Source organism: Falsihalocynthiibacter sp. BN13B15 (assembly GCF_041205415.1).
Lineage (GTDB): Bacteria > Pseudomonadota > Alphaproteobacteria > Rhodobacterales > Rhodobacteraceae > Falsihalocynthiibacter > Falsihalocynthiibacter arcticus.
This window is the reverse complement of record NZ_JBGFCE010000010.1, coordinates 57,486-114,114: the sequence shown is the minus strand read 5'-3', so window position 1 is coordinate 114,114 and position 56,629 is coordinate 57,486. Positions and strand designations below refer to the sequence as shown.

54 protein-coding genes (2 of these 54 only partly in view) are annotated in these 56,629 nt (G+C 54.9%); 35 read left to right on the top strand and 19 right to left on the bottom strand.

From position 1 onward, the window contains the following. From fabF to cysE, 21 genes are all read left to right on the top strand, one after another. Positions 1 to 1,221 carry the 3' portion of a beta-ketoacyl-ACP synthase II gene (gene fabF, locus AB9F26_RS16045; protein WP_369768465.1) on the top strand. Its footprint begins 42 nt before the window's first position, so 1,221 of the gene's 1,263 nt are visible here — the last part of the coding sequence; its start codon lies off the left edge, out of view; its stop codon occupies positions 1,219 to 1,221. Beyond that, on the top strand, positions 1,221 to 2,375 hold the full coding sequence (gene mltG, locus AB9F26_RS16040; protein ID WP_335584266.1) for an endolytic transglycosylase MltG: 1,155 nt from the start codon (positions 1,221 to 1,223) through the stop codon (positions 2,373 to 2,375). The genes fabF and mltG overlap by 1 nt, the downstream gene beginning before the upstream one ends. Before the next feature lie 282 nt (positions 2,376 to 2,657). After that, on the top strand, positions 2,658 to 2,999 hold the full coding sequence (locus AB9F26_RS16035) for a hypothetical protein (protein WP_039002062.1): 342 nt from the start codon (positions 2,658 to 2,660) through the stop codon (positions 2,997 to 2,999). Continuing rightward, entirely contained in the window at positions 2,902 to 4,278 is a 1,377-nt protein-coding gene (locus tag AB9F26_RS16030) for a DNA-packaging protein (protein ID WP_369768464.1), read from the top strand. Before AB9F26_RS16035 ends, AB9F26_RS16030 begins: the two co-directional genes overlap by 98 nt. Before the next feature lie 155 nt (positions 4,279 to 4,433). Next, complete coding sequence (locus AB9F26_RS16025) at positions 4,434 to 5,618, top strand: phage portal protein (protein WP_369768463.1); 1,185 nt, start codon at positions 4,434 to 4,436, stop codon at positions 5,616 to 5,618. Then, on the top strand, positions 5,615 to 5,863 hold the full coding sequence (locus AB9F26_RS16020) for a hypothetical protein (RefSeq protein ID WP_335584262.1): 249 nt from the start codon (positions 5,615 to 5,617) through the stop codon (positions 5,861 to 5,863). Before AB9F26_RS16025 ends, AB9F26_RS16020 begins: the two co-directional genes overlap by 4 nt. An 11-nt stretch (positions 5,864 to 5,874) precedes the next feature. After that, complete coding sequence (locus tag AB9F26_RS16015; RefSeq protein WP_369768461.1) at positions 5,875 to 6,444, top strand: HK97 family phage prohead protease; 570 nt, start codon at positions 5,875 to 5,877, stop codon at positions 6,442 to 6,444. Positions 6,445 to 6,478: 34 nt separating this feature from the next. Next, positions 6,479 to 7,681 (top strand): phage major capsid protein, encoded by a 1,203-nt coding sequence (locus tag AB9F26_RS16010; protein WP_335584260.1) that lies wholly within the window; start codon positions 6,479 to 6,481, stop codon positions 7,679 to 7,681. A 189-nt stretch (positions 7,682 to 7,870) separates the two neighbouring features. After that, positions 7,871 to 8,470, top strand: coding sequence for a head-tail connector protein (locus AB9F26_RS16005; protein ID WP_335584259.1), 600 nt, complete (start codon positions 7,871 to 7,873; stop codon positions 8,468 to 8,470). After that, positions 8,467 to 8,805, top strand: a complete 339-nt coding sequence (locus AB9F26_RS16000) for a phage head closure protein (protein ID WP_335584258.1) — start codon at positions 8,467 to 8,469, stop codon at positions 8,803 to 8,805. Before AB9F26_RS16005 ends, AB9F26_RS16000 begins: the two co-directional genes overlap by 4 nt. Then, positions 8,802 to 9,209: a DUF3168 domain-containing protein gene (locus tag AB9F26_RS15995; protein ID WP_335584257.1), complete on the top strand. Its 408-nt coding sequence runs from the start codon at positions 8,802 to 8,804 to the stop codon at positions 9,207 to 9,209. The genes AB9F26_RS16000 and AB9F26_RS15995 overlap by 4 nt, the downstream gene beginning before the upstream one ends. 26 nt (positions 9,210 to 9,235) lie before the next feature. Then, positions 9,236 to 9,649 carry a phage major tail protein, TP901-1 family gene (locus AB9F26_RS15990; protein WP_369768460.1) on the top strand — a complete coding sequence of 138 codons (414 nt, stop codon included), beginning with the start codon at positions 9,236 to 9,238 and terminating at the stop codon, positions 9,647 to 9,649. After that, the gene (locus AB9F26_RS15985; RefSeq protein ID WP_369768459.1) at positions 9,649 to 9,984 is read left to right on the top strand and encodes a gene transfer agent family protein; all 336 of its coding nucleotides are present in this window, start codon (positions 9,649 to 9,651) and stop codon (positions 9,982 to 9,984) included. Before AB9F26_RS15990 ends, AB9F26_RS15985 begins: the two co-directional genes overlap by 1 nt. Next, on the top strand, positions 9,984 to 10,190 hold the full coding sequence (locus AB9F26_RS15980; RefSeq protein WP_369757902.1) for a rcc01693 family protein: 207 nt from the start codon (positions 9,984 to 9,986) through the stop codon (positions 10,188 to 10,190). Before AB9F26_RS15985 ends, AB9F26_RS15980 begins: the two co-directional genes overlap by 1 nt. A gap of 21 nt (positions 10,191 to 10,211) precedes the next feature. After that, on the top strand, positions 10,212 to 10,874 hold the full coding sequence (locus AB9F26_RS15975) for a phage tail tape measure protein (protein WP_369756107.1): 663 nt from the start codon (positions 10,212 to 10,214) through the stop codon (positions 10,872 to 10,874). A gap of 12 nt (positions 10,875 to 10,886) precedes the next feature. Continuing rightward, positions 10,887 to 11,519, top strand: a complete 633-nt coding sequence (locus tag AB9F26_RS15970; RefSeq protein ID WP_335584253.1) for a DUF2460 domain-containing protein — start codon at positions 10,887 to 10,889, stop codon at positions 11,517 to 11,519. Then, positions 11,519 to 12,430, top strand: coding sequence for a DUF2163 domain-containing protein (locus AB9F26_RS15965; RefSeq protein WP_369768458.1), 912 nt, complete (start codon positions 11,519 to 11,521; stop codon positions 12,428 to 12,430). The genes AB9F26_RS15970 and AB9F26_RS15965 overlap by 1 nt, the downstream gene beginning before the upstream one ends. Beyond that, a complete protein-coding gene (locus tag AB9F26_RS15960) occupies positions 12,430 to 12,870 on the top strand; it encodes an NlpC/P60 family protein (protein ID WP_335584251.1) in 441 nt (146 codons plus the stop codon). Before AB9F26_RS15965 ends, AB9F26_RS15960 begins: the two co-directional genes overlap by 1 nt. Next, positions 12,870 to 16,790: a glycoside hydrolase/phage tail family protein gene (locus AB9F26_RS15955; RefSeq protein WP_369768457.1), complete on the top strand. Its 3,921-nt coding sequence runs from the start codon at positions 12,870 to 12,872 to the stop codon at positions 16,788 to 16,790. Before AB9F26_RS15960 ends, AB9F26_RS15955 begins: the two co-directional genes overlap by 1 nt. Further along, positions 16,783 to 17,493, top strand: coding sequence for a DUF2793 domain-containing protein (locus AB9F26_RS15950; protein WP_335584249.1), 711 nt, complete (start codon positions 16,783 to 16,785; stop codon positions 17,491 to 17,493). Before AB9F26_RS15955 ends, AB9F26_RS15950 begins: the two co-directional genes overlap by 8 nt. Positions 17,494 to 17,888: 395 nt before the next feature. Further along, the gene (cysE, locus tag AB9F26_RS15945) at positions 17,889 to 18,692 is read left to right on the top strand and encodes a serine O-acetyltransferase (RefSeq protein WP_039002068.1); all 804 of its coding nucleotides are present in this window, start codon (positions 17,889 to 17,891) and stop codon (positions 18,690 to 18,692) included. A 75-nt stretch (positions 18,693 to 18,767) separates the two neighbouring features. Here cysE and AB9F26_RS15940 read toward each other — a convergent pair whose 3' ends face one another. The 6 genes from AB9F26_RS15940 to pgk form a co-directional block, all read right to left on the bottom strand. Beyond that, the gene (locus AB9F26_RS15940) at positions 18,768 to 20,054 is read right to left on the bottom strand and encodes a pyruvate dehydrogenase complex dihydrolipoamide acetyltransferase (protein ID WP_335584248.1); all 1,287 of its coding nucleotides are present in this window, start codon (positions 20,052 to 20,054) and stop codon (positions 18,768 to 18,770) included. An 11-nt stretch (positions 20,055 to 20,065) separates the two neighbouring features. Further along, on the bottom strand, positions 20,066 to 21,448 hold the full coding sequence (locus tag AB9F26_RS15935; protein ID WP_335584247.1) for a pyruvate dehydrogenase complex E1 component subunit beta: 1,383 nt from the start codon (positions 21,446 to 21,448) through the stop codon (positions 20,066 to 20,068). Positions 21,449 to 21,470: 22 nt separating this feature from the next. After that, entirely contained in the window at positions 21,471 to 22,460 is a 990-nt protein-coding gene (gene pdhA / locus AB9F26_RS15930) for a pyruvate dehydrogenase (acetyl-transferring) E1 component subunit alpha (RefSeq protein WP_335584246.1), read from the bottom strand. Between the two features lie 139 nt (positions 22,461 to 22,599). After that, entirely contained in the window at positions 22,600 to 22,902 is a 303-nt protein-coding gene (locus AB9F26_RS15925) for a septum formation initiator family protein (RefSeq protein WP_335584245.1), read from the bottom strand. A gap of 180 nt (positions 22,903 to 23,082) precedes the next feature. Further along, on the bottom strand, positions 23,083 to 24,012 hold the full coding sequence (locus AB9F26_RS15920) for a class I fructose-bisphosphate aldolase (protein WP_335584244.1): 930 nt from the start codon (positions 24,010 to 24,012) through the stop codon (positions 23,083 to 23,085). Between the two features lie 192 nt (positions 24,013 to 24,204). Continuing rightward, positions 24,205 to 25,383, bottom strand: a complete 1,179-nt coding sequence (gene pgk / locus AB9F26_RS15915) for a phosphoglycerate kinase (protein WP_369768455.1) — start codon at positions 25,381 to 25,383, stop codon at positions 24,205 to 24,207. Positions 25,384 to 25,514: 131 nt separating this feature from the next. Between pgk and AB9F26_RS15910 the strand changes: the two genes are divergently transcribed. The 3 genes from AB9F26_RS15910 (at position 25,515) to AB9F26_RS15900 (ending at position 27,726) form a co-directional block, all read left to right on the top strand. After that, positions 25,515 to 26,021, top strand: a complete 507-nt coding sequence (locus AB9F26_RS15910; protein WP_039002075.1) for a peptidylprolyl isomerase — start codon at positions 25,515 to 25,517, stop codon at positions 26,019 to 26,021. Next, entirely contained in the window at positions 26,014 to 26,628 is a 615-nt protein-coding gene (locus tag AB9F26_RS15905; protein ID WP_369768454.1) for a peptidylprolyl isomerase, read from the top strand. The genes AB9F26_RS15910 and AB9F26_RS15905 overlap by 8 nt, the downstream gene beginning before the upstream one ends. 126 nt (positions 26,629 to 26,754) lie before the next feature. Beyond that, complete coding sequence (locus AB9F26_RS15900; RefSeq protein WP_335584241.1) at positions 26,755 to 27,726, top strand: DUF3179 domain-containing protein; 972 nt, start codon at positions 26,755 to 26,757, stop codon at positions 27,724 to 27,726. A gap of 42 nt (positions 27,727 to 27,768) precedes the next feature. Here AB9F26_RS15900 and tyrS read toward each other — a convergent pair whose 3' ends face one another. Further along, positions 27,769 to 29,022, bottom strand: a complete 1,254-nt coding sequence (tyrS, locus tag AB9F26_RS15895) for a tyrosine--tRNA ligase (protein ID WP_335584311.1) — start codon at positions 29,020 to 29,022, stop codon at positions 27,769 to 27,771. Positions 29,023 to 29,090: 68 nt separating this feature from the next. Between tyrS and AB9F26_RS15890 the strand changes: the two genes are divergently transcribed. After that, on the top strand, positions 29,091 to 30,209 hold the full coding sequence (locus AB9F26_RS15890) for an anhydro-N-acetylmuramic acid kinase (RefSeq protein WP_369756049.1): 1,119 nt from the start codon (positions 29,091 to 29,093) through the stop codon (positions 30,207 to 30,209). A 59-nt stretch (positions 30,210 to 30,268) separates the two neighbouring features. Here the strand turns inward: AB9F26_RS15890 and AB9F26_RS15885 are convergent, their stop codons facing one another. Then, positions 30,269 to 30,694 (bottom strand): cupin domain-containing protein, encoded by a 426-nt coding sequence (locus tag AB9F26_RS15885; protein ID WP_369768452.1) that lies wholly within the window; start codon positions 30,692 to 30,694, stop codon positions 30,269 to 30,271. Between the two features lie 232 nt (positions 30,695 to 30,926). Here AB9F26_RS15885 and AB9F26_RS15880 point away from each other — a divergent pair, with 232 nt between their 5' ends. Beyond that, positions 30,927 to 31,724, top strand: coding sequence for an ion transporter (locus AB9F26_RS15880; RefSeq protein ID WP_369768451.1), 798 nt, complete (start codon positions 30,927 to 30,929; stop codon positions 31,722 to 31,724). Between the two features lie 61 nt (positions 31,725 to 31,785). On the opposite strand, the gene eno is transcribed toward AB9F26_RS15880, so the two are convergent. The 5 genes from eno to AB9F26_RS15855 all read right to left on the bottom strand — a co-directional run bounded on the left by eno (position 31,786) and on the right by AB9F26_RS15855 (position 37,005). After that, positions 31,786 to 33,060 carry a phosphopyruvate hydratase gene (gene eno, locus AB9F26_RS15875; RefSeq protein WP_369756047.1) on the bottom strand — a complete coding sequence of 425 codons (1,275 nt, stop codon included), beginning with the start codon at positions 33,058 to 33,060 and terminating at the stop codon, positions 31,786 to 31,788. Between the two features lie 114 nt (positions 33,061 to 33,174). Continuing rightward, positions 33,175 to 33,588, bottom strand: coding sequence for a Fur family transcriptional regulator (locus tag AB9F26_RS15870; protein WP_039002082.1), 414 nt, complete (start codon positions 33,586 to 33,588; stop codon positions 33,175 to 33,177). Between the two features lie 65 nt (positions 33,589 to 33,653). Next, positions 33,654 to 34,190, bottom strand: a complete 537-nt coding sequence (locus AB9F26_RS15865) for a DUF1697 domain-containing protein (RefSeq protein ID WP_369768450.1) — start codon at positions 34,188 to 34,190, stop codon at positions 33,654 to 33,656. After that, positions 34,190 to 35,437: a cation:proton antiporter gene (locus AB9F26_RS15860; RefSeq protein ID WP_369768449.1), complete on the bottom strand. Its 1,248-nt coding sequence runs from the start codon at positions 35,435 to 35,437 to the stop codon at positions 34,190 to 34,192. Before AB9F26_RS15860 ends, AB9F26_RS15865 begins: the two co-directional genes overlap by 1 nt. Before the next feature lie 185 nt (positions 35,438 to 35,622). Then, positions 35,623 to 37,005, bottom strand: a complete 1,383-nt coding sequence (locus AB9F26_RS15855; RefSeq protein WP_335584235.1) for a M20/M25/M40 family metallo-hydrolase — start codon at positions 37,003 to 37,005, stop codon at positions 35,623 to 35,625. Between the two features lie 278 nt (positions 37,006 to 37,283). Between AB9F26_RS15855 and hemA the strand changes: the two genes are divergently transcribed. The 3 genes from hemA to ispG all read left to right on the top strand — a co-directional run bounded on the left by hemA (position 37,284) and on the right by ispG (position 41,082). Further along, on the top strand, positions 37,284 to 38,507 hold the full coding sequence (gene hemA / locus AB9F26_RS15850; protein ID WP_335584234.1) for a 5-aminolevulinate synthase: 1,224 nt from the start codon (positions 37,284 to 37,286) through the stop codon (positions 38,505 to 38,507). Between the two features lie 135 nt (positions 38,508 to 38,642). Continuing rightward, entirely contained in the window at positions 38,643 to 39,824 is a 1,182-nt protein-coding gene (locus AB9F26_RS15845) for a helix-turn-helix domain-containing protein (protein WP_369768448.1), read from the top strand. 127 nt (positions 39,825 to 39,951) lie between these two features. Beyond that, a complete protein-coding gene (gene ispG / locus AB9F26_RS15840) occupies positions 39,952 to 41,082 on the top strand; it encodes a flavodoxin-dependent (E)-4-hydroxy-3-methylbut-2-enyl-diphosphate synthase (RefSeq protein WP_335584232.1) in 1,131 nt (376 codons plus the stop codon). Here ispG and AB9F26_RS15835 read toward each other — a convergent pair. After that, on the bottom strand, positions 41,079 to 42,437 hold the full coding sequence (locus tag AB9F26_RS15835) for a M48 family metalloprotease (RefSeq protein WP_369768446.1): 1,359 nt from the start codon (positions 42,435 to 42,437) through the stop codon (positions 41,079 to 41,081). The two genes, ispG and AB9F26_RS15835, sit on opposite strands and share 4 nt — an antisense overlap. A 55-nt stretch (positions 42,438 to 42,492) precedes the next feature. On the opposite strand from AB9F26_RS15835, the gene AB9F26_RS15830 reads away from it, so the two are divergent. After that, a complete protein-coding gene (locus tag AB9F26_RS15830; protein ID WP_335584230.1) occupies positions 42,493 to 43,644 on the top strand; it encodes an aminotransferase class I/II-fold pyridoxal phosphate-dependent enzyme in 1,152 nt (383 codons plus the stop codon). Then, on the top strand, positions 43,641 to 44,855 hold the full coding sequence (locus tag AB9F26_RS15825; protein ID WP_369768444.1) for an N-acetylmuramoyl-L-alanine amidase: 1,215 nt from the start codon (positions 43,641 to 43,643) through the stop codon (positions 44,853 to 44,855). Before AB9F26_RS15830 ends, AB9F26_RS15825 begins: the two co-directional genes overlap by 4 nt. A 2-nt stretch (positions 44,856 to 44,857) precedes the next feature. On the opposite strand, the gene AB9F26_RS15820 is transcribed toward AB9F26_RS15825, so the two are convergent. Further along, positions 44,858 to 45,460 (bottom strand): class I SAM-dependent methyltransferase, encoded by a 603-nt coding sequence (locus AB9F26_RS15820; protein WP_335584228.1) that lies wholly within the window; start codon positions 45,458 to 45,460, stop codon positions 44,858 to 44,860. A gap of 140 nt (positions 45,461 to 45,600) precedes the next feature. On the opposite strand from AB9F26_RS15820, the gene AB9F26_RS15815 reads away from it, so the two are divergent. Both AB9F26_RS15815 and prfB read left to right on the top strand, forming a co-directional pair. Next, positions 45,601 to 48,150 carry a penicillin-binding protein 1A gene (locus AB9F26_RS15815; RefSeq protein ID WP_369768442.1) on the top strand — a complete coding sequence of 850 codons (2,550 nt, stop codon included), beginning with the start codon at positions 45,601 to 45,603 and terminating at the stop codon, positions 48,148 to 48,150. A gap of 93 nt (positions 48,151 to 48,243) precedes the next feature. Next, entirely contained in the window at positions 48,244 to 49,368 is a 1,125-nt protein-coding gene (gene prfB, locus AB9F26_RS15810) for a peptide chain release factor 2 (protein ID WP_369768441.1), read from the top strand. Between the two features lie 70 nt (positions 49,369 to 49,438). On the opposite strand, the gene AB9F26_RS15805 is transcribed toward prfB, so the two are convergent. The 4 genes from AB9F26_RS15805 to AB9F26_RS15790 all read right to left on the bottom strand — a co-directional run bounded on the left by AB9F26_RS15805 (position 49,439) and on the right by AB9F26_RS15790 (position 52,737). Then, the gene (locus tag AB9F26_RS15805; RefSeq protein WP_039002093.1) at positions 49,439 to 49,951 is read right to left on the bottom strand and encodes a polymer-forming cytoskeletal protein; all 513 of its coding nucleotides are present in this window, start codon (positions 49,949 to 49,951) and stop codon (positions 49,439 to 49,441) included. After that, positions 49,941 to 51,260: a DUF5930 domain-containing protein gene (locus AB9F26_RS15800; RefSeq protein WP_369768439.1), complete on the bottom strand. Its 1,320-nt coding sequence runs from the start codon at positions 51,258 to 51,260 to the stop codon at positions 49,941 to 49,943. The genes AB9F26_RS15805 and AB9F26_RS15800 overlap by 11 nt, the downstream gene beginning before the upstream one ends. Before the next feature lie 173 nt (positions 51,261 to 51,433). After that, positions 51,434 to 52,252, bottom strand: a complete 819-nt coding sequence (locus tag AB9F26_RS15795; protein ID WP_335584225.1) for a ferritin-like domain-containing protein — start codon at positions 52,250 to 52,252, stop codon at positions 51,434 to 51,436. Beyond that, a complete protein-coding gene (locus AB9F26_RS15790) occupies positions 52,249 to 52,737 on the bottom strand; it encodes a peroxiredoxin (RefSeq protein WP_369768437.1) in 489 nt (162 codons plus the stop codon). Before AB9F26_RS15790 ends, AB9F26_RS15795 begins: the two co-directional genes overlap by 4 nt. Before the next feature lie 179 nt (positions 52,738 to 52,916). On the opposite strand from AB9F26_RS15790, the gene AB9F26_RS15785 reads away from it, so the two are divergent. Continuing rightward, positions 52,917 to 56,132: a hypothetical protein gene (locus tag AB9F26_RS15785; RefSeq protein WP_369768435.1), complete on the top strand. Its 3,216-nt coding sequence runs from the start codon at positions 52,917 to 52,919 to the stop codon at positions 56,130 to 56,132. 73 nt (positions 56,133 to 56,205) lie between these two features. Beyond that, a protein-coding gene (gene queA, locus AB9F26_RS15780; RefSeq protein WP_369757909.1) for a tRNA preQ1(34) S-adenosylmethionine ribosyltransferase-isomerase QueA crosses the window boundary here: on the top strand, positions 56,206 to 56,629 show its 5' end (the start). 623 nt of this gene lie beyond the right edge of the window; the window shows 424 of its 1,047 coding nt (coding positions 1-424); its start codon is at positions 56,206 to 56,208; the stop codon falls past the right edge of the window.

The window sequence follows — 56,629 nt, the reverse complement described above, 5'->3', positions numbered from 1 at the left end:
TTGGCCGACGGTGTTGAAGAAACATGGAGCCGTCTGATCGCCGGAGAATCTGGGGCAGGGACGATCACGCGGTTTAATCCCGAACGTGTTGCCACCAAATATGCCTGCGAAATCCCCTTAGGGGACGGTAGCAATGGCACGTTTAACCCCGATAAATACATGGAGCCCAAAGACCGCCGTAAAGTCGATGATTTCATCCTTTATGCGATGGCGGCTGCGACCCAAGCGGTTGAAGATTCAGGCTGGATTCCGGAAGACGAAGAAAGCAAATGCCGCACGGGTGTGATGATTGGCTCGGGCATTGGCGGGTTGTCGTCGATTGCGGAAACCGCGCTTGTTTTGGCGGAAAAAGGCCCGCGCCGTGTGTCGCCGTTCTTTATTCCGGGTGCATTGATCAATCTTGCGTCGGGCCAAGTGAGTATAAGATACGGCTTTAAAGGCCCCAACCACGCGGTTGTGACGGCGTGCTCGACGGGCGCGCATGCCATTGGCGACGCGGCGCGTTTGATCATGTTGGACGATGCGGATGTGATGGTCGCGGGGGGGGCAGAGAGCCCAATTTCCGAGATTGGCATCGCGGGCTTTAATGCCTGTAAGGCGTTGTCGACTTCGCGTGGGGACGATCCCAAAACGGCGAGCCGTCCTTATGATCGTGATCGCGATGGATTCGTGATGGGCGAGGGGGCTGGTGTTGTTGTTCTGGAAGAATACGAGCATGCAAAAGCCCGTGGTGCGAAGATTTACGGCGAAGTTTTGGGCTATGGCCTGTCGGGGGATGCGTATCACATTACGGCCCCTGCGAGTGACGGGGATGGCGGTTATCGTTCCATGGCGGCGGCGATCAAGCGGGCGGGGATTACCCCCGCGGATATTGATTATATCAACGCACATGGCACCTCTACGATGGCCGACACGATTGAACTCGGCGCGGTGGAACGCTTGATGGGGGATGCTGCAGATACGGCAACGATGTCCTCTACAAAATCGGCAACGGGGCACCTTTTGGGGGCTGCGGGGGCGATTGAGGCGATCTTCTGTATTCTGGCGATCCGTGACCAAGTTGCACCGCCAACGCTCAACCTTGAGAACCCTGATGTGACGCCACGCCTTGATCTGGCGCCGCTCAAAGCGGTGAAACGTAAAATTGACGTCGCGCTGTCCAACTCCTTTGGGTTTGGTGGCACAAATGCGAGCGTTATCTTTGGTAAGGTAAAAGACTAATGTGGAAAAATCTGGCCTCAAGCGCCCTGACTTTCCTGGTGCTTATTTTGTTTTGCTTCGGCGGCGTCGCGATGTGGGCGACCAAGCAATATGAAGCCCAAGGCCCGCTTGAAACCGCGATCTGCTTGAAGGTGGATTCGGGATTTAAAATGGGGACCGTGGCCGATATTTTGGAAAAAGAGGCGGCAATCACCAACGGGTATATTTTCCGTGTTGGCGTTAATTATTCCGACAAGGCTGCCGCTCTTAAGGCGGGGAGCTTTTTGGTGCCCGCTGGAACCTCGATGGAAGGCATTGTTGATATCGTAACGGGCAATGGTCGCTCTACTTGTGGGTCGGAAATTGTCTATAGAATCGGTGTGTTACGCAGCGAAGTTCAACTAAGGGAGCTTGACCCTGCGACCAATCGATTTGAAGAAAAATTCGCTTTTGATCCGGTCGCGGACGCGGTGCCAGAAGGGTTTGAGGAGGCGCGGCAGAATGCAGATTTGCGGTACCGAGTTGCCCTTGCTGAAGGGGCCACAAGTTGGCAGGTTGTTGAGGCGCTGAAGGCGGCGGATTTCTTGACGGGTGATGTTGATGAAATTCCAGCAGAAGGATGGCTGGCACCGGGGAGTTACGAAGTGGCGTCCGGCGAGACGCGCGCAGAATTACTGGCGGAGATGAAAGATCGGCAGGCCGCGGATTTGCAGGAAGCGTGGTCCAACCGCGCCGCAGATCTTCCGATTGAGACAATGGAGGAAGCGCTTGTTCTCGCGTCGATAATTGAGAAAGAAACGGGGATTGCGGAAGAACGTGGGCAGGTTGCCAGCGTTTTTGTGAACCGCTTGAACCAAGGGATGCTTTTGCAAACGGACCCGACAGTCGTTTATGGCGTGACGGAAGGTAAAGGCGCGTTGGGACGCGGGTTGCGGCAGAGTGAGTTGCGCGGAGATACGCCGTGGAACACCTATGTTCACGCGGGCCTACCACCGACACCCATTGCCAATCCAGGGAAGGCGGCACTCCAAGCTGCGGTCAACCCAGACAGCACGAAGTACGTATTCTTTGTGGCGGACGGGACGGGCGGACATGCCTTTGCCACGACGCTTAAGGAGCACAATGACAACGTAGCCATTTGGCGCAAAATCGAAGCTGAGACACCCGAAAATTAGGGGTTTCAGCGGCAGGAAATGAAGGAAAAGGCGTCCGCTTCGGGCGCCTTTTTTGTGCGCGTTTGCGACAGGTTTCCCTTTGTTTTTTGGGAGTTGCGTGGGGGTGCGTTCGGTGGGTGTTGCCGCGCAACACTTCGAAATCATTGATTTTTTGGCCCTGATGTGTCAATTTACAGGTCGAGCTAGAAGGGATGTGACCCCGTTAAAAGCGCCATTTTAGAGCGCTAGATTGAGCCACATTTCTCTCGTGCGGGCAAAGCATGAGAGGCGGACAATAGGAATATGACACTTATTACACCCATTGAGGATATTGGCAGTGCCGAAAGCTTGCTTTTGGTGGCCGAAAAACAGGTTCAACGTTTGATCGGTGCCGTCGAAGGCGTCTTGCAAACAAATGAAACAAGCCAAGATTTGGACACGAAGGAGGCCGTTGCGCTTTCGAAGGATTTGTCCAAAGCCTTGCAAACTCTATTTGAGGAAAGGTCGCGTGTTGAAAAACTTCGCAAACAAAAGTCCGGAATTGTCCATGACTTCGCGCTCGACTTTGACCGAGCACGCCTTGACATCGGGAGCCGCTTGGCTCGCTTGCGCAGAGCAAACAATACAGGAGACGTTTCTGAATGAATTAGGGGACGAGTCGCTTTTGGCTCTGCCTTGGTTGTTTGAATTTTGGGCCCTACCGCACCAACTCCCGCCGACAGGCGATTGGCGCACCTGGGTGATTATGGGAGGGCGTGGTGCGGGTAAAACCCGTGCTGGTGCCGAGTGGATACGGTCGGAGGTAGAGGGGGCGCGCCCCCTCGATCCGGGTCGCTCGCGTCGTGTGGCGCTCGTTGGGGAAACGATTGATCAAGTGCGCGAAGTTATGGTTTTTGGCGAGAGCGGCATTTTGGCGTGTTCTCCGCCAGATCGTCGGCCCGAGTGGCAAGCCAGCCGGAAGCGTTTGGTTTGGCCGAATGGGGCGATTGCCCAGATTTTTTCGGCCCATGATCCAGAGAGCCTGCGCGGGCCGCAGTTTGATGCGGCTTGGGTGGACGAGCTGGCGAAATGGAAGCGCGCCGAAGAGGCGTGGGATATGCTGCAATTCGGGCTGCGCCTTGGGGATATGCCACGCCAATGCGTGACAACAACCCCGCGTAATATATCGATTTTAAAAGGCATTTTAGGGAATAAGTCGACGGTTGTGACACAAGCGCCAACCGAAGCAAATCGCGCCTATTTGGCGGCGAGTTTCCTTGAAGAAGTGCGTGCGCGGTATGCGGGCACCCGTTTGGGGCGGCAGGAATTGGACGGTGTTTTACTGGAAGACACTCAGGGTGCGATGTGGACGCTTGGGACGTTGGATCAGGCGCGGGTCAATGAGGCCGACAATTTAACACGCATCGTTGTGGCGGTTGATCCGCCTGTGACGGGCCATAAAGGGTCCGACGAATGTGGGATTTTAGTGGTGGGCGCGCGCACTGTGGGCGAACCCAAAGACTGGTATGCCGTTGTGTTGGAAGACGCGACGATCAGCGGGGCCGCGCCCAGCGTTTGGGCGCAAGCCGCACTAGATGCGATGGAGCGCCACGGTGCCGATTGTTTGGTCGCCGAGGTTAATCAAGGCGGTGATTTGGTGGAATCGGTGATCCGACAGTTGGACCCGATGGTGAGTTACAAAGCGGTGCGGGCGAGCAAGGGGAAAGCGGCGCGGGCCGAGCCTGTGGCGGCATTATATGCCCAAGGTCGCGTGCACCATTTGGGGGCGTTCACAGCGCTTGAGGATCAGATGTGTCGCATGACGCAGCAAGGGTATGAGGGCAAGGGCAGCCCCGACCGTGTGGACGCGCTTGTTTGGGCGATCACCAATCTTTTGATCACCCCAAACAAGATGGCGCAACGCCCCCGCGTACGCACCCTTTAAGCGTTCTTTAGGGACTTGTGAGAGAGTGGTTTCAACGAGAATGGAACCAAAAACATCCCTTCTTATTCATATGTGTCAATAGGTTACCCGATTGGGAATTCTGATGGCCCGCCCGGTGGGTGTTCTTTTAGGCGAAGAAACAGGAGCTTCTTCACATGGTATTTGATTTCCTAAAACGCGGCGGGACGGTTGCGGCAACTGGCCCAACTGCCACCAAGGCTTCCGCCACGGGGCCAGTGGTTGCGTATCATGGTTCCGGGCGTGTGGCATGGAGCCCGCGCGACGTTGTTTCCCTCACCAAAACGGGGTTTTCGAATAATCCTGTGGGGTTTCGGTCGGTCAAGATGATCGCGGAGGCGGCGGCGGCATTGCCACTGGTGCTTCAGGATCGGGAACGTCGGTATGAGGATCACCCGATTCTTTCGTTGATTGCATCTCCAAACGGGGCGCAGGGACGGGCGGAATTGTTTGAAAACCTGTATGGGCAGTTGTTGCTGACGGGGAATGGGTATCTTGAGGCTGTTGCGGCGGAGGAGGGGCTTCCTTTGGAGCTTCATGTTTTGCGCAGCGACCGGATGAGCCTTGTTCCGGGGGCGGATGGCTGGCCGATTGCGTATGAATATGCCGTGGGGGGGCGCAAGCATCGGTTTGATGTTTCTGGTCATGTTAGCCCGATTTGCCACGTAAAAAGCTTTCATCCGCATGACGATCACTATGGTTTGAGCCCGATGCAAGCGGCCGCAAGCGCGATTGATGTGCACAATGCGGCAAGTCGTTGGAGCAAGGGTTTGCTGGACAATGCGGCGCGTCCGTCGGGGGCGATTATCTACAAGGGTCCCGATGGCGCGAGCATGTCGAACGACCAATACGAGCGCTTGCAGGACGAAATGTCGAGCTATCATCAGGGGGCCGCGAACGCGGGTCGACCGATGTTGCTTGAGGGTGGTTTGGACTGGAAACCGATGGGCTTCTCACCGTCGGACATGGAGTTCCAAAAGACCAAAGAGGCCGCTGCGCGCGAGATTTCCGTGGCCTTTGGGGTGCCGCCGATGTTGTTGGGTATTCCGGGCGACGCGACCTATGCGAATTACCAAGAAGCCAATCGCGCGTTTTACCGGCTGACGGTTGTGCCGCTGGCGACACGGGTTGCGGCAAGTATTGCGGAGTGGTTGAGCCGCTATAGCGGCGAGAAAGTCGAGCTGAAACCGGATCTGGATCAAGTCTCGGCGCTGTCGTCGGAACGCGACAACCAGTGGCGGCGGGTCAGTGATGCAAGCTTCCTGACGGATACCGAAAAGCGCGCCATTCTTGGGCTGCCCAAACTCTCGGAGGACGAATGAGCGAACAGCCACATCATGTTGGTGGGTCGCGGTACCTTTATGAAGGGTTTGATGCCGCGGCGGCACGAATAGACGCGAATGAGCGGGTAACAAAGTTGCAGTTTCAAGCTTTAGATCAACGGCTTAGTCGCATTGAACAGGCGCTTGAACGGTTGGAACGACGCCTTTGGTTGGCGGTTTACGGTGTGGTCGGGGTGATCCTTGCCCAAGGGATTATTTCCCTGATGGAAATGGCACCGAAATGAGGAAAAATGACATGACTTCACAGGAATTAGAAACGGGCCTTGAGCGAAAATTCTGTCGTTTCGAGGACGGGGTGACGATTACGGATGGCATTAAGATCGAAGGCTATGCGAGTCTTTTTGGCAAAAGCGATCAGAGCGGCGACGTGGTTGCAAAAGGAGCTTATGAACGCTCGCTTGCGCATCTCGCGGCAAAAGGGCGGAGTGTGAAAATGCTCTGGCAACACGATCCCGCCCAGCCAATTGGCCTTTGGGACGAGGTGCGTGAAGACGCAAAAGGCCTCTATGTGAAGGGCCGGTTGCTTGAAGAAGTGGAAAAGGGACGCGAAGCGGCCGCGCTGATTAAAGCGGGCGCGATCGACGGGCTTTCCATTGGGTACCGTACCAAGAAAGCGGCAAAAGATGACAAGGGCCAGCGGCTCTTAACGGAATTGGAATTATGGGAGGTGTCCCTTGTGACATTCCCCATGCTTCCAGACGCGCGGGTCGGCGCAAAAGGGGCAACCCCCTTTGAAAGCGACCTCATGCGGGATTTGGCGGGAGTGCTAAATGACGCTCGCTACATGCTGGCCAACGATAGCTGAGCCAGCGATCTAACCTCTCAAACAGGATTGTTTAATGAGCAAAAACGAGACAAGGGCTCGGGCCGGGACAGCTGTGTCTGACGGTCTGTCGCCGACCGCGGAGGTAAAGACCGCGCTGACCGGCTTCGTGAGCGATATCAAAGAGTTAAATAACGAAACCAAATCACAAGTTAAATTACAGGAAGAGCGACTTACCATGCTGGAACGTAAATATATGACTGCCCAACGCCCTGCTTTGTCGGCTCATGCCGATACATCTGCGCCCCATCAAAAAGCCTTCGACGCCTATTTGCGCGTTGGGGATGATGATGCGCTTCGCGGGTTGGTCCTTGAAGGGAAATCCATGAATACGGCAGTGTCTGCCGAAGGTGGCTACCTTGTGGATCCCAAAACCTCCGAGACCATCAAAGGCGTGCTGTATACCACGGCGTCGATCCGTTCGATTGCATCGGTTGTTGAGGTCGAAGCGACGTCCTATGACGTGATTGTGGACCACACAGAAGTCGGCACGGGTTGGGCGAATGAAGTTGGTCCGATGTCTGAAACGTCTTCTCCGACGTTTGACCGGATTGCTATTCCGCTTCATGAGTTGTCAGCCCTGCCAAAAGCCTCGCAACGCCTTTTGGATGACGCGGCCTTTGATATCGAGAGCTGGCTTGCGGGCCGGATTGCGGACAAGTTTGCCCGTGCTGAGGCGGCGGCGTTTATCAATGGCGATGGTGTTGACAAGCCTACGGGTTTCTTGACCAAAACCGACGTTGCAAATGCGTCATGGACGTGGGGCAAGCTTGGCTATGTTGCCACGGGCCAGGATGGTGATTTTGCTTCCGTAAATGCTTCGGATTCCATCGTTGATTTGGTCTATGCGCTTGGGGCCGAATATCGCGCCAATGCGACCTTCGTGATGAATTCCAAGACGGCAGGTGCGGTGCGCAAAATGAAGGACGCCGATGGCCGTTTCCTTTGGAGCGATGGCCTTCAAGCCGGCGAACCTGCGCGTCTTATGGGGTATCCTGTGATGATTGCCGAAGACATGCCTGACATTGCTTTGGGAGCGAATGCGATTGCATTTGGCGACTTCTCCAATGGCTATACCATCGCCGAACGCCCCGATTTGCGCGTGTTGCGCGATCCGTTCTCTGCCAAACCAAACGTTCTGTTCTATGCGACGAAACGTGTGGGCGGCGACGTGAGCGACTTTGCGGCGATCAAGGTTCTGAAATTCTCCGTGAGCTAAGGCTTGTGGTGAATGATCCCTCCCTTTTTTAGGGAGGGATGCTGGGGCGCGCATCTTATGGGCCGTGTTGTCTAGCTGCTCCCCTCCGTCCGAGCGACACGGTAGGTGCGCGCCCTTTGAAACGGGCTGAGGGGAGCGCCATTTTGCACCTCAAACGGTACATGAAAATCGATATTTCGGAGAGTTTCCATGATGTTAATCGAGCAGACCACAGTTCCCACTTCGGCATTGCCGATTCAGGGATTTAAAGACCACCTGCGGTTGGGCACCGGGTTTGCCGATGACGGTTTTCAGGACGATGTTTTGAATACTTGTCTACGGGCCGCGATGGCCGCGATTGAAGCCCGAACCGGTAAAATGATGATTGAACGCGCGTTTCAGTGGGAGCTTACGGGTTGGCGCGGCCTTTCGGAGCAGGCGCTACCAGTGGCACCCGTGTCCGCCATCAACAGTCTCACGGTGAAGGATCGTTTGGGGGATGCGACGCTTGTTGATCCTACTCGCTATGTGTTGCAGCGCGATAATCAGCGGCCAAAAATTCAGGCCACTGGCGCGTGTCTACCCACCGTTCCGCTTGGCGGTCTTGTCGAGGTTATTTTTACGGCTGGATTTAGTGGTGCTTGGGAAGGGATGCCGGCGGATTTGGGGCAAGCGATGTTCTTGCTTGCGGCGCATTTCTACGAGCATCGGACCGAAGGGGAAGGCAATCGCGGGTCTATGCCATTTGGTGTGTCATCGCTGATTGAGCCTTTCCGGACAGTTCGAATTCTAGGTGGGGGTGTGGCATGAGCGTTCCGAAATTAAATCGGCAGCTTGTGCTTGAGGCACCTGAACGGGTGGCGGATAACTCTGGCGGGTTCGTTGAGAAATGGGCCGCCCTTGGTACCCATTGGGCCGCCATTGATCCCGGCGCTGCCCGCGAGAAAGCGGGCGACTTTTTGACGATCTCGTCGACGAGCCTCAAGATCACAGTCCGTGCGGCACCGTATGGTGCGCCTAGTCGACCCAAAGCCGATCAACGCTTTATTGAAGGGGCACGGATTTATCGCATTCAAGCGGTGACCGATGCCTATGAGAGTGGTCAGTATTTGGTCTGCATCTGTCAAGAAGAGGTGGTGTCATGAGCTATGGTGTTTCAGCCGCACTTCAGGCGGCGATTTACCAACGCCTGACATCGAGTTCAGCGTTGGTGTCGCTCGTAGGGGATGCGGTTTATGACAATCCGCCCTCCGGAACTCTGCCCGAAACCTATGTGAGTTTGGGGCCAGAAGACGTGCGTGACCGCTCGGATGGTCAGGGCCACGGGGCGTTGCATACCTTTACGATCAGTGTGGTGACGGATGCTGCTGGCTTTCAAACAGCCAAGACAATTGCGGCCGTGATATCGGACCGATTGGTTGATGCAGACCTACGGTTGAGCCGCGGAAAACTGATTTATTTGAATTTTGAACGCGCCATAGCTCGGCGTGTCGGAAACAGCGAAATGCGCCGGATCGATCTGAGATTTCGCGCTCGCGTGGAAGACTAATAATCCCAAATTTTGGAGTAATGACCATGGTAGCCCAAAACGGCAAAGACCTACTTATCAAGCTCGACATGACCGGTGGCGGGTTGTTTGAGACTATCGCTGGGCTTCGGGCCACGCGGATCAGTTTTAATGCAGAGAGCGTGGATGTCACGAGCCTTGAGAGCCAAGGCGGTTGGCGCGAATTGCTCGGCGGTGCGGGGGTAAAAACAGCCTCGATTAGTGGTTCGGGGATTTTCAAAGATGAGGGAACCAATGAGCGTGCGCGCCAAATTTTCTTCGACGGAGAAATTCCGAATTTTCAGGTGATTATACCCGATTTCGGCGTTGTCGAAGGGCCGTTTCAAGTGAACTCGATTGAATACTCGGGAAGCCACAATGGCGAGGCAACCTACGACTTGTCGATGGCGTCTGCGGGCGCGCTTCAGTTCACAGCGCTGTAATGGCGAATCCGTGGGCAGGAGAGGTTGAGCTTACTCTGGATGGGGAACGTCGCGCTCTCAAGCTAACGCTTGGGTCACTCGCTGAGCTCGAAAGTACGCTGGCAACGGGAACGCTCATTGACTTGGTTGAGCGTTTTGAATCGGGCAAATACTCCACGCGCGATGTTCTGGCACTCATTGTAGCTGGGCTTCGCGGCGGTGGGTGGCAAGGGCGCAGTGAGGACTTATTGCAGGCCGATATTGCGGGCGGACCGATTGAAGCAGCCCGTATTGCGGCACAATTGTTGGTCCTTGCGTTCACCATCCCCGGAACCTCTGAAGCCGGAGCGCTTTAGTGGCGATTGGAGAAGGATACGGCATGGACTGGCCTGCGCTTATGCGTGCGGGGCTTCGCGGATTGGGCCTTCAACCAGAAGAGTTTTGGCGGCTCACCCCGGCGGAATTGATGATGATGTTGGGCAGCGAGGAACAACAAATGCCCTTGAGCCGCAGCCGGCTTGAGGATTTGTCGCGCCTGTATCCCGACGTTTTGAACACATAAAAAATCAGGAGCGCGATCATGATCCAAGATGTAGATGGTATTGGCCAATTTGATGAGAGGGTCGACTCCCTTGAAAACAGCATGAGTGGTGCGGTGGCAATGGCGGCCGCATTTGATGCAGAATTGATCAAGATGCGCGAAACTTTGAGTGCAACGGGCAACGAAGTTGATACGCTCTCGAAAGGAATTGGACGCGGGCTGCGGCGAGCATTTGACGGGCTTGCGTTTGACGGCATGAAGCTTTCGGATGCTCTCAATACGGTAGCGAAGTCCATGATCGATACCGCTTATGCTGCAGCAATCAAGCCAGTGACCAACCAACTCGGTGGAATCATTGCGACCTCGGTTAGCAATGCGGTCTCCGGTGCGATCCCCTTTCAAAAGGGTGGAGCGTTTACTCAAGGCAAAGTCATGCCGTTTGCGAAGGGGGGCGTGATTTCCGGCCCGATGAACTTTCCGATGCGTGGCGGCATGGGCTTGATGGGGGAGGCAGGTCCGGAAGCGATCATGCCTTTGGCGCGGGGGGCAGATGGCAGTCTCGGGGTGAAAACCCAAGGGGGAGGCCGTCCCGTGAATATTACCATGAACATTAGTACCCCAGATGCGCAGGGTTTCCAGCGCAGTCAGGGACAAATCGCGGCGCAGTTAAGTCGTGCCATGGGACGTGGTCAGCGCAACGCGTAGGGAGGAATTACGATGGGTTTTCATGAGGTAAGGTTTCCAGCATCCTTGAGTTTCGGGTCTGTTGGCGGACCAGAACGCAAGACAGATGTTGTCACGCTCGCCAATGGTTTTGAAGAGCGCAACACGCCGTGGGCGCATTCTCGGCGCCGCTATGACGCGGGTGTTGGAATGCGCTCCCTTGATGACATTGAGTTGTTGATTTCGTTTTTTGAGGCGCGGCGCGGGCAACTTCATGGCTTCCGGTGGAAAGACTGGTCGGATTTTAAATCTGGACGCCCCTCAATGGAGCCAACGTTTGAGGATCAAGTCATCGCGCATGGGGACGGATTGCAGGCCGTGTGGCAACTCAATAAGACTTACGAGTCTGGGAGCTACACCTATACACGGCCTATTAAAAAACCCGTTGAAGGGACTGTTCGTCTTGGGATCCAGGGGGATATTCTACAGGAAAGTATCGATTTTGACATCGACTTTTCGACGGGCCTCGTCGCATTCTCGCACCCACCAGATGTAGGCGTCGCGATCACGGCTGGTTTTGAGTTTGACGTCCCTGTCCGTTTCGATGCCGATAGAATCCACACGTCCGTTGCAAGCTTTCAAGCGGGTGATGTGCCAAATGTGCCGATTGTTGAGGTGCGTGTATAATGACACTTTCTCCAGAACTGAAAACGCATCTTAAGTCGGGTATCACGAGTGTTAGCCGCTGTTGGGCCGTTACGCGAACCGATGGTATTTCCCTCGGTTTTACGGATCACGACGAAAACATTGCCTTCGATGGCGTTGATTTTCTCGCCAATACGGGGCTTACGGCGCGTGCGCTACAGCAAACGACGGGCCTTGCAGTAGATAATACTGAAGCCCTAGGTGCGCTCAACAGCGACACAATTCGCGAAGAAGATATCGCAGCCGGGCGCTATGACGGGGCACAGGTTTTGGCGTGGCTAGTCAATTGGCAGAATCCAATCGAAAGAACGCTCCAGTTTCGCGGTACAATCGGTGAATTGACGCGTGGAGATGGGGCGTTTCAAGCTGAGTTGCGCGGTCTAACAGAAGCGCTAAATCAACCCCAAGGACGGACCTACCAAAAACCTTGCTCTGCTGTACTGGGAGATCATTCTTGCCGCTTTAATCTTGATACTGCTGGCTATGTTACGACGCGTCCTGTCGAGACAATAAAAAACGCGCGCGAGATGTTTTTTGATGACTTTCTAGGGTTTGATGATCGGTGGTTTGAGCGCGGTCGTTTTAAAGTTCTAAGTGGGAATGCAAAAGGGCTTATTGGCTTTATCAAGAATGACCGCCTCACGGACAAAGGTCGCACGATTGAACTTTGGGAAGCCCTTCGATTGTCGTTGGACTCCGGTGATCTTGTTCGGTTTGAAGCTGGATGTGACAAACGTGTAAAAACGTGCCAGTTGAAATTCCAGAATTTTCTAAACTACCAAGGGTTTCCAGACATTCCTGGGGAAGATTGGCTTATGAGCTATCCGTCATCGGGAGACGTTAACGAAGGGGGCCAACTTGTTTCTTCTCAACAAACGGTTGAGGTGGGCTGATGCAAAGCGAGTTGATCGTACAAGCCGCGCGTTCGTGGCTTCGGACACCATACCGCCACCAAGCGTCGCAAAAAGGCGCGGGCACTGACTGCCTAGGTCTTTTACGTGGGGTTTGGCGGGAAGTATTGGGGTTTGAGCCAACGCGGGTGCCAGCCTATACGAATGACTGGAGCGAACCTCAGGGGGTTGAAGAACTCTGGGAAGCCGCGCTTGTGCATCTAATTGCGAAGCCCCTTGATCATGCGGCAATGGGGGACGTTCTGTTGTTTCGGATGCGCGTTGGCGCTGTTGCTAAGCATCTTGGCATTCAAGGGAATGTCGGATCTGAGCCAAGTTTTATTCATGCATATTCAGGGCACGGGGTGCTGGAAAGCCCCCTGAGTGCGCCGTGGCAGCGCCGAATTGTGGCGCGATTTGAGTTTCCCGAGGAGGGGTCCTAATGGCGACGATAGTTCTTTCTGCGATTGGTTATAGTTTAGGCGCCTCTTTTGGGGGAGCAGCACTTGGCATTTCGTCTGCGATCATTGGGCGCGCTGTTGGTGCGACCCTTGGCCGAGTTATCGATCAACGCCTTATGGGGTCTGGATCGCAGGCCGTCGAAACCGGCCGCGTGGATCGGTTCCGGATTATGGGGGCGAGCGAAGGTACCGCAATCCCACAACTCTATGGGCGCATGCGCGTACCCGGGCAGGTAATATGGTCCACGCGCTTCAAAGAAGAAAAAAGCACCACGCGCAGTGGTGGCAAAGGCGCGCCCAAAGGCCCATCGGTCACGAGTTATGCGTACTCGGTAAGTGCTGCGGTTGCACTATGTGAGGGCGAGATTACACGGGTTGGTCGTGTGTGGGCCGATGGCGTTGAAATATCGTCCGAAAACTTGAATATGCGCTTTTATCGGGGGGACAGTACCCAGATGCCCGATCCGAAAATGGAGGCAATTCAAGGAGCGGGAAATGTACCCGCCTATCGTGGAATTGCATATATCGTGTTTGAAGACTTGCCTTTGGGGCAGTTTGGAAATCGTTTTCCTCAGTTTAGTTTTGAAGTTGTGCGGCCTGCACAGCCCGAGATTACAAATGCTGTCGATGATCCCGTCAATATGATTGAAGGCGTGGCTTTAATACCAGGGACGGGGGAATATACTTTGGCCACGACGCCAGTCCATTTCCAGAGTGGCTTAGGTGTGAACACTTCTGTCAACGTCAACTCTCCGTCGGGGAAAACAGATTTTTTGACGTCTATGGATGCGCTCCGAGAAGAGTTGCCCGCGTGTAAATCTATATCGATGGTTGTGAGTTGGTTTGGCGATGATTTGAGGGCCGGTAGTTGTTCACTGAAGCCGAAAGTTGAACAAACCATTTCTGATGGATTCGGAATGCCGTGGCAGGTTTCCAGTTTGGATCGTTTGGGTGCGGAAGAAATCGTCAAAATTGATGATCGAACGATTTATGGTGGCACCCCCACGGACCAATCGGTGATTGAAGCCATTACTGATATCAATTCTTCGGGGCAAGACGTTGTTTTTTATCCGTTTATTTTGATGGATCAAATTGACGGAAATGGATTGTCCGACCCTTATACAGGGGCTGCCGATCAGCCGGCCCTTCCGTGGCGCGGTCGAATAACACTTTCTGTGGCCCCTGGGCAGTCTGGTTCACCTGATAAAACTGTGGTCGCCGAGGACGAGATCGAGAGTTTCTTTGGCACAGCGTCTGCGAATGATTTCAACCAAACAGCAACTGGTGTGAATTACACGGGGCCAGATGAGTGGAGTTATCGCAGGTTCATACTTCATTACGCGCATTTGTGTGAAGTTTCTGGTGGAGTTTCGGCATTTTGTATCGGTTCTGAAATGCGCGGAGTGACGCAAATTCGCGGCGCAAATGGAAGCTTTCCAGCCGTTGCACAATTGGTTTCGCTTGCTGCAGATGTTCGCAGCATTCTTGGGAGTGAAACAAAAATTGGATATGCGGCCGATTGGAGCGAATATTTTGGGTATCATCCACAGGATGGTTCTGGTGATGCGCTGTTTCACCTCGACCCCCTCTGGGCGTGTGCAGATATCGATTTTATCGGAATTGACAACTATATGCCGATGTCTGACTGGCGTGAGGGGCAAGATCACCTCGATGCGTCTTGGGGCTCGATTTACAATTTGGACTACTTGAAATCCAACATTGAGGGCGGGGAAGGCTACGACTGGTACTACCATTCCTCAGAAGCGAGAGCTGCCCAAATCCGCACGCCAATAGAAGATGGGGCGTATGACGAAGCATGGGTTTGGCGCTATAAAGACATAAAGAACTGGTGGCAGAACCCTCATCATGAACGCATAAGTGGGATCCGTCAGGCCACATCAACAAATTGGACGCCTAGTAGTAAACCAATCTGGTTTACGGAAATCGGTTGTGCGGCTGTGAATAAAGGTACAAATCAACCCAACAAATTTATTGATGCAAAATCGAGTGAAAGCAGCCTTCCGAACCACTCAGATGGCACGCGGGACGATTTTGTTCAAATGCAATACTTACGCGCTCTGTATTCCTATTGGAATACCCCCGCCAATAACCCTGTATCCGATGATACTGGAATTCAAATGCTCGACATGAAAAAAGCGCATGTTTGGGCATGGGATGCGCGACCCTACCCATATTTTCCAAACGCCCTCAGTGTTTGGAGCGACGGTAAGAACTATGAGCGCGGTCACTGGCTGAACGGTCGTACTGGTGCAAGATCCCTTTCCTCAGTTGTCGCTGAGATATGTGAGAGATCGGGCGTCAAGGATTACGATACATCGAAGTTATACGGGTTCGTGCGAGGGTACCAAGTTTCGGATATTTCTGGCGCGCGGTCAGCCTTGCAACCGCTGATGCTTGCTTATGGATTCGAAGCCATTGAGCGCGATGGCACTTTGGTTTTCAAAACGCGAAGCGGCTTGCCAGATTTGGATATTGAAACTGAAAAGCTTGCGATCCTCCCAGATCAGGATGCTCTCGTTCAGACTTCAAGAGCACCCGTCGCGGAAGTGGCTGGCCGAATTCGCCTGACCTTTGTTGAAAACGATGGCGATTTTGAAGTTCGCGCTACAGAGGCCATTCATCCAGACGAGGTGACCTATATGGTCTCCCAGTCTGAGTTGCCTCTTGCTTTGACGCAAACCGAAGCGCGCGCAATTGTGGAACGCTGGTTGGCAGAAAGCCGGGTTGCTCGTGACACTGTGCGCTTTGCTATGCCGATGTCAGAAATGGAGATTGGTGCCGGAGATATTCTACGCTTTGAAGAAGCCGGTGGGGAGGCGCTCTATAGGGTTGATAATGTAGAACAGGGGGGTGCTCAAATTCTGGACGCGGTTCGCGTTGAGCACGAGATTTACACGCCAAGTGACGCCACATCGGAGCCAATTGGCGTTCGGGGGTTTACCGCTCCGGTTCCCGTGTATCCGGTCTTTTTGGATTTACCACTACTGTCAGGGGACGAAAACCCCAACGCTCCTCACCTTGCTATTACCGCCACGCCCTGGCCTGGGTCAGTTGCTGTTTATGGATCTTCGGAAGATGCGGGATACACGCTAAATACACTCGTTGGTACATCCTCAACGATTGGTGAAACACGAACTGCATTGGTAAAAGCTCACACTGGATTGCCAGATCGGGGCGCACCACTTCGGGTAAAAGTTTACGGAGGAGCCTTGTCCTCCATGACTTGGGAAGGACTGTTGAACGGAAGGAATTTAGCCGCCATCGGGGATGGAACTAGCGAGAATTGGGAGGTGTTCCAATTTGCCGAAGCCACTCTCGTTGACAAAGATACCTATGAATTAAGTTTGCGGCTTCGCGGTCAATTGGGCAGTGACGCAATCGTCCCAGACAGCTGGCCTGTGGGAAGTCACTTTGTTTTGCTGAATGGTACGCCCCAACAAATCGACATTTCGGCCGCCTCACAAGGGCTGGAACGTCATTATCGAATAGGTCCATCGACACGGTCTTTCGACGATCCGAGTTATGTTTACATCAGCGAAGCATTTCAAGGCATAGGCTTGCGCCCATACGCGCCCGTGCATGTTCAAGGAAAGCATGACGGAGCAAACTTGGAAGTTTCGTGGATCCGGCGCACACGATTTGGCGGCGATACATGGTCGGGAATTGATGTCCCTTTAAATGAAGAATCCGAAAGCTATATTTTGCGTGTTTTGGACGGAAATAATATCGTCCGAGAGGTCACGACGACCTCCTCAAACTACACCTATACCACAGCTCAGATCGCCCAAGATGGTGTGAGTGCTCCCTTTGGGTTGGAAGTTGCCCAAGTCTCCCAGCGTTTTGGTGCTGGCCCCTTTAGAAGGATTGAAATCAATGACTAATACTGGAAATTTGGGCTTGCCATTGGTACAGCCGAGCCAAGCGCAAAAGCATATTACGGTCAACGAAAGCCTCGCGAAACTGGATGGGTTAACCCAATTGATTTTGATCTCAATTTCAACGGGGACGCCGCCGTTGTCCGCGTCGGACGGGGCATCCTATGGTGTGCCAATCGGAGGGGTGAATGCATGGGCTGGCCATGATGGCGAGGTCGCAATTTTTTCCAATGGAGGATGGGTCTTTTCCAATCCTCAAACGGGCTGGAGAGCCTGGATTGCAGATCAGGCTTATTTAGCTCTGTTTGATGGATCGACTTGGGCTCAGGGCGCCGTTGCACAATCACCCAACGGGGCGAAATCAGGGTTTTCTGTCTTGGAGTTTGATCATGTTATCTCCGCGGGAAGTTCCAACTCAACCGCTGTTATGATTCCCTCCCATGCGATGCTTTTTGGCGTATCGGGAGTGGTCGTGAGCGACGTGACTGGGACGCTGACAAGTTGGAGTTTGGGGAAGTCTGGGTCCCTGAGTCAGTTTGGAAGCGGCCTGGGCCTCGCATCAAATTCCTATGTACGTGGTACGTTGTCGTCCCCGTATACCGAGTACAGTCCTACCTCCCTACTTTTAACGGCCGACGGAGGTGATTTTGCAAGTGGGACTGTTCGTCTAGCCATCCACTATTACTCACTCACGATTCCGAGCATTTAAATGCGGCCTGTGTTGCACGGGGATATGACCGCAGCGGCGCGCGCTCTTCTTTGTTTTCCAGAGAGGAGGCGTGTTAGTGCTTTTCAACTCATGCTGACGGAGGCAGAGGCTGCGGATAAATACCGAAAATCCACCGGCCGGTGTCATCCGCTATGGGGAAACGGTAGCCTTATGGCGGCGGCGAATATGCGTCCTCAAGCAAAGGAGCCGTACTTGGATGATTTGGAATACTGTGGGATTTTAGCGCTAACATTTGAATGTTTATTGGCGTGGCGCATGAAGCAACGAAACCGAGCATAGTTCCATAACTTCTTCGAATATGTTGTATCACACCTTTGCGATTGTTGATTTCTCCCTATCTGTTGTAGACTGGGGTGAAATTGAAAGGGTACATCATGGCGAAAGCGCAGAAAAACATTAGTGAGATTGATCCTGTCTGGTCGCGAATTTGCCATGAAGCAGAGGAGGCGGTGCGTGACGAGCCTTTGATGGGCGGCATGTTACACGGCTCTCTCCTGCATCATGCGTCTCTAGAAGGTGCCTTGGCGTACCGTTTGTCGTTAAAGCTGGCGTCGCCGGAAATGTCGGAACAGATACTGCGGGAAATTGCAGATCAAGCTTATGCCGACGATCCGAGTTTGATTGAAGCCGCGCGTGCAGACCTTGTTGCCGTGAACGAACGGGATCCAGCCTGTAATCGTTATATTCAGCCCATCCTTTACTTCAAAGGATTTCAGGCCATGCAAGCCTATCGGATTGGGCACTGGTTGTGGAAAAAAGAGCGTTTCGATATGGCGTTCTTTTTACAAATGCGTATTTCCGAAGCCTTTGGCATCGATATACATCCGGCGGCCAGAGTCGGCAAAGGCATTATGATGGATCACGCCCATTCGATTGTTATCGGTGGCACCGCAGTGGTTGGCGACAACGTTTCAATCTTGCAGTCGGTGACCTTAGGTGGCACGGGCAAAGAGAGCGGCGACCGCCACCCGAAAATCGGTGATGGCGTCTTGATTGGAGCTGGCGCGAAAATTCTTGGCAACATTAAAGTCGGACGTTGCAGTCGGATTGCGGCAGGTTCGGTTGTACTTCACGAAGTACCGCCATGCACAACTGTTGCTGGCGTGCCTGCCAAGGTTGTGGGCGAAGCGGGATGCCCTCAGCCTTCGATTTCAATGAACCAAGTGATCGGTAAATAGGGATTTACGAACACTGAAAACAAAAACGCCGGCGCTTCACAGCGCCGGCGTTTTTGTTTGAACAGTAACTTCTAATTAAGCCAGCATCGCAATCGGGTTTTCGAGGTTTTCAACGATTGCATTGAGTAGGTTCGCCCCAATCGCCCCGTCAATAACACGGTGGTCGACCGACATGGTGACTGACATAACTGTCGCGACGGTCAGTTCGCCGTCGTCGCCAACCACAGGGCGTTTCTTGCCGGCGCCCACAGCCAAAATGCCAGCATGTGGAGGATTCACGATGGCATCAAAGTTATCGATGCCAAACATACCGAGGTTTGAAATCGCGAACGAACCGCCCTGATATTCGTGTGGCGCAAGTTTGCGAGTCCGCGCACGCGCAGCCAAATCTTTCATTTCGGCGGAGAGGGCTGAGAGCGATTTCATCTGCGAATCTTGGAGCACTGGGGTAAACAGACCGCCTTCAATGGCGACTGCAACAGCAACATCCGAGGATTTCATCTGAAGTACACGATCCCCAGCCCATACGGCGTTGGCTTCAGGCACTTGTTGCAGGGCGAGCGCCACCGCTTTTATGATGAAGTCATTGACCGAGAGTTTTACTCCACGGGCTTCAAGCTGCTTGTTGAGGGTGCCACGGAATTTGAGCAAAGCATCAAGTTTGATATCACGGCGTAGATAGAAGTGCGGCACCGTTTGCTTGGCTTCGGTCAGGCGGGCAGCAATTGTTTTGCGCATACCGTCAAGGGTGATTTCTTCGTAGTCGCGATCTGCGTACATCTTGGCAACTTGGCTTGCATCTGCTCCGGTTGCTAGGGCCGCTTTGGCTGGAGCCGCAGAAGTGGCTGGCGCGGATTTAGGCGCTGCCGTTGCATTCTCTACATCAGCTTTTACGATCCGTCCTTTTGGACCCGATCCTGAAATAGCGCTCAAGTCGAGACCTTTATCCGCAGCAATCCGCCGCGCAAGTGGGGAGGCGAAGAGGCGTTCACCCGAGGCCGCAGCGGGGGCTGCTGGGGTAGACGCGGCAGCCGGGCTTGTTTCAACACTTTCTGCTTTTTCTGGTGCGGCTTCTGTTTTCTTGGCCGCAGCAGGTGCACCAATGTCACTTGCGCTTTCGCCATCCTCTAAGAGAACAGCAATCAGAGTGTTGACGGCAACTCCCTCGGTGCCTTCGGCAACGAGGATTTTACCAATAACGCCTTCGTCCACGGCTTCAAATTCCATGGTGGCTTTGTCGGTTTCGATTTCCGCAATCAGGTCGCCAGAAGAGACGGTATCGCCTTCCTTAACGAGCCATTTTGCGAGGGTGCCTTCTTCCATCGTTGGAGAAAGCGCGGGCATGAGTATTTCGATTGGCATCCGGTTTCTCCTTAACGATAAGTTACTTGTTTCACGGCGTCGATTACTTCAGCCGTTGTGATCAAGGCAAGTTTTTCAAGGTTGGCAGCATAGGGCATCGGAACGTCCTTGCCTGTGCAATTGATTACGGGTGCATCCAAATAGTCAAAGGCGCGTTCCATAATCGTGGCCGAGATGTGGTTGCCGATGGCACCCACCGGATAGCCTTCTTCGACAGTCACACAACGGTTTGTTTTCATCACAGATTTCAGAACCGTGTCATAGTCGATTGGGCGCAAGGTGCGCAGATCTATGACCTCAGCCGAGATGCCTTCTTCGGCCAATTTATCCGCAGCTTCGAGGGAATAAGTCATGCCAATCCCAAAGGACACGATGGTCACATCCGTGCCTTCACGCCAGATTTTGGCCTTACCAAACGGCACGGTGAAATCATCCATGACGGGCACATCAAAAGTCTTGCCATAGAGAATTTCGTTCTCAAGGAAGATCACTGGGTTGTTGTCGCGGATCGCGGTTTTCATCAATCCTTTAGCGTCTGCCGCCGAATAGGGCATGACAACTTTAAGGCCGGGGATTGCCGCATACCATGCCGCATAACACTGGCTGTGCTGTGCGCCAACACGAGCCGCAGCACCGTTTGGTCCGCGGAACACCATAGGTGCGCCCATTTGACCGCCCGACATATATAGCGTTTTGGCGGCTGAATTGAGGATTTGGTCAATCGCTTGCATCGCGAAGTTGAAGGTCATGAACTCCACAATCGGACGCAAACCGCCGAACGACGCGCCGGTGGCAATGCCCGCAAACCCATGCTCGGTGATTGGGGTGTCGATCACGCGCTTGGCGCCAAACTCATTCAACATGCCTTGAGAAATCTTATAAGCGCCTTCGTATTCGGCAACTTCTTCGCCCATAAGGAACACAGTGTCGTCGCGTCGCATTTCTTCGGACATCGCGTCGCGGATGGCTTCGCGAACTGTTGTTGGGCGCATTTCGGTGCCCGCTGGGATTTCGGTTTCGTCTGGCACTTTGACCTGTACAGGCGCTGCTGCAACCGCAGGGGTAGGGGCCGCAGCCTCAACCGCCGCAGATGTAGTAGCTGTGGCGGCATCGGGTGTGGCCGCTGCCGCGGGCGTGGCGTTGGCGTCGTCGCCTTCTTCGAGCAAGATCGCAATCGGTGTGTTGACGGGGACGCCTTCGGTGCCCTCCGCGATCAGGATTTTGCCCATCACACCTTCATCGACCGCTTCGAATTCCATCGTCGCTTTGTCGGTCTCGATCTCGGCCATAATCATGCCGCTCTCGATAACGTCGCCTTCTTTAACCAGCCATTTTGCCAATGTGCCTTCCTCCATAGTCGGGGAAAGCGCGGGCATTAGAATTTCTGTAGCCATTGTATAAGTCTCCTCTGTCCGCTTAGGCGTAAATATCTGTGTAAAGCTCGGCGAGCGCGGGCTCGGGGCTTTCTTTGGCAAATTCTGCCGCCTCGTTCACGGTCGCTTTGATCTCTTTATCTATGGCTTTTAGCTCATCTTCGGTCGCATGATCACCGGTCAGCAACATCGTGCGCACTTGATCGATACAATCGCGTTCTTCGCGCATCTTCTGAACTTCTTCACGCGTGCGATATTTCGCCGGATCCGACATTGAGTGACCACGATAACGATATGTTTTCATTTCGAGAATATAAGGGCCTTCGCCAGCGCGACAATGGGCAATGGCTTTGGCTGCTGCTTCTTTGACCGCGAGCACATCCATGCCATCGACCGCTTCGCCGGGGATCGAAAACCCTGCGCCGCGTGTATAAAGTTCGGGGGAAGAGGACGCGCGCTGAAGGCTGGTGCCCATAGCGTATTGGTTGTTCTCAATCACGAAGACAACGGGCAATTTCCAAAGCGAGGCCATGTTGAATGTCTCGTAAACTTGTCCTTGGTTCGCTGCGCCATCGCCGAAATAGGCAAAGGATACGCGGTCGTTGCCGAGATATTTGTCGGCAAAAGCAAGGCCCGCACCAATTGGCACCTGTGCGCCAACGATCCCGTGGCCGCCGTAGAAGTTCTTCTCTTTGCTAAACATGTGCATTGAGCCGCCCTTACCTTTGGAGTAGCCACCTTCGCGTCCGGTAAGTTCTGCCATAACGCCTTTAGGGTCCATGCCACAGGCCAACATATGTCCGTGATCGCGGTAAGAGGTGACGCGTTTGTCGCCTTCTTCGGTCGCGGCCTCAATGCCAACCACAACGGCCTCTTGGCCAATGTACAGGTGACAGAAACCACCGATCAAACCCATGCCATAAAGCTGTCCCGCTTTTTCTTCGAATCGACGGATCAATAACATTTCGCGGTAATACGTAAGCAGTTCGTCTTTAGAAACATTTGGTTTCTTTGACGTTTTCCGAGCGGCCATAGGTTTCTCCTCTATCGCTAAGCAAAGGTGGATTTGAATATAGTTTAACGTTAAACTATATATATTCCATACGGGAGCAAAAAGCGAGGGAGAAATTTACGACTCCCTAAAGGGGGAGTTAATTCAGCGCGTTAACAGATTAACGAACGACGATTTCGTTGCTGCGCACAAGGCCAAGAACGGTGCGGGCTTGCTCATCCAGAAGATCAAGATCAAGGTACTCATCCGACAGGCGATGGGTCTTATTCTTCATCACGCGCACTTCACCTGAAATGGCCTCCAACTCACCCTTGAGCACTTCAACTTCTGCTTGAATTTGAATGCGATGAAACACCCCGTAATCGCCTTGAACGGCGGCAAAGGTAAAATAGACGGACAGCGCAACCGCGCCAGCACCGAACAATAGAACCCCATATGCGGGGCGTTTCTTCACATAACTCATATCTGCCTCATTGCGTCCCCTTCTATGGAGGATCACTCCCCCTTTATGTCACAAGTGATTCCCCATGTGAATCCCTTGATTCACAGAATGATCACTTTTTTACGACACTGTTCTAAAACGAAAAAACCCCAGACGCGTGTCCGGGGTTTTGATTGTTTTTTGAACTGGCGCGAAGGAGGCTTATTCGTTGCCTTTGTAGATGTTGACCAGCTTGCTCAACATGGCCAGCGCATCGGCGCGATCCCGTTGGAAACTGTTGCGGCCAATGATCGACCCATTGCCGCCACCGTCGCGAATGGCGCGGGCATCGTCATACACACTGTCCGCACCCTTTTTGGCGCCGCCCGAGAAAACAACAATTCGACGACCGGCAAAACTCGCGTCCATGCAATGCTTCACGCGCGCAGCTTGGGTCGAGATATCAATCTTCTGTTCCTCATAAACCGCTTTGGCTTCAGGGAGGGAGAGATGGTCGGTCGAGAGCTTGATTTTGATGATATGTGCCCCAAGAAGGGCCGCGATTTGCGCCGCGTAGGCCGCGATATCGATCGCAGTTTCACCATTTTTATCAAGCGCTTCGCCGCGAGGGTAGGACCAGATTACCGTCGCCACACCTTTGGCCGCGGCTTCTTCGCGCATAGCGCTGATTTCTTCGAACATATCAAGCCCAGCTGAGGAGCCGGGGTAGATTGTGAAGCCAATCGCCGAGGCGCCAATGCGCAGCGCATCGTCAACACTTGCGGTAATCGCTTGGTCTTTCAGAGCCGCATTGGGGATCAAGGAATTCGCCGAGTTCACCTTGAGGATCGTCGGGATTTGCCCTGCAAAAGTGTCTGCCCCAGCTTCAAGCAAACCAAGCGGCGCGGCAAAAGCATTTAGGCCCGCGTCGATGGCAAGTTGATAGTGATAGTGGGGGTCATAGGCGGCAGGGTTGGCCGCGAAACTGCGCGCGCCACCATGTTCAAACCCTTGGTCAACGGGAAGGATAATCACTTTCCCCGTGCCTCCGAGTTCCCCGTTCATCAGGATGCGGCAGAGATTGGCTTTTACGCCGGGCGTCTCGCCTTCATATTTGGAAAGAATTTGCTGAACGATGGGGGTAGCTCTCATGGGATGATGTCCTCTTTGGCAGATGTTTTTTGGGCCATAGGGTCGTCATACAGAGCAGGGAGGTGGTTTCAAGTTTGATAGCGTTAACATGACGGATGATTGCGCTAACAGTCTGAAATGATGCGTTGAATTTCACATAATGGAACAAAGTTGCGCAAAAAAAAGGCGCGCCTTTTGGATTATTGGGAAAAATTACCCTTCGAGAGCGGCAACGCCCGGAAGGGTTTTGCCTTCCATCCACTCAAGAAAAGCGCCACCCGCGGTTGAGATATAGGTGAAGTCCTCGGCGGCTCCGGTTTTGTTAAGCGCGGCAACCGTGTCGCCTCCGCCAGCAACCGAGATCAAGTTGCCAGCTTTGGTCATGGCTGCGGCTTGCTCGGCAGCGGCATTGGTCGCGGTATCAAACGGTGCAATTTCAAACGCACCAAGGGGGCCATTCCAAATCAGGGTTTCACTGGCGGCCATAGCTTGCGAAATAATCGCGACCGTGGCGGGGCCAGCATCCAAAATCATCGCGTCGGCGGGGCAGGCGTCGGCGGCAACCGTTTCGTTCTTTGTATTAGCGGAAAATTCCCACGCAACCACAACATCTACGGGCAGGATCACATTACAATTGGCGGTTTTAGCCTTGGCCAAAATCTCCAACGCCGTGCCCGTCATCTCATGCTCGGCCAGCGATTTTCCGACATTGATCCCCTGCGCCGCAAGGAAGGTATTCGCCATGCCGCCGCCGATGACAAGGTGATCAACTTTGGCCACCAAATTGCCCAAAAGTTCAAGTTTTGTAGAGACTTTCGCGCCACCAACAACCGCCATTACGGGGCGTTTCGGGGTGCTAAGTGCGCCCTCAAGCGCGGACAATTCCGCCTGCATCAAACGGCCCGCACAAGACGGCAAAAGGCGTGCGATCGCTTCGGTGGAAGCATGTGCGCGGTGGGCGGCGGAAAACGCGTCGTTGCAGTAAATGTCGCCCAATCCCGCCAAACGTGCAGCAAATGCGGGGTCGTTTTTCTCTTCGCCCGGCGCAAACCGGAGGTTTTCCAGCAACAAAACCTCGCCGTCTTTCATCGCTGCAACCGCCGCGCTATATTGCCCGTCGGCAAAGCTAACCTCTTGGCCAAGGGCCGCCGAAAGGGCTGGCAAAACGATCCGCAAGCTCATCTCTGGAACCACTTGTCCCTTGGGACGACCATAATGCGCCATCAAAATGGGTTTGCCGCCACGGGCCAAAATATCGCGTACCGTCGGCACGATACGTTGAATGCGCGTGTCGTCGGTGACGACTCCATCGGCAACCGGCACGTTGATATCCACACGGACCAAAACGCGTTTTTGGGCGAGATCCATGTCGTCGAGGGTTTTCCAAGCCATGTGTCGGCTCCTGTTTTGAAGGTGATTTGCCCTTTCACACAGTATCTTGCGGCTCGCGTCAAGCATTTGCCTCTTTTCCTTTGGCTCTATCGCGCATAAGTTTAGGCAAACCACGCTATAAGGACATTGAAATGACTGATTACAAAGATCCCGAAAACACAATCTTGCTCGAACTAAAAGGCGGCACTGTCGTCATCGAATTGCTTCCTGATGTGGCACCTGCCCACGTTGCACGAATGAAAGAACTGGCGCGCTCTGGTGCCTATGACAACGTCGCGTTCCACCGCGTCATTCCTGGCTTTATGGCGCAAACTGGCGACGTGGCGCATGGCAACATGGAAAACGATTTTAACCTGCGTCGCGCTGGCACTGGTGCCTCCGAGATGCCTGATGTTCCAGCAGAATTCTCTAAAATTCCCCACGCACGCGGCTCGATTGGTGCGGCGCGTTCGGCCAACCCAAACTCGGCTAACTCCCAGTTTTTCATCAACTTTTCCGACAATGACTTCTTGAACGGTCAATACACTGTCTATGGTCAAGTTAAATCAGGCATGGAACACGTCGACGCAATCGTTGTGGGCGAGCCTCCTGAAAATCCCGATCGTATGATCAGCATGAAAGTTGCCGCCGATGCGTAACAATGACATGATTGCAGCGGGTCTTGGCATTCTGGGCGTCGCTGTTTTTGGCGCTTGGTTCATGATGGATCAAACCGCAAATGCACAGACCGCGCTTGCCGAAGATGGGCCGGGCCCAAACCTCGTGATTGACGTCGCTGGTGGCACAGAAGGGCAGATCGTCATCGATCTATTGTCAGACGTTGCCCCCAAACACGTTGAACGTATCGTGACCCTCGCCAACGAAGGCGCCTATGACAATGTGGCATTTCACCGTGTTATCGACGGTTTCATGGCGCAAACAGGCGACGTCGAAAACGCGAAGATGGACGGAGACTTGGATCTCGCGGGCACTGGCGGCTCGGTTTATGAGGATCTGAAAGCCGAATTCTCGGCTGAGACGTTCAACCGCGGCGCTGTGGGCATGGCCCGTTCGCAAAGTCCCGATTCTGCGAACAGTCAGTTCTTCATCATGTTCGCCCCTGCGCCCCATTTGGACGGTCAATACACCGTTGTCGGCCATGTGATCGCAGGTATGGACGTGGTTGACGCGATCAAACTCGGCACAGGGCAGGGCGGATCGGTTTCCGACCCTGACTATATGTCGACAGTTACCGTCGTAGAATAAGAGTTAGCGCCCGCCATCTAACGGTGGGCGCTTTTTTACGGAATGACGCGGGTTCAAGACCGCGTGAGAGGGGCTATATTTCGCGGCCCGTCCTTGTCACACTCCTCTGATCAACAGGAGGAAGCTATGACACCCAAGTCCCATCTATTGACCCTTGTTTTTATCTGCAGCGCAAGCCTTGCAGCGGCAAATCCCGATGCGTGGAAATCCGAATGGCCCAGCACCGATTTCACCACCACAACCATTGACGATTGGTCCGAAATCCTCTCCGGTGGCCCGCCCAAAGATGGCATTCCAGCTCTGTCAGATCCGTCATTTATAGCCGCTTCTGACGAGGCAAAAATCGGTGGCCGCGAGCCGGTTATCACCTTGGAAATAAAAGGGGAAACGCCGCGCGCCTACCCAATTCGCTACCTCACATGGCATGAAATCGTCAATGACGACGTGGGCGATATCCCTGTGGCCGTGACCTTCTGTCCCCTGTGCAACTCAGGTATGGTTTTTGATCGCCGTTTGGGAGGCGACTTGCTCACATTTGGCGTGTCAGGCAAGCTGCGCAACTCGGATATGGTGATGTTTGATCGCGAGACCGAAAGCTGGTGGCAACAAGCGATTGGAACGGGCATTGTCGGCGTGCATACGGGCGACGAACTGACGCAATTGCCCGCATGGATGGAGGGTTTTGACCAGTTCAAGGCGCGCAATCCAAATGGCCTTGTGATGAAGGAGCCAGACTGGCCGCGTAGTTATGGCCAGAATCCCTATCGTGGCTATGACAGTTCAAGTCAGCCGTTTTTATATCGGGGTGAAAATCCGCCGCATGGCATTTCGCCTCTGATGCGCGTTGTACGTGTCGGGGATGCCGCATGGCCGTTGGATCGCCTGTCTGAAGTCGGAGAAGTTACTGAAAATGGGGTCAAAATCACGTGGCGTGAGGGCCAAACCAGTGCTCTGGATAAAGCCGATATCGCCACCAGTCGCGAGGTTGGCAGCATCCGTGTCAAAGACGCAAGCACTGGCGCGGATGTGCCGCATGACGTGCTGTTTGCCTTTGCGTTTCACGCCTTTTGGCCAGACGGAAAATGGATGCTCAAATAGAGAACGCGCCGCAATGGGCGCGTTCTCCTGTAACTTCGGCGATTAGCCTTGTGCAACAATCAAGGCGTGGCGTTTCTTGCCCGCGCTCAGCTTCATCGGGGCTGCAAGCGCCGCCACATTGATCATCAACCCCGCGTCTGTTAGGGCCTCGTCGTTAACCTTTGCGCCGTTCTCCGAGATCAGGCGTTTGGCTTCTTTGCCTGATTTCACCAAGCCCGATTTGACCAAAAGTTGGACGATTGAAATGCCGTCGCCAATGTCTTCGGCACTCAGGGTCACAGTTGGCAGGTCATCACCAATCCCGCCCTTTTCAAACACTTCGCGTGCCGTCTCTTCGGCGGTCTTTGCGGCCTCTGCACCATGCGCGAGGGTCGTGACCTCATTGGCGAGGAGGATTTTCGCAGCGTTGATTTCGGACCCTTCAAGGGCGCCCAAACGGTCACATTCCTCAATCGGCAGTTCGGTATAAAGCTTGAGAAAACGGCCTACGTCGGCATCCGTCGTATTGCGCCAGAATTGCCAGAATTCATACGGGCTGCGCATCGCTGGATTGAGCCAAACAGCGCCATCTTGCGACTTGCCCATTTTCTTGCCATCCGACGTCGTCAAAAGGGGCGACGTCATGCCATAAATTTGGTGGTCCAGAACGCGGCGCGTAAGGTCGATCCCGTTGACAATATTGCCCCATTGATCCGACCCACCAAGCTGAAGGAGACAGCCGTAGCGACGGTTTAGCTCAAGAAAATCATAGGCTTGGAGAATCATGTAGTTGAATTCAAGGAAGCTCAGACTCTGTTCGCGATCAAGGCGCGACTTTACGCTCTCAAACGCCAACATACGGTTGACCGAGAAATGCCGCCCAATGTCGCGCAAAAACTCAAGATAGTTCAACCCGTCAAGCCATTCGGCGTTGTTCACCATCACCGCATCTGTCACGCCGTCACCAAAGGTTACATAGGCCGAGAACACCTGTTTGATACCGTCGATATTGGCGTTGATTTGGTCATCCGTTAACAAAGGCCGCTCATCCGCCCGAAAGGAAGGGTCGCCAACCTTGGTCGTGCCGCCGCCCATCAAAACGATCGGTTTGTGGCCAGATTTTTGCAGCCAGCGCAGCATCATGATTTGTATCAAGCTGCCCACGTGCAAGGAATTCGCCGTGGCGTCAAACCCGATATAGGCCGGAACGACGCCTGCGATCAGCGCTTCGTCAAGCGATTGATAATCGGTGCAGTCGGCCAAATAGCCGCGGTCGATCATCACACGCATAAACTCTGATTTTGGGTGGTAGGTCATCGTCATTTGGTCCATTCTATTCGTTAACGCCTCTGGGTATAAGGGGGCTGCGCACAAAGGGGAAGTACATGTTGGAAGCTGGGGCAATTTGGTCGATCGGAACGATGTCTGGAACGTCGCTTGACGGGGTCGATGCCGCTGCAATTTTGACGGATGGCGAGGAAATCTTCGAGTTTGGTGAAAGTGCGTATCATCCGTATTCCTCCGAAGAGAGCGCGCCGATTGCGGCGGCCTTTGGACTGTGGCCAGGGGATGCTGGTGTGGAGGAGGCTGCTGAGGCGGTCGAGACTGTCCATGCCAATGTTTTGAGCCAGTTTCAGCGCCCGCAACTCATTGGTTTTCATGGACAAACTCTTTCTCATGAACCTCATGGTCGTGGCACACATCAGGCGGGAAATGGCCGCGTTTTGGCGGAGGTTTTGGACTGTCCGGTGGTGTGGGATTTCCGGTCAAGTGATGTGGAAATGGGGGGGGAAGGTGCGCCGCTTGCGCCGTTTTTCCACTTTGCCTGTGCGAAATTTATTGGCACTGAAGGGCCGATTGTATTTTTGAATTTGGGCGGGGTTGGCAATATGACGTGGGTTGATCCCAGCGCCAGTTACCCCGAAGAGGATGGTGCGTTGCTCGCGTTTGACACGGGGCCTGCGAATGCGCCGATCAATGATTTGATGCTCGCGCGTCGCGGAGAATCCTTTGACAAAGATGGCGCTTTGGCGGCGGATGGCGAAGTTGATGAGGCGCTGGTTGAGCAGTTTCTTGAGGATGCGTATTTCTATCGTATGCCTCCTAAGTCATTGGATAGAGATAGTTTTCCAGATATCGCGGATTGGGTTGGTCACATGGATGACGCCGATGCGGTGGCCACAGTGACGGCGATGGTTGCGGCCTCGGCGGCGAAGGGGCTTGAGCATTGTCCGAGCCCTCCGCAGGGGGTTTTGGTCTGTGGAGGTGGGCGCAAAAACGTCACTTTGATGTCGATGTTGTCGATGTTTATGGACTGCCCTGTGGCGCCGGTTGAGAATGCTGGCCTTGATGGGGACATGCTTGAGGCGCAAGCGTTCGGCTTTTTGGCGGTGCGGGTTGCGCGCGGTTTGACGACCTCGGCGCCCGGAACGACGGGGGTGCGGGTGCCAATTGGCGGCGGCATTTTGAGCGAGCCGACAGGGGCGTTACGCAAGGAAGTTTAAAAACTTTAAACTCCTGAGAGGGGCTTTTTTAAAGTTTTTAAACATTTTTGAGCCGGAAATTAGCCGCGCGGGATGTCGAAATCTGGCGGGGCGAGGGTAAATTTCGCAAATTCAAATCCGGGCGAAACGGTGCAGCCGACGAGGGTAAACGCGCCGTTGGTTCTGGCGGCTTGCCAGTGGTTTGGCGGCACGAGAATTTGCGGGATTTGATCGGCGAGCACGTCGGGGCCAAGGCAATGGTCAATGGCGGGGCCTTGGGCGGTTTCGGCGATGGAAAGTGTTAACGTCGCCCCCGCGTAATAGTGCCAAATCTCGGCGGCATCAACCCAATGCCAATGGCTTGCTTCGCCTTCCTTCAGCAGAAAATAAATGCAAGTTCCCGCCGCGCGACCTTCGTTATCGGCTTGCCACGTTTGGCGGTAATAGCCGCCTTCGGGGTGGGGCGCGAGATTGAGTTGGGCGATGATTTTGTCGGCAGTTTGCAAGGAGGAACCTCAGGGGCTTTGGGGCGAGACGTTCATAAAGTATGAGGTATAGAAACGGTTGCCTAATCCTTTGTCAATTCATGCAAAATCCGCTTTTCGTTTGCAGCACAATTTTTCGGCGCGTCGGATCGGCGGATCATAGCAGAAGCGACGGAGGGCTTGCTTGCATGTGATCCTGAAAATAGCGTAAGCAGCAGCCGTTCCCCTTGGCCCAAAAATGGATAAAATTCGCATGCTTCGCAAACGACTTGAGCAAATTGTAAATCATAGGCTGTTTGAGCCGACGATCATTGTGTTGGTGGTGGTGAATGCGATTGTTTTGGCGTTGGAGACCGTGCCCCAAGCGATGAAATTTGCTGGACCGTTTTTAAAGGTGATGGATGTCACTATTCTTGGGCTGTTTGTCGTTGAGATTTTGCTGCGGCTTTCCGTTGATTTTCGGGGATTCTGGCGCGACCCTTGGCGTATCTTTGACTTCACGATTGTTGCGGTTGCCTTGCTGCCTGCGGTTGGACCGTTGGCTGTTTTGCGGGCGTTCCGTATTTTGCGGGTTTTGCGTTTGGTTTCAACCGTGCCGTCGATGCGCCGCGTGGTGAATGGGCTTATGCAGGCCTTGCCGGGGATGGGCGCGATTGTCCTGTTACTGGGGCTTATCTTCTTTGTTTTCGCGGTTATTTCGACCAAACTTTATGCCGTGGCCTTTCCAGACTGGTTTGGGACGTTGGGCGCTTCGGCCTATACGCTGTTCCAGATTATGACGCTTGAGAGCTGGTCGATGGGCATTGTGCGCCCCGTTATGGAGATTTATCCGTGGTCGTGGGTGTTGTTTGTGCCATTTATTGTGATGACGGCCTTTGCGGTTTTGAACCTGTTTATCGGTGTGATTGTGGATGCAATGCAGTCGCAGCAGAGTGCCGAGGCGCATGATGAGCGCGAAGCGATGTCGGCGGAAACCTCGATGATCTTGCAGGAAGTGCGGGCGTTGCGCGCAGAGGTGGCGGCGCTTCAAAGGGGTCGGGCGGCGGAATAAACGGCCCCCAGAACGCAAAAAGCCCCCGCGATTTGCGAGGGCTTTCCGAGAATTTAGACGCTTATTTTAGGATCGAGCGGCCCGCGTAAACGGCGGTTTCGCCGAGGGCTTCTTCGATGCGGATCAACTGGTTGTATTTGGCCAGACGGTCGGAGCGCGAGAGGGAGCCGGTTTTGATTTGGCCACAGTTTGTGGCGACGGCGAGGTCGGCGATTGTGGCGTCTTCGGTTTCACCGGAGCGGTGCGACATGACGTTGGTCATGCGCGCGCGGTGGGCCATGTCGACGGCTTTCAATGTTTCGGAAAGCGTGCCGATTTGGTTCACTTTCACCAGCATCGCGTTGGCGGAGCCACGTTCGATGCCCATTGCGAGGCGCTCGGGGTTGGTCACGAAAAGATCGTCGCCCACGAGTTGGATTTTGTCACCGATGGTGTCGTTGAGGAGCTTCCAGCCGTCCCAATCGTCCTCGTCACAGCCATCCTCAATCGAGATAATCGGGTAGTCGGCGGCGAGTTTGGCGAGGTAGGCGACGTTTTCTGCGGAGGTGAGCGAAATGCCTTCGCCTTTCATCTCGTATTTGCCGTCTTTGTAGTATTCAGAGGCGGCGCAATCGAGCGCGAGGTAGATGTCTTCGCCGGGTTTGTAGCCTGCTTTTTCAATTGCTTTGAGGATGAAATCAAGCGCGTCACGGGTGGAGGAGAGGGCTGGTGCGAAGCCGCCTTCGTCGCCGATTGCTGTGCTGTAGCCCGCGTCGGAGAGTTCTTTTTTCAACGTGTGGAAGATTTCAGCACCCATGCGGATGGCGTCGCGGATGTTGGTCGCGGAGACGGGCATGATCATGAATTCTTGGATGTCGATTGGGTTGTCGGCATGCTCGCCGCCATTGATGATGTTCATCATTGGAACGGGCAAAACGCGCGCGGAGGTGCCGCCGATATAGCGGTAGAGGGGTTGGCCGGAAGCTTCGGCGGCGGCTTTTGCCACTGCGAGGGAAACGCCGAGGATGGCGTTGGCGCCAAGGCGGGCTTTGTTTGGGGTGCCGTCGAGTTCGATCATTGTCGCGTCGATGGCTTCTTGTTCGGTGGCGTCCCAGCCCACAAGGGCTTCGGCGATTTCGCCGTTTACCGCGGCAACTGCGTTCAAAACGCCTTTGCCCATGTAGCGGGATTTGTCACCGTCGCGCATTTCAACAGCTTCATAAGCGCCGGTGGAAGCGCCAGAAGGGACAGCGGCGCGGCCCATTGTGCCGTCTTCAAGCGTGACGTCGACTTCAACGGTGGGGTTGCCCCGGCTGTCGAGAATTTCGCGGGCAAAGATATCGATGATCGTGGTCATGTAGGGATGTCCTTTTGAAACAAATCACGGGAGGGCCAAGGGCCTTTTACGCAAGGGCAGGGCTCACGTCAAATAGATGCTCTATAGCGGGGGAGCGGTGACGGTTTTATGACGCTAGTTTTTCTTGAGCGGGACGCCGTAGAGCTCGAGGCGGTGGCCGCGTAATTCATAGCCGAGTTTCTGGGCGATTTTCTCTTGCAGGGCTTCGATGTCGGGATCGACAAATTCGATCACGCGGCCCGAATTCATGTCGATCAGGTGGTCGTGGTGATCGCGGTCGGCGGCCTCGTAACGGGCGCGGCCATCGCCAAATTCGTGCTTCTCAAGGATGCCGCTTTCTTCAAACAGTTTGACGGTGCGATAGACCGTTGCGATGGAGATTCTCGGGTCGAGTTTCACCGCGCGGGCATAGAGTTCTTCAACGTCGGGATGGTCGGTCGCATCCTCTAGAACGCCAGCGATTACGCGGCGTTGATCGGTTAGGCGCAGGCCGTGTGCTTCGCAGCGGAGTAGAATTGTGTCTGTCATTATCCTGCGGTCCTCGTATTCATTATGGCGTTTTCATAAGGGACTCTGCGCGCGTTTTCCAGAGCCTATGCCCGAGAAAGCGACAAAACTGCCTCGATTGTTCGCAGGTTCCGCGCTGTGGTGGGGACGCCGAGCAGGCGCTCGCTGGCGGCCATGAGTTTGGAGCGGCCAATGCCAGAGGGGGCGAGGAGGTAGGCGGCGTGGTCTGTGATCTCGAAGGCTTCGTCAGGGGCGCGCAGGGTTTCTATTTTGGTGAGGTCTGGGGATGTGGGAGGTTCTGCTAGGAGCAGGAAATGCAGGGTTTTTGGGTCGATGTCGGGGGTGAGGAAAGGGCAGTTGGCGTGGATTTTGGCGAGGATTTGCGCGGGAAGGACAAGGGTGTCGGGGGCGAAATCGGCTTGGGTTTTGATCAGCGATTTGAGGGCTGTGGCGATGATTTCGGCGCTTTCGGAGGTGTGGCCGAACACCAGATTTCCGCTTTGGATATAGCTTGTCGCGTTGGTAAATCCTTGGGCCTGCATTGCTGTGCAGAGCGGTTTCATCGCGAGTTTTCCGTGGCCCCCCACATTCACCCCGCGCAGGAAGGCAACCCAGCGCGCCATCACATAAGCTCCGGCTCAGTTGCAAAGCGTTTGGCGAGGCGCGCGACGCTAAGGCCTTGAGCGATAATAGAAAACACCACGACCATATAGGTGCAGGTGAGGATCAGGCTTTTGTATTCGCTGTCAGGGAGCGAGAGGGCGAGTGCCACCGAGATACCGCCTTTGAGGCCGCCCCATGTCATAATCGGGACCGCCCCCGAGGAGAAACTGCGGAAGGGGCGCATCATGGTGATTGGCACCGCGACGGCGATAAAGCGGCCCAAGAGTGACAGCAGGATTGCGCCGAGGCCCGAGATGAAGGCGGATTGGGAAAACACCACCGCGAAGACTTCAAAACCGATCATCAGGAACAGCACAGCGTTGAGGATTTCGTCGATCATCGACCAGAAGGCTTTGACGTATTGGCGGGTTTCCTCGGACATGCCGTGTTTCATGCCGACGTCCCCGATAAACAGCCCCGCGACGACGGCCATGATGGGGGCCGACACGTGGAGGAATTCGGAGAGTTGGTAGCCGCCAAAGGCGAGGCCTAAGGTGATCAGAACTTCGAGGGCGTAGTCGTCGATGCGGCGCATCAGGCGGAAGGTGAGCCAGCCAAGGACGCCACCAAGCAGGGCCCCGCCGCCTGCTTCTTGGAAAAATAGGATCGCGGCTTCTTTGCCGCCCGTGGCGTGGGCGTCAACGGAAGGAAACGCGAGGCTGACCAGAACAAGGAAAACCACATAGCCCACCCCGTCGTTAAACAGGCTTTCGCCCGCGATCTTGGTTTCGAGTGATTTAGGCAGGTTCGCGCCGCGCAACACCCCAAGGACCGCAACAGGGTCGGTGGGCGAAATCAGCGCGCCAAACACCAGCGCCACGATCAGGGGCATGCCCGTCAGCCAGCTAAATCCGAAGCCAATGACCACGGTGGATAATGCCACGCCCAAGGTCGCCATAAAGAAAACCACCCGCCATTGCTCGCGCAGATCGGCGATTTTAACGTGCAACGCGCCAGCAAACAGTAGCAGGCCCAGCATACCGTCAAGCAGCGCGTCGGAAAACGCGATTTCCGAAACCAACGCGCGGACGCGATCTTCGGAGTGATAGACCGGCATAAAGTAGTCAAACGCCATGACGCCCAGCGAGGAAAATAGCGCCACGATCAGGATGCCGATGGAGCTTGGCAGTTTGAGGAAAAGGTAGTTGATGCTGCCGAAAACGCCCGCGAGGACAATCAAAAGGGAGGTGAGTTGTAAAATATCCAAGGAGGTGCGCCCGTCAAATCAAATGCTAAACCCGAAGGTACCACAGGGATTTCGTTGGGCATAGAACCCATTGTTGCGTGTGGAAGTACGGCGCGCGAGAGGCGGTTAGCCGGTTTTCGCAAGAAAACCGGCTTGGCCCAACGGCTGTGGGTCCGCAGGCCCGTAAAGCGGGCGGGAGCCGCTGGTTAGGTTTTGCTCAATTCGTTGAGGATGCGCGCCCAGCTGCGGATGCCTTTGTGGAAGCTTTCCATGTCGTATTTCTCGTTAGGCGAATGGAGTTGGTCGTCGTCTTTGCTGAAGCCTGTGAGCAGGGCGTCCATGCCAAGATAGGTTTTAAAGTGGCCCGCAATCGGGATGGAGCCGCCACAGCCCACAAAGGCCGCCGCGCGGGGCCATTCCTCCGAGAGCGCACGTTGGGCCGCTTGAAAGGCGGGGTTGTCGGTTGACATTTCGCCAGCGGGCGAGGCGCTGTGGTCCTTAAAGGTGACGGTGCAATCGCTGGGCAACATGCTTTGCACATAGGCGCGGAAGTTTTTGCGAATTTCGAGCGGATCTTGTTTGCTGACCAAACGAAAGCTGATTTTTGCCATCGCAACGGAAGGCAGAACGGTTTTGAAACCATCGCCCGTATAGCCGCTTTGCAGGCCGTTCACTTCACAGGTGGGGCGCGACCAGATCATCTCAAGCGCGGTGCGATCTTGTTCGCCTGCGGGTTTTGCGAGGCCGACTTCGCCGAGGAAGTTTTCGGGGCTAAAGCCAAGCGCGTCCCATTGTGCGGCAATGTCAGCGGGCAAATCGGCGACGCCGTCGTAGAAATTCGCAACGGTGACGCGGCCTGTGTCGTCGTGCAGACCTGCGATGATTTTGGCCAAAACGCGTGCGGGGTTTGCCGCGATGCCGCCAAACATTCCCGAGTGCAGGTCCTTGCTTGGGCCATGGATGTGGATTTCTTCGCCCAGAAGTCCACGCAGGCGGGTGACAATCGCGGGGGTTTCTTCGCCAAACAAGCCCGTGTCACAGATCAGCGCGATGTCGGCTTTTAGCTCCTCGGCATTTTCTTGCATGAAGGGGATCAGCGAGGGCGAGCCGCTTTCTTCTTCGCCCTCAAAGAAGAAGGTGATTTTGACGGGCAGCGCGCCGTGTACCGCTTTCCATGCGCGACAGGCCTCAATGAAGGTCATCAACTGGCCTTTGTCATCGGAGGAACCACGGGCGCGGATCACTTTGCCTTTGGCTGTGTCTTCGACGCGGGGCTCAAATGGTGGGTTGTCCCAAAGATTAAGCGGATCAACGGGCTGCACATCATAGTGGCCATAAAACAGTACATGCGGTGCGTCTTTGGGGCCGTCGATATGGCCGACAACCATCGGGTGGCCCGTGGTGGCGCGCTTGGAGGCCGTGACATCCAGCGATTGTAAATCTGCGACCAGCCAATCTGCTGCGGTCTCGCAATCTCCCTTGAACGCCGGATCGGTCGAGATCGACTGAATGCGCAAAAGCTCAAAGAGGCGCTCCACGGATTGGGGGAGTTCGGAATCAATGCGAGCGAGAACGGGGGCGAGGGTCATTGTCTGTCCTTTTGGGTGGGGTTTTTCGCGACCCTATCAGCCCTATCTGGCGTGACAAGGGCAGGGCGCGCGGAGAGGCTAAATCGACAGCGCATTGAGATAGATCAAAGCGGGGCACGAAAAACCTGCTTATCGAGACCAAATGAGGGTGAAAAAGTTGTCAATGGATGATTGAATCCAAGCGCGGCATTTTGTAACCTAGATTTATTGCGGCTCGTTCCATAGAGCATATGCGAAACCTAAGAGCCAAGGCTCAGTAGGCAAACTTGGAGAGCGCTTTGACCTATAGTGACCACATCGACGCAGCCTTAGAACGTTTGCACGAGGAGGGGCGTTATCGCACCTTTATCGATATCGAACGCAAAAATGGTGCGTTCCCGCATGCGGTTTGGACGCGCCCCGATGGCGAAGAGCAAAATATCACGGTGTGGTGTGGCAATGACTATCTCGGCATGGGGCAACACCCCGTCGTTTTGGAAGCGATGCACGAAGCGATTGATGCGGCGGGCGCAGGCTCTGGCGGTACGCGCAATATTTCGGGGACCACGGTTTACCATAAGCGCCTAGAAGCGGAATTGGCGGATTTGCACCAGAAGGAAGCGGCGCTGCTGTTCACCTCGGCCTATATCGCAAATGACGCGACTCTCTCAACTTTGCCTAAAATTTTACCCGGATTGATCATTTATTCCGACGCTTTGAACCACGCGAGCATGATCGAAGGCGTCCGTCGCAATGGCGGCGCGAAGCGCGTGTTCCGTCATAATGACGTGGCGCATTTGCGCGAGCTTTTGGCCGCCGATGATCCTGCGACGCCGAAACTGATCGCATTTGAATCTATCTACTCGATGGACGGCGATTTTGGCCCGATTGAGGCGATCCTTGACCTCGCGGATGAGTTCAACGCACTGACCTATATCGACGAAGTCCACGCGGTTGGCATGTATGGTCCACGCGGCGGCGGTGTTGCCGAACGTGACGGGTTGATGCACCGTTTGGATATCATCAATGGCACTCTTGCCAAGGCTTACGGTGTGATGGGCGGCTATATCGCGGCATCCGAAAAAATGTGTGACGCCATAAGGTCTTATGCGCCTGGCTTCATCTTTACCACCTCCCTTGCCCCTGGAATTGCGGCGGGGGCTGCGGCCTCTGTGCGGCACTTGAAAACCGACCAATCCTTGCGTGCAAGACACCAGACTCAGGCGGCGATTTTGAAGCTGCGCCTGAAGGGTTTGGGCCTGCCGATCATTGATCATGGCACGCACATTGTGCCTGTCCATGTTGGCAATCCGGTGAAATGTAAAATGATCTCGGATCGCCTGCTGGAAGAGCACGGAATCTATGTACAGCCGATCAATTTCCCCACAGTTCCCCGTGGGACCGAGCGGTTGCGATTCACCCCATCGCCCGTACACGGACCGCGTGAAATGGATGCACTTGTGAACGGTTTGGACGACCTTTGGAGCCATTGTGCGCTGAATCGCGCCGATCTCACTGGGTAGTTCACAGAAACGTGCAGAATCGATTGTGCTGTGCTATAATTTTCGTCAAGAGGTCATCTAGACACGGGCTTTCAGGCGAATCAGACTCGGCTAGGAAATGACCATTGGGGCAATTTGAACGTTAGGGCAGGGCAGATGATTAGGCGCATTCTTTCGCCGAAATCGGTCAAAGAGGAAGGGACATCCGGCTTTGACTCATATGAGTTGCGACTCGGCGATCTTATGCGCGGAGAGCGGGCGACTCTGGGCAAATCCCTTCTTGATGTTCAACGCGAGCTTAAGGTCAAAGCGACCTATATCGCCGCAATTGAAAATGCCGATCCCCTTGCTTTTGAAACTCCCGGATTTATTGCCGGATACGTGCGCTCCTATGCGCGCTATCTTGGGATGGACCCCGATTGGGCCTACACGACCTTCTGTGTAGAGGCGAATTTCGAAACCGTGCATGGCATGTCCGCCGATGCTTCCAGTGCGGCGGCGCTCAAGGCCGAACGTCGGGCGCGTAAATTTGAGGGCAAAGACCCCTTTGCCAACCCCAACGCCTCTTTTGTGCCGCGTGGCGAGGCCATGCTGTCCAAAATCGAACCCGCAGCCATTGGCTCTGTCGCAGTTTTGATTTTGTTGATCGCGGGACTTGGTTACGGCGGATATTCCGTGCTGCAGGAAGTGCAGCGCGTGCAGTTCGCACCTTTGACAGAAGCTTCGGGTGTGGGGTCCTCCCTAGATCCTTTACGCGGTGGGTCCTCCGGATTTTCCGAAGACGTGTTGCCGACGCAAGTAGCTGATAACGCATCAGATTTACCAACAGACGCCCTGACGCGCCTGTACCGTCCAGAGGCGCTCGCGGTGCCGGTTTTGATCGCGCGTGATGGGCCGATTTCGGCCCTGTCTCCCGATGCATTTAGAAGCGCTGCAACCGTCCTTGCGAGCAATGTGGAAGCTGCCTTGGCGGCGATTGAAGAGAGCGAAGTTCAGGTCATTGCAGAAGCTGCGCCAGAGTTGAAAATTTTCGCGGTGCGCCCAGCGTGGGTGCGAGTTTCTGCGGCGGATGGCACTGTTATCTTTGAGAAAATTCTCGACACAGGCGAAGAATTCATCATTCCGGCAACGGAAGTGCCGCCAATGCTACGCGCGGGGAATTCTGGGTCGGTTTACTTCGGCGTCAATGGCGAAACCTATGGTCCGGCAGGGCGTGCGGGTTCGGTCGCGTCAAAAGTGGTTTTGGCACAGGACTCGCTGAGCGAAGCCTATAAGGTTGCGGATATGGACGCCGATCAAGATTTGGCAAAATACGTCGCTTTGGCCGCTGCAGAATAATTTCGGCACCTCCCCACACAAAATTGAAGGTCCGATTTGCGTGCTTGCAGTTGTCAGTGCTTGCGCGAAGCCTTATCTAAACATCATCGGAATGCGCCAAAAACGGCCCCCAATGCGGAGAATATAGATGTCGCTCAATCCTGTGCGCCCTTGGCGGAATATTTATCGGCGCAAGTCTCGGCAGATTATGGTGGGAAATGTGCCTGTGGGCGGCGATGCGCCGATCACGGTGCAAACCATGACCAACACTCTCACGACCGACGTGAAAGCGACCTTGGCCCAGATCAACGCCGCCGCCGACGCTGGAGCCGATATTGTGCGGGTTTCGGCCCCCGATCAGGAGAGCACGGCAGCACTGCGTGAAATTTGTAAGCAAAGCCCTGTGCCTATCGTGGCCGACATCCATTTTCATTATAAACGCGCGATTGAAGCCGCCGAAGCGGGGGCTGCGTGCCTGCGGATCAACCCCGGAAATATCGGCAGCCAAGAGCGGGTGCGCGAAGTCATTAAGGCCGCGCGCGATTATGGTTGCTCCATAAGGATTGGGGTGAATGCGGGAAGCCTTGAACGCCATCTGCTTGAAAAATATGCCGAACCTTGCCCAGAGGCGATGGTCGAAAGCGGCATGGACCACATCAAAATTCTGCAGGACAATGATTTCCATGAGTTCAAAATATCGGTCAAGGCCAGCGATGTTTTCCTAGCGGCCGCCGCCTATCAGGCGCTTGCCGAAGAGACCGACGCGCCCATTCACTTAGGGATCACCGAGGCGGGCGGCTTGATGTCAGGCACCGTCAAAAGCGCGGTCGGCATGGGCAGCCTGTTGTGGAGCGGGATTGGCGACACCATCCGTGTGAGCCTGTCGGCGGACCCTGTTGAAGAGGTGAAAGTGGGCTTTGAAATGCTCAAATCGCTTGGGTTGCGGCATCGCGGGGTGACGATTATTTCCTGTCCAAGCTGTGCGCGGCAGGGATTTGATGTGATCAAAACCGTCCAAACTCTGGAGGAGCGCTTGGCGCATATTTCCACCAGTTTGAGCCTGTCGATTATCGGCTGTGTGGTGAATGGTCCGGGGGAAGCCCTGATGACGGACATCGGATTTACCGGCGGCGGCGCGGGCAGTGGCATGGTCTATTTGGCCGGAAAACAAAGCCACAAACTCAGCAATGAGGCGATGATCGAAGAGATCGTGGAGCAAGTAGAGGCGAAGGCTGCGGCGTTGGATGCACAGGCTGCTTTGGACGAGGTTGAGGCTTAGTTTCGCTTTTTTCCTTTTTTATCAAGGCGTTCGGCGGTGTACAGAATGTCTTGTGCTTGGCGTGCACCGGTCGATCCATGCGGGAGCTGGTCTGCGGCGCGTTTGGCGTGAATGGCGGCGTCTTTGAATTTACCGTCCAGCGCAAAGCGCTCCGCCGTCACGAGGGACGCCATTCCGGGCTGTTTCGCCTTAGCATAGGCCACGGCAAGATCACGCAATAGACGCGGGTCTTGTCCATCCAGAGCTCGGGCTTTTATCAAGACATTCAACGCTTTAGCTTCGTTTTCTGATCCACCTGCAGCCAACAGCGCCCGCCCGTATCCCGCCATGATGATTGCATTTCTTGGCGCGCCGTTGAGGGCCATGGCATAGGCACCGAGGGCCGCATCAAACTGGCGGGATTCCATCAGTATTTGCGCCTGTAATTCGCGATAGTAGGGGTCATTTGGGCGGGCCGCGAGGACGCTGTTCATCGCGGAAAGCGCCTTGTTTGCATCAGCTTGGCGATGGTAGGTGATCGCGCGGACCATCTGCGCGATCTCGCCCGTGTCGGAGGCTTTGAGTTTGCGCCGTTCGGCTTGCGGGTTTTGTAGGAAGGCTGCGAGTTTGCTTTTGGCGCGGGCAAACCAATAGTCGGCTTCGCTGCTGTCTTTGACATTTCCACCGTAGGCGGCGGCGAATCCGCGGGCGGCGCGCAGGCGTTGGCTGGTGAGGGGGTGGCTGCGCACATAGGCGTCTTGGCGGGAGGTTCCGAGGACCTCTTGTCCCTTGAAAAGATTGAGAACTTCGATCATTGCGGCGGGATCAACACCCGCACTTGCGGTGTAGCGAAATCCGGATTGGTCGGCACTCGCTTCCTCGGCGCGGGTGTGGGTGAGGAAGGAACGTTGGGCGGAGGAGGCCACGCCTGCGGCCACGGCCGCCCCTGCATCCGGACGCCCTGTGGAGGCGGCAATCGCGACGCCCAAAATTACCCCTATTCCGGCAACGGCGGAAATTCCATCAGCCAAAACAATGCGTTGGGTGATATGACCATTGGCAATATGCGCTGCTTCATGGGCGATCACGCCTTGGATTTGGGCGGCGGATTTCATGCGCAACATCAGGCCCGTGTGGATGAAAATATGGTTCTGATCAATCACAAAGGCGTTCATTGATTTATCGTTGATCAACAAGATTTGAATGCGCCCGGGATTAAGTCCGGCGGCCACTAAAACGGGGGTGGCCAAGCGATGGAGGGCCTGTTCAATGTCAGGATCGCGGATCAGCGACGCGGCGCGGGCGGAAAACGGCTGTAAACAGAGAAGCAGCACGAAGAGAAGGCGAAAAAACGGGATTTGGAAAAATGCTTGCATTGACCTTTGAGGCTTTCATTGGGACAAAGACGTAAGCGAGCATAAGGATAAAATGATGCAGGTTTCAAGGCGTTCACAGGTTGATCCCTTTATTGTTATGGATGTGATGGAGGCCGCGACGCAAGCGGAGGCGAATGGGCGTCATATTATCCATATGGAGGTCGGCCAACCGGGGACGCCAGCCCCTGCGGGGGCGCGCGCGGCTTTAGCGGCTGCGATGGAAGAGAGCCCGCTTGGATATACATCGGCGCTTGGGCTTCTGGCGTTGCGCGAAGGAATCGCGGCGTTGTATCAGAAGTGGTACGGGGTGACGATTTCGCCTGCGCGGATCGTCGTGACATCGGGCTCGTCGGCGGGGTTTTTGCTGGCGTTTACCGCGCTTTTTGATGCCGGAGATCGGGTGGGGTTGGGCTTGCCGGGCTATCCATCGTATCGCCAGATTTTGCGGGCTTTGAGCCTGACGGACGTTGGCTTTGAAACCTCCGAGGCCAACCGTTTTCAACCAGTTCCTGATGATCTTGTGGGGCGGGACCTCAAGGGGTTGATCGTGGCCAGCCCGTCTAATCCGAGTGGTACCATCCTATCGCGCGCAGCATTGGCGGCGTTGATCGAAAGCTGTTCCGCCACTGAGACCGCCTTTATATCGGACGAAATTTACCACGGGATTCACCATGGAGAGCGAGCGGTTTCGGCGCTTGAGTTGAGCGATGATGTTTACGTTATCAACTCGTTTTCCAAGTATTTCTCGATGACGGGGTGGCGCATCGGCTGGATGGTTGTGCCGCAAGATCATGTGCGCACGGTGGAACGTTTGGCGCAGAATATGTTCATTTGCGCCCCGCATGCGGCGCAGATTGCAGCGCTTGGCGCGTTGGGATGTGACGCGGAACTTGACGCAAACCTTGAGGTCTATTCGGCCAATCGCGCGCTGATGTTGGAGGAACTACCGAAGGCGGGTTTCACGCGGTTTGCGCCGCCAGATGGCGCGTTTTATATCTATGCAGAGGTGAGCGAGTTTACCGAAAACAGCCTCGCGTTTTCACAGGAAATACTGGAAAAAGCGGGGGTTTCTGTGACACCCGGGTTGGATTTTGACGCGGGACGGGGCGCACAATGGATGCGGTTTTCCTATGCCCGCAGCACGGCGGATATCAAAGAGGGTTTGGCCCGTTTGCGCAAGTTTATGTCCGAGCGAGGCCATTTGTGAGAGGGATATTCGCGACCCTGTGCGCGTTGAGTTTTGCGGGTGCGATCCACGCGCAGGAGTTCAATGCTTTGGCGCGGGTGGATGTTGAAAAATCTGGGATAATTGACACGGAGGACGGGCTGAAGGTTGATCTTTTGCTCAGCCAACCCGTTCCCTATCGCGTCTTTACCCTGACCGACCCTGCGCGCCTTGTTATTGACTTTAATGAGGTGGATTGGAGTGGCGTGGAAGCGGAGGATCTGCTTTTGGACACCCAAGTGCAGGCAGTGCATATGGGGCCGTTTTCAGCGGGATGGTCACGGATGGTTGTTGACCTTACGTCGCCTCAAGTGATTGATTTAGCTGGGCTTAAAATAGGTGAAACCCGAGATGCCCTGTTCACGGCGTTGTTGAAAAACGCGACACCGGAGGCCTTTGCCGCCGCGTCGGGCGCACCTGCGGGGGCCGCATTTTCTGTGCCGAAGGCTGTTGACTTGGCCACCCCGATCCGGCGTCAAACCGGCGAGGGCGATGTGATGATCGTGTTGGATCCGGGGCATGGCGGCATTGATCCGGGGGCGGAGCGCGGCGACGTGCGCGAGGCCGATTTGATGCTGACGTTTGCGCTTGAGTTGAAGGAAGTCTTGCTGCGCGAAGGCGGATTTCAAGTTCAGTTGACCCGCGAAGACGATACGTTTGTCCCTTTGGAAACGCGGGTGACAATGGCGCGGGCGGCGCGGGCGGATGTGTTCCTGTCGCTGCATGCGGATGCGCTTTCGGAAGGGCGCGCGACGGGGGCCACCGTTTATACTTTGAGTGATACGGCGAGTGACGAAGCCTCGCAAAAACTTGCGGAGCGCCACGACCGAGCGGACCTATTGGCGGGGGTGGATTTATCGCAGCAGGACGATGTTATTGCCAATATTTTGATGGAGTTAGCCCGCACAGAGACTTCGCCGCGTGCAGATCGTTTGGCGGATGATTTGGTAATTGGGCTGCGCGAGCACCTTGGGACGATGTATAAAAAACCACGTCTTGAGGCAGGATTTTCGGTCCTTAAGGCGCCGGATATTCCGTCGGTTTTGGTGGAACTTGGCTTTATTTCCAACCCCAAGGATTTGGACCGCCTGCAAGACCCCGAATGGCGCAAAAAGGCGCAATTGGGGATTTTACAAGCGTTGCAAAACTGGACGGTAACCGATGCCGCAGAGGCGCGATTGTTGCGCCAATAGGATTAGCTGCGACGTCTGCGGGCCAACCAAACGGAATGGCCTGCGCAATCTGGGTCTTCGGGGATGAAGTCGATCACGTCAAAACCAGCCTCGTCAAAAAGGGTGCGATAGGCCGCAGGCGCGAGGCTTGCGTGGTAAACGGACGCGCCGCCGTCGATTTCGCCAATCGCTTCGCCTTCCGCATGGCCTGTTGTGAGGATAACTGGCGCACCGGGGCTGGCGTGGGCGGCGAAAACGGGGAACATATTGCGTTGGTCATCGGGGCTGAGGTGGAAAAAACTGTTCCACGCCAAAATGCCGTCAAACTTTTTGCCAAGGTCCAAGCCGCGCATGTCGGCATGGATAACCGTTTGTTCCGGCAAGTTTTTAGCGAAAAGCTTCACCATCGTTGCAGCACCATCGACACCCGTGATGTCGCGATTACGCTCGCTTAGATAGGTGGCGATGGGTTGGCCTGAGCCACAGCCCAAGTCCAGCAACTCGCGGCCCGTCGTGTATCGTAAAAAACGATCCAGCCATGGGCGCTCAAAGAGGCTACGACCGCGATTTGCGGCAAAACCGGCCCCGTGGGCCTCATACGTCGGGAGGATATCATCTGGATGCATCCGCAATCTTTGGCGGGGTCAGCGACAATTTGCAATGGGCGAAATTCATTGTGTTAAAAGATGGCGGCAAGTTGCCGAACCCTTTTGACCCTCCTCTGCGCGCCCTATATAGAGTTGAGTGAACTAAGAGGTGGCACAGAATGATCCGGGCAGTTTTTTCCCTTTTTGGCGGGCTTTTTGCATTCGTCTTGAATGCTCTATTTATGGGCGCGTTTTTGATCGGCGGGTTGTTTCTGTTGTTCTCTCAGGACTTGCCTGACCATGAAACGTTGAGCGTTTACCGCCCCGCAACGATCAGCCGCGTCTATGCGGGTTCGGGGCGCATTATGGACGAATTCGCCAAAGAACGCCGGATTTATGCGCCAATCGAAGAGATTCCCGATGTGGTGAAAGCGGCGTTTGTGTCGGCTGAGGATAAGAATTTTTACACCCACCGTGGCTATGACGTGCGCGGGATTGCCGCCGTGATTGTCGAGGCCATTGAATCTAAGGGCGCGAACGTGCGCGGGGCGTCAACGATTCCCCAGCAAGTTGCCAAAATCAGCTTTTTGGATGGGGGCCGTCGGGCCGAACGTAAAATCCAGGAGATCATTTTAGCCAATCGCATGGTCAAATCACTGGATCGTGATCATATTCTAGAAATCTATCTGAACGAAATTTTCTTGGGTCAAAACAGCTATGGCGTTGCGGCGGCGGCACAGACCTATTTCAACAAAAACTTGTCCGAACTTGACCCCGAAGAGGCGGCCTATTTGGCGGTTCTGCCAAAGGCACCTTCGGATTATCACCCCGTTCGCCAGCTTGATCGGGCAATGATCCGGCGCGACTATGTTTTGAAAGAAATGCATGAAAACGGGTATTTAGATGACGCCGAGTATGAAATTGCCGTGTCCCAACCTTTGCGCACGGTGCAAAGCGGCGATTTTGAAAGCTTCAAATCTACCTTGCCAGAGCGGGACTATTTCTCAGATGAAATTCGCCGCCAATTGAGCCGTGATTTTGGCGAAGACGAGTTTTTCTCGGGCGGTTTGACCGTTCGGGCGACCGTGGATCAGGAATTGCAAGATGAGGCGGCCTTGGCGTTGCAAAACGGGCTTGAGGCCTTTGACCGCTCGCGCGGAATTTGGCGCGGGACGGGGAAAACGCTTCCCACGGAGGCCTTGGTTGACGACGCGACTTGGCGCACGGCGCTTGCCGACTTAAAGACGGCCCGCGATATCGAAGGCTGGCATGTCGCGGTTGTTTTGGAACTTGGAGACACATCGGCGCGGATCGGGATCGAAGGCGTTGAAGACGATGCCGACGGGCACTGGATTCCTGCCGAGGATGTGAAATGGGCGCGGCCCCTGCTTGAGGGCAGTGCGCGCGCCAGAAATGCGAGCAAAGCGTCCGATTTGTTGGATGTGGGCGATGTGGTCTATGTGCGCGCGATGACCAAAGACAGCGACGGGAGCTTCATCCGCTGGACCCTGCGCCAAATCCCGCAAGTGCAGGGCGGTTTTATGGCGATGGACGTGAACACAGGGCGCGTAATTGCAATGCAGGGAGGGTTTTCCTATCAGGATTCGGTGTTCAATCGCGCCACCCAAGCCGATCGCCAACCGGGGTCTTCGTTCAAACCATTTGTCTATGCGGCGGCGCTTGATAGTGGCTATTCGCCCGCAACGATTGTGATCGACGCGCCGATTGTAGTGAATACGGGTGCGGGTATTTGGGCCCCGAAAAACTCGAGCAATAAATTCTATGGGCCCGCTCCGTTGCGTACGGGGATTGAGCAATCGCGGAACCTGATGACCGTGCGTTTAGCACAGGAAATCGGCATGGAAACCGTCGCCGCCTATGCGGAACGGTTCGGGGTTTATGACCACATGAACGCGTTTTTGGCGAACTCTTTGGGGGCTGAGGAAACGACGCTTTTCAAGATGGTCGCGGCCTATGCGATGTTTGCCAATGGCGGCGAACGGGTGGAGCCGACGCTGGTTGACCGCGTGCAAGATCGCTGGGGCAACACGGTTTATCGCCACGATCAGCGGACCTGTAGTGATTGTCGGATTGCCAGTTTAGAGCCAGGATTGGCGCCAGTGATTAGCTCGGGGCGCGAGCGCGTGATGGACCCGATCACCGCCTATCAGTTGACCTCGATGATGCAAGGCGTGGTGCAGCGCGGAACGGCGGCGGGGCGGGTGAATTTGGACGTGCCAGTGGCGGGTAAAACCGGCACAACCAACGACAGCAAGGACGCGTGGTTTATTGGTTTTACCAGCAATATTGTGGCGGGATGTTATATTGGGTATGACCGTCCGCGCAGCTTGGCGCCGAACGGATATGGCGGCACATTATGTGGCCCCGTGTTCACCCAGTTCATGAAAAAGGCCACCGAAAAATATGGCGGCGGGAAGTTTAAAGTCCCACCGGGCGGCCACTTTATCAAAATCGATCGCTACTCTGGCGCCCGTTTGGACAACGCTGCTTCTGGCGCGAATGTGGTTGCCGAATATTTCCGCGACGGCGAAGAGCCGTTGTTTGGTGTGGCGTTTGACGGTGGTTTTGCCATGGGCAGCGACTTGCCGATGTTCGACGACGTTGGGCAAAGCGAGCAAACCACCACCACCCGCACCTCGACGGGTGATACGGTTACTTTCGGGAAAAAAGCTACCTTTGGAACCATTTCAAGCGGCGGCGAGTATTAACGCGCGCGCGTGGTAGGCGGGGCAAGCGCCCTTGTTTCACCGCGCGCCGTTTGATACCACCACCCACAAAACCTCTCATCCAAAGGATGCACCATGCGGGCCGAAGTCCAAAACTCTGTTGCTGCGATCGAAAAATCTCTTGACCTGTTGAAGCAACGGTTGGGGTGGGAAACATCTGCGCATCGGTTGGAAGAATTCAACGCGCGCACCGAGGACCCCGAACTTTGGAATGATCCTGCTGCTGCGCAAAAACTGATGCGGGATAGGCAGATGTTGATTGACGCATTGGCGACGTTTGACGGCATACAACAGGAGTTGTCGGACGGCATTGAGTTGATCGAAATGGGCGAAGTGGAAGAGGACTTAGAGGTCGTGAAAGAGGCCGAAGACGGCTTGTTCGCGCTTGAGAAAGTGGCGGCCCAGAAGGAGCTTGAAGCGCTCTTGGATGGTGAGGCCGATGGCAACGATACCTTCCTTGAGATCAACTCTGGTGCAGGTGGCACCGAGAGCTGTGATTGGGCCAATATGTTGGCGCGGATGTATGTGCGTTGGGCCGAGAAGAAGGGCTACAAGGTTGAGCTGCAAAGTGAGACGGCAGGCGAGGAAGCGGGCATTAAATCCGCGGCCTATAAGATCACCGGCGTGAATGCTTATGGCTGGCTGAAGTCCGAAAGCGGCGTGCATCGGTTGGTGCGGATTTCGCCGTTTGATAGTGCTGCCAAACGGCACACGTCGTTTACCTCGATCAAGGTTTATCCCGTGGTGGATGACAACATCGAGATTGAGGTAAACCCTGCCGATATTCGCATTGATACTTATCGCTCGTCAGGGGCAGGCGGGCAGCACGTTAATACGACGGACTCCGCCGTTCGGATCACCCACGCGCCCACGGGGATTGTGGTGACGAGCTCGGAGAAATCCCAACACCAGAACCGTGAAATCGCGATGAAGGCGTTGAAATCGCGGCTGTATCAAATGGAGTTGGATAAGCGCAGCGCGCTGGTGAACGAAGCGCATGAAAGTGCGGGCGACGCGGGCTGGGGCAATCAAATCCGCAGCTATGTATTGCAGCCGTATCAGATGGTCAAAGACCTGCGCACGAATTATGAGACCAGCGACACCAAGGGTGTTTTGGACGGCGATTTGGACGGGTTTATGGCCGCAACCTTGGCGTTGAATGTGGCGGGAAAATCGCGTTCAGAGGCACAGGGCGACTAGGCTTTTCGGCCATTAGATATGTAAAAGGCCGCCCAATCAGGCGGCCTTTGTTGTTTGGAAGTTTTGTGGCTTAAGCAGGTTTAGCGGCTGGAATAGCGGGGGTTGTTGGAGCCGCAATCGCTTTTTGCGCTGAGCCTGTTGACAAAGGATCGTCCTGACGTTGAACGGAGCCTTCAAAATGCGCGCCGCTTTCGATGGCGATGGTTTTGTGAATGATGTCGCCTTCAACGCGCGCCGTGGAGGTAAGGCGGACTTTCAAGCCACGCACACGGCCAACAACGCGGCCATTAACCACAACGTCATCCGCAACAACTTCGCCGCGCACGGTGGCCCCTTCGCCAACGGTCAGCAAATGAGCACGAATGTCGCCATCAATGACGCCTTCGATTTGGATATCGCCTGTGGTGCGCAGATTGCCTGTGATTGTGAGGTCAGACGACAGAACAGACGCAGGCGGCTTTGGTTTTGGGGCAGATGGCTTGAATTCGCCTGTTGGCTTCTGAGTGGAAGCATCCAGATTTAAAGTTTCGGGTTCACCAGCTTTTTTTGGGGCCGGATCATTGATTCTGCTTTTAGAAAACATCACTTGCTGCCTTGATAAATTTCATCGGGTTAACAGGTTTACCGCCAACGTGTACTTCGTAATGAAGATGCGTTCCGGTCGACCGTCCTGTACTCCCCATAGCACCTAATTGGTCGCCGCGCGAGACCCTTTGGCCCTTGGAAACGTTGATTTTGGACATATGGGCGTAGTAGGTGACGATGCCAAACTCGTGTTGGACCTTGACCAATTTGCCAAAGCCCGAGAGCCAGCCTGCGGAAATCACCACGCCGTCGCCTGTGGTGTAGATTGGTGTGCCATAGGAGGCGGCGAAATCGGTGCCGTTATGCATGCGACCCCAGCGTGGGCCAAAACCGGAGGTGAAGCGGAACGCCGATTTGAGGGGCAGGGCGAAGGGGGCTTTTGTGGCGGCGATCCGGTAGATATTGATGTCGTCCATGGAGCGCAAAATCGTATTGGCGCGCAGGCTGTCCGCGTCGGGACGTTCGCCTTTGGTCGAGAAAGTGAGGGGCGTTAGTGGCCCGCCTTGCCCAGTATAGCCGGAGCGAATTTGATCAATCATGCGATCAGGAGACAGGCCCGCGTCGCGAAACATTTTGTCCATTGGCGCAAGCGACACAGAAACGGCATCTTCAAGCTGGCTGAAAATTTTGTCATTACGCTGTTGGGTCAGGAGAGCTTCGAATTCCAAATCCTCGATGGTTGCCTGCGCCGTGGATGCGGACACCACGATCTCGTCGCGCTCATCTGCGGCATCATCAAGGGCGGCGGTTAAGAAATCGACGGTGCCTGTGATGTCTTCAAGCGCGCCTTCGGAGGGGGTAAACGCCTCTCCTTCGGCCAGCTTAATGTTTAAGTCTTCGGTCTCACGACGCGCGTTATCGCGTTCATGGATCGCGGTGCGCAGGGTCGTTTGAATGACATCAACACCGGTTTCAAGCTCAAGACGGCGGTCCTCAAGAGCAAGGAGTTCCGACTGCATTGTGGAGATCTGATCGAGCGCCGCACTGAAACGGTTTTGCGCATCAAGGGCGTCTTGGGTGCGATTGTCGCGTTCTTGGGAAAGGGCGTTGAGGCGGGCCTCGTAGAGGTATTGTTCACGATCAGCTTGGTCGCGGACCGACCCAGAGCCGATACTATTCATAAAGAGAACTGAGGACGCGATGATCGTCCAGGCGATCACACTCGCCGACCCAAGAAGGGCCACAGCTTGGGTCGTTGGCGAGAGCCGGACAAACCGTGTTTCAGTGTCAGATTTTAGGAAAAGCCGCCGTTCGGGAAGCCTTTTTTCAAATGCTGAATTAATCTTGGATGATAGACGTGCTCGCAAAACGAAATCCTGTAACTGCCCCAAATGCGTGACGTGTCATTTTCCCCAAATCGGCGTCACCTGAGTGGGTTAACTGTTCGCACCCTCTGGATCAAGATTTTTTGCTATATCTGGTTTAGTAGACTGAAAAAACGGCGAAATTTCGCCTATTTTGTGGGCACTCAAGTCTCGATTTAAGCGTCTTTAATCTCTGTTAACGGCCAATAGAAATCCGGCGGAATACCCGCTTCGGCCCGTTTTTCTTCGTTAAATGGGGGACGTAGGGTTGAATGGAAGTATTTGCGCACGAGGGTATGGAAGACTGGTTTCGGGTCAAGATTGTGGCGCCCGCACAGGAAGTGAAACCATTTGCTGCCGTAGGCCACATGGCCGACTTCTTCGCCATAGATCACCTCCAGCGCCTCAATGGTTTGCGTGTCTTTGGCCTGTTTGAATATTTTGATCATGCCGGGCGTGACATCAAGGCCACGCGCCTCCAACACCATGGGCACAACGGCCAAACGGCCCATCAAATCCTCCGCCGTGTCCTCGGCGGCTTGCCACATGCCAGCGTGGGCAGGCAGGGCGCCATAATGGCTTCCATGCGCTTCAAGACAGTCGGCCATCAGGTTGAAATGTTTGGATTCTTCGTCTGCGGCCTTGACCCAATCATCGTAGTATCCATCGGGCATTTCAACGTGGCCAAAGCGGGCCAGAAGGTCCCAATGAAGATCGACCGCGTTGAGTTCGATATGGGCAACCGCATGTAGAATCGCGATCCGCCCCTCGGGGGTTCCGGGCTTGCGCCGTGGCACATCACGGGGATTAAGAAGGGCGGGTTCGCTTGGGCGCGCAGGGTGCATGGGGGGATTTGCGGTGCCGGTTTCAGGCGCATTTCCCGCAAGGCGCGCCGCAGCCCATTCGGCAGCATAGCGGCGGGACAGCGCGGTTTTTGCGCGCCCATCGGCGGTGCTTAGGACGTCGGTGGCCATTTCAGCGAGCGTTTTGCTCATCCGTTAACCTCGGTTAACACGGCGTCCAAAACCTCTTGCGCGTGGTCCGGCACCTTAACTTTGCGCCATTCGCGTAGAATTTTTCCAGTGCCTGAAATTAAGAAGGTGCTGCGCTCAATGCCCCAGAACACCTTGCCATACATGGATTTTTCGCGCCAAACGCCATAATCTTGGCACATCTGCGTGTCTTCATCACAGATCAAAGGAACAGAGAGCGATTGTTTGGAGATAAAGTTTTCATGCTTTTTTAGGCTGTCTGCGGAAACGCCGAATACCTGTGCGCCCGCGGCCGCGAATTGAGGGAGAAGCGACGTGAAATCAATGGCTTCTATGGTGCATCCTGCGGTACTATCGCGAGGATAGAAGAATAGAACAACAGGGCTTGGGCGCAGTTCTGATAGGGTAACTTCGCCTTGCTGGGTAGCGGAAACGAAGGGTTTCGTGAAGTCAGGGGCGTTGGTCATTGCGAGGGGGCTATTTTGCATTTCTTGTCTCCAAAGGGAATCGTCCCTGTTGTAACCTGTTTTGCGGCAAGGTAAAATTCGTGAAACGAGCGGGCGTTAACCTTGGTTAATTGCCGCCACATGAGGGTAGTGCGATCAAAGAACCGAAACAACGACGTCCCCTTAAAAAGCATCACAAAATCGGGTTGGCCACGCTCCTGATGATCTTTGCTGCCGTCGCTATGACGTTTGGGCTGACATTTTGGGCGTTGAAGCGCGGGATAAACGCCCCCGTTTGGATGATCGAACAGCTTGAAACCCGTCTGAATGCGAATGTTATTCAAGGGGTTGTGGCGGTGGGCGGCGTCCGTGTGGAACTGCTGGACGGGTTGGCGCCCGATATTGTTTTTACCGATGTGGTCTACCTCACAGAGGACGGCCGTCCGATGGCGCAAGTTGATCGCGTGCACGCGGTTTTTGCCGAGTCGCCGATGTTTTCGCCCGAGTTGCTCCCGCGCCGCGTCGCGCTTTCTGGGGCGAAGGTTGTTTTGCGACGGGACCGCAATGGCGCGTTCAACCTTCAGTTTGGGGGCGAGAATGCCTTTGCCGCATCGGGCGATTTTAAGGACGTCATTCGCGAGCTTAAGTCTTTGTTTGAATTTCCATTTTTGTCAGAAGTGGAAGATGTTTCGGTCAAGGATTTCGACTTTGAATTGATCGATGATTTTAGCGGTAGAACGTGGAATGTGAGCGAAGCCGCGCTGGTTATGAACCTTGCAGGCGGGCAAATTGACATCATTTCCAGCCTAGCGATTGCGCGCGAAAATAGCGCGCCTGCAACGATGGCATTCTCGCTTTCTGCGCCCAAATCTGGTTTGGCGGCCCAAGCGATGATCAATGTTCAAAACGTGCGGGCGCGCGATGTGGCGTTGCAATCGCCTGCGCTGTCGTGGCTCGGCGTTTTGGAAGCGCCGATTTCTGGAGCGTTGCGGACGGAACTTTTGGATGATGGTTCGCTTGGCGATTTGAACGGCACTTTGGAAATTGGCGCGGGCGCATTGCAGCCAACTCCGACCGCGCATCCCATCCCCTTTAGCGAGGCAAAAGCATACTTTTCCTATGACCCAAAGCGGGCCAAAATCAGTTTTGATCTCTTGCAAGCGAAGAGTGATGCGGGGGAAGTTTTGGCCGAGGGGTTTTCCTATTTGCAGGATTGGGACGGCGCGCGACCAGGCGCGATGGTCACGCAATTGCAGTTTTCAAAAGTGGTCGCCAATCCGGGAAATCTGATGCCGGAACCTGCGGTTTTTGACGGCGGCGCGCTTGATTTTCGCCTAAAACTTGATCCGTTCGTCGCAACCATTGGACAGCTTTCCCTGACCACAGACGCGCGGAAATTCCTTTTTGATGGCGAGATTTCAGCTCCCGAAGGCGACTGGGACGTGCGGGTAAACACGCGTTTGAATACGATCGATCACGACAGCCTTTTGGCGCTTTGGCCCGTTAAGGTCGCGCCGCGCACGCGGAAATGGCTCATGGAAAACGTCACGGGGGGACTGATTTACAACGTGGTCGCCGCCATTCGTAAAACGCCGGGAGAGCAGCTTCGCGCGTCGCTTGGCTATGAGTTTTCTGACGCCACTGTGCGCTATTTGAAAACCTTTCCGCCCGTAAAAGGCGGGAATGGTTATGTCTCACTGACCGGCAAGACGATGACGATTGCCGTCAACGAGGGGCATGTTTTGGTGCCCAATGCGGGAAGTCTGGATGTGGCGGGCACGGTCATTTCAATGCCTGATGTGACCCTGCGCCCCGCACCGATGGAAATTGAAATGCTGGCCCGCGGAGAGATTTCGACGGCGCTGTCGCTGTTGGATCTGGAGCCGTTTCGCTTTGTGAGTAAATCCGGCCAGAACGTTGAAATCGCGCAAGGAACGGCGGATATCTTGGCGAAGTTCAGCTTTGATATCGTCAAAAAGGTACAGCTCAAAGACGTGACCTATGATGTGACGGGCAAGCTGCTGGACGTGACGTCGACCCGTATTGTGCCGTCAAAAATACTAACCTCAGAGCAGTTGGATTTGCATGTGACGCCCGAGTCGCTTCGCATTTCGGGGCCGGGGCGGATTGGCACGGAAACCGATAAAGTTGCCTTTAATGTTGTGTGGGAGCAGCTTTTTGGCCCTGAGCATAAAGGGAACTCCAAGGTTACCGGAGACATCGAAATTTCGCAGGAATTTGTGCGCGCGTTTGGCCTTGGCTTGCCGAGGAACATGCTCTCGGGAGCGGGGATTGCGCAGATTGAAATCGACATGCAAAAAGACACGCCACCGCGCTTTTCTATGACCTCTGATTTAAATCGCTTGGGGATCAGTTTGCCCGAAATTGGCTGGAGTAATCCCAAGAATTCAACGGGGACACTTGCGGTTTCTGGCGTGCTGGGCGGCCCCGCACAGGTTGAGTCCCTTGAGCTTACGGCCAGTGGTTTGACGGCGAGGGGCAAGATTGAAATGTCGCCAAATGGCGGGTTGAAAAGCGCGCGGTTTGATAAGGTGCGCCTTGGAAAAGGGTTGGATGTCGGGGTTAACGTTGTTGGGCGCGGGGCTGGGCGCAATCCCGAAATTAGCGTTGTAAACGGGACCGTTGATCTGCGAAGCTTCAAGCTTCCTTCGGGAAGTGGCGGCGGGAGTGGTGGGGCGGCGACGCCGTTGACACTGCGACTTGATCGCCTGGTTTTGTCGAACACCCTGTCGTTGACCGACTTTAAGGGCGATTTCTCGACCGGATCGGGAATCACGGGGAAATACACGGGTTTGGTGAATGGTCAGGCGGCGGTTTCGGGGACGCTTGCGCCGTCTGGAAGTGGAACGGCAATTCGGATGCGCTCCTCGGATGCGGGGGCGGTATTGCGCGCGGCGGGTCTTTATAAAAATGGCCATTCGGGGGCGATGGATTTGGTTTTGGCCCCGCGCGGGCCTGCGGGGCATTATTCGGGTCGCCTTGTTGCGAATGATTTGCGCATCCGGAATGCACCTGGGATGGCGTCGCTGCTTGGGGCGATTAGTGTCGTTGGGTTGCTGGACCAGTTGGAGGATTCAGGTCTGCTGTTCAACGAGGTTGTCGCGGAATTTGTCCTGACACCAGAACGACTTACCCTTATGAAAAGCAGCGCGGTTGGCGCCTCCATGGGCATTTCTTTGTCGGGGGCGTATGAATTTGGCTCACAACGCATTGCCATGAAGGGCGTGTTAAGTCCGCTTTATGTGCTCAATGGGATTGGGTCTATTTTCACTCAGAAAGGCGAGGGCCTCTTTGGCTTCAATTTCTCAATGACGGGGACGGCCACCGCACCCAAAATAAGCGTCAATCCCTTCTCGATCCTCACACCGGGGATGTTTCGCGATATTTTCAACGGACCGCCGCCTAAGGCTGAGTAGGTCGGCGCGTGATTCTGCTGGGCAATCCGATATCAAGGTAGTAAACCGCGCAATTCCAAAGCTGGGGACCGCCATGAAACTGTCTGATTTTGATTTTGACCTTCCCGAAGATCGCATTGCGGTGCGCCCTGCGGTGCCGCGCGAGGCCGCACGGCTTTTGGTGGCGCAAGGGACGGGGATTGCCGATTTGCATGTCGCGGATTTGCTCGATCAATTTCGCGCAGGCGACCGTCTGGTTTTGAATGATACCAAGGTTATTCCTGCGCGCCTGTTTGGCACCCGCGCCCGTGATGGGGTAGAGGGGCTGACGCAGGCCAAAATTGACGTGACCCTGCTTGCGCCGCGCGGCGATGGCAATTGGTTGGCATTGGTTAAGCCGTTGAGAAAGATCAAAGAAGACGAGATCGTTGTGTTTACGGACGGGCTTTCGGCACGCCTGATTGCCAAGGAAGAAGGTGCGGCGATTTTGGCGTTTAACCTTGAAGGACGCGTGTTTG

Coding starts and splice junctions, on each gene's coding strand:
- mltG (WP_335584266.1), top strand. CDS start 1,221: ATGTGGAAAAATCTGGCCTCAAGCGCCCTGACTTTCCTGGTGCTTATT.
- AB9F26_RS16035 (WP_039002062.1), top strand. CDS start 2,658: ATGACACTTATTACACCCATTGAGGATATTGGCAGTGCCGAAAGCTTG.
- AB9F26_RS16030 (WP_369768464.1), top strand. CDS start 2,902: ATGACTTCGCGCTCGACTTTGACCGAGCACGCCTTGACATCGGGAGCC.
- AB9F26_RS16025 (WP_369768463.1), top strand. CDS start 4,434: ATGGTATTTGATTTCCTAAAACGCGGCGGGACGGTTGCGGCAACTGGC.
- AB9F26_RS16020 (WP_335584262.1), top strand. CDS start 5,615: ATGAGCGAACAGCCACATCATGTTGGTGGGTCGCGGTACCTTTATGAA.
- AB9F26_RS16015 (WP_369768461.1), top strand. CDS start 5,875: ATGACTTCACAGGAATTAGAAACGGGCCTTGAGCGAAAATTCTGTCGT.
- AB9F26_RS16010 (WP_335584260.1), top strand. CDS start 6,479: ATGAGCAAAAACGAGACAAGGGCTCGGGCCGGGACAGCTGTGTCTGAC.
- AB9F26_RS16005 (WP_335584259.1), top strand. CDS start 7,871: ATGATGTTAATCGAGCAGACCACAGTTCCCACTTCGGCATTGCCGATT.
- AB9F26_RS16000 (WP_335584258.1), top strand. CDS start 8,467: ATGAGCGTTCCGAAATTAAATCGGCAGCTTGTGCTTGAGGCACCTGAA.
- AB9F26_RS15995 (WP_335584257.1), top strand. CDS start 8,802: ATGAGCTATGGTGTTTCAGCCGCACTTCAGGCGGCGATTTACCAACGC.
- AB9F26_RS15990 (WP_369768460.1), top strand. CDS start 9,236: ATGGTAGCCCAAAACGGCAAAGACCTACTTATCAAGCTCGACATGACC.
- AB9F26_RS15985 (WP_369768459.1), top strand. CDS start 9,649: ATGGCGAATCCGTGGGCAGGAGAGGTTGAGCTTACTCTGGATGGGGAA.
- AB9F26_RS15970 (WP_335584253.1), top strand. CDS start 10,887: ATGGGTTTTCATGAGGTAAGGTTTCCAGCATCCTTGAGTTTCGGGTCT.
- AB9F26_RS15965 (WP_369768458.1), top strand. CDS start 11,519: ATGACACTTTCTCCAGAACTGAAAACGCATCTTAAGTCGGGTATCACG.
- AB9F26_RS15960 (WP_335584251.1), top strand. CDS start 12,430: ATGCAAAGCGAGTTGATCGTACAAGCCGCGCGTTCGTGGCTTCGGACA.
- AB9F26_RS15955 (WP_369768457.1), top strand. CDS start 12,870: ATGGCGACGATAGTTCTTTCTGCGATTGGTTATAGTTTAGGCGCCTCT.
- AB9F26_RS15950 (WP_335584249.1), top strand. CDS start 16,783: ATGACTAATACTGGAAATTTGGGCTTGCCATTGGTACAGCCGAGCCAA.
- cysE (WP_039002068.1), top strand. CDS start 17,889: ATGGCGAAAGCGCAGAAAAACATTAGTGAGATTGATCCTGTCTGGTCG.
- AB9F26_RS15940 (WP_335584248.1), bottom strand. CDS start 20,054: ATGCCAATCGAAATACTCATGCCCGCGCTTTCTCCAACGATGGAAGAA.
- AB9F26_RS15935 (WP_335584247.1), bottom strand. CDS start 21,448: ATGGCTACAGAAATTCTAATGCCCGCGCTTTCCCCGACTATGGAGGAA.
- pdhA (WP_335584246.1), bottom strand. CDS start 22,460: ATGGCCGCTCGGAAAACGTCAAAGAAACCAAATGTTTCTAAAGACGAA.
- AB9F26_RS15925 (WP_335584245.1), bottom strand. CDS start 22,902: ATGAGTTATGTGAAGAAACGCCCCGCATATGGGGTTCTATTGTTCGGT.
- AB9F26_RS15920 (WP_335584244.1), bottom strand. CDS start 24,012: ATGAGAGCTACCCCCATCGTTCAGCAAATTCTTTCCAAATATGAAGGC.
- pgk (WP_369768455.1), bottom strand. CDS start 25,383: ATGGCTTGGAAAACCCTCGACGACATGGATCTCGCCCAAAAACGCGTT.
- AB9F26_RS15910 (WP_039002075.1), top strand. CDS start 25,515: ATGACTGATTACAAAGATCCCGAAAACACAATCTTGCTCGAACTAAAA.
- AB9F26_RS15905 (WP_369768454.1), top strand. CDS start 26,014: ATGCGTAACAATGACATGATTGCAGCGGGTCTTGGCATTCTGGGCGTC.
- AB9F26_RS15900 (WP_335584241.1), top strand. CDS start 26,755: ATGACACCCAAGTCCCATCTATTGACCCTTGTTTTTATCTGCAGCGCA.
- tyrS (WP_335584311.1), bottom strand. CDS start 29,022: ATGACCTACCACCCAAAATCAGAGTTTATGCGTGTGATGATCGACCGC.
- AB9F26_RS15890 (WP_369756049.1), top strand. CDS start 29,091: ATGTTGGAAGCTGGGGCAATTTGGTCGATCGGAACGATGTCTGGAACG.
- AB9F26_RS15880 (WP_369768451.1), top strand. CDS start 30,927: ATGCTTCGCAAACGACTTGAGCAAATTGTAAATCATAGGCTGTTTGAG.
- eno (WP_369756047.1), bottom strand. CDS start 33,060: ATGACCACGATCATCGATATCTTTGCCCGCGAAATTCTCGACAGCCGG.
- AB9F26_RS15870 (WP_039002082.1), bottom strand. CDS start 33,588: ATGACAGACACAATTCTACTCCGCTGCGAAGCACACGGCCTGCGCCTA.
- AB9F26_RS15865 (WP_369768450.1), bottom strand. CDS start 34,190: ATGGCGCGCTGGGTTGCCTTCCTGCGCGGGGTGAATGTGGGGGGCCAC.
- AB9F26_RS15855 (WP_335584235.1), bottom strand. CDS start 37,005: ATGACCCTCGCCCCCGTTCTCGCTCGCATTGATTCCGAACTCCCCCAA.
- AB9F26_RS15845 (WP_369768448.1), top strand. CDS start 38,643: ATGATTAGGCGCATTCTTTCGCCGAAATCGGTCAAAGAGGAAGGGACA.
- ispG (WP_335584232.1), top strand. CDS start 39,952: ATGTCGCTCAATCCTGTGCGCCCTTGGCGGAATATTTATCGGCGCAAG.
- AB9F26_RS15835 (WP_369768446.1), bottom strand. CDS start 42,437: ATGCAAGCATTTTTCCAAATCCCGTTTTTTCGCCTTCTCTTCGTGCTG.
- AB9F26_RS15830 (WP_335584230.1), top strand. CDS start 42,493: ATGCAGGTTTCAAGGCGTTCACAGGTTGATCCCTTTATTGTTATGGAT.
- AB9F26_RS15820 (WP_335584228.1), bottom strand. CDS start 45,460: ATGCATCCAGATGATATCCTCCCGACGTATGAGGCCCACGGGGCCGGT.
- AB9F26_RS15815 (WP_369768442.1), top strand. CDS start 45,601: ATGATCCGGGCAGTTTTTTCCCTTTTTGGCGGGCTTTTTGCATTCGTC.
- prfB (WP_369768441.1), top strand. CDS start 48,244: ATGCGGGCCGAAGTCCAAAACTCTGTTGCTGCGATCGAAAAATCTCTT.
- AB9F26_RS15805 (WP_039002093.1), bottom strand. CDS start 49,951: ATGTTTTCTAAAAGCAGAATCAATGATCCGGCCCCAAAAAAAGCTGGT.
- AB9F26_RS15795 (WP_335584225.1), bottom strand. CDS start 52,252: ATGAGCAAAACGCTCGCTGAAATGGCCACCGACGTCCTAAGCACCGCC.
- AB9F26_RS15790 (WP_369768437.1), bottom strand. CDS start 52,737: ATGCAAAATAGCCCCCTCGCAATGACCAACGCCCCTGACTTCACGAAA.
- AB9F26_RS15785 (WP_369768435.1), top strand. CDS start 52,917: ATGATCTTTGCTGCCGTCGCTATGACGTTTGGGCTGACATTTTGGGCG.